The sequence below is a fragment of the Streptomyces olivaceoviridis genome, from assembly GCF_014650115.1.
In the GTDB taxonomy this organism is placed as follows: domain Bacteria; phylum Actinomycetota; class Actinomycetes; order Streptomycetales; family Streptomycetaceae; genus Streptomyces; species Streptomyces olivaceoviridis.
On sequence record NZ_BMUI01000028.1, the window covers coordinates 1 to 57671 of the forward strand.

The window sequence follows — 57671 nt, forward strand, 5'->3', positions numbered from 1 at the left end:
GTCGACGCCGTCCCAGGCGACGGTGTCCCGGTCGATCCACACCGCCTTGGAGGTGGTCAGGTCGAGACCGGCGGTGCTGGTGCCGTCGGCGGCGTAGGCGATGGCCTGGGGGAGTGCGGCAAGGGGTTGGAGGAGGGCGGCGGTGAGCAGGGCACTCGTGACTGCCGCCACGTACGTGCCCCGCTTGCCTGCTCTTCCCCGCCCGGAACGGTGAGGCGGGCGCTTCGCGGGCGCCGGCCGGCTGGATCTCACGGCTGTGGACTCCTTGGGCTGATGGCTTGGTCGGGCTCCGGCCGGCCGGGCTGTGTCACAGCCTCGTCGCCGGACGCCGGGCGCGACCGTAACCACGAGTGGGCGGTTACAGCAAGGACTTTGAAAACATCAGCAAGAGGCTTCATCGGTATCTGTGACGTCCTGCCACGTCGCCACGATCCGTCAGGAAGGACTCACGGGTCGTCGTCTTCGGGGTCATCTCGCTGGAGGACAGGCGCTGTTCCCCGAGGAGTGCCGGGCGCGCTTCCGGAAGGAGCTGTACCAGCAACTAGGCGGTCAGGCTGGCTAGTTGTCATGCAGGGCCAGGCAACGGCATGCAGGGGTAACGGGGTTGTCACGTCCAGGAAATCATGAAGGAATCTGCCTGCAACGTCTTTCGCAAGAGATTGCAACCTTGTATGTTCAACTCGCGCCCGGCGGCCGTCGGTTGAAACGGACGGCACCCCGGCCCTTCTCGGAGGGATGTTCCGGGCACCCAGATCAAGGAGTTGCTATGCGACGTGGCATATCGTTCGCCGCCGCGGCCACCGTGGTCGCCCTCACCGCCTCTGCGTGCGGTGGTTCGGGGGGCGGCTCGTCGAGCAAGCCGAAGGACCCCAAGGACATCTCCGGAACGATCACCTACTGGGACACCTCGGACGCCGCGACCGAGGCCCCGACGTACAAGGCTCTCATCAAGAAGTTCGAGAACAAGTACCCGCACATCAAGGTGAACTACCAGAACGTCCCGTTCACCGACATCGAGCAGAAGTTCAAGTCGGCCGCCAAGAGCGGCAAGGGTGCACCGGATGTGGTCCGCACCGACGTGGGGCTGATGGCCGAGTACGCCGAACTGGGCTACATCGCCCCGCTGGACGGCACCGCGGCGCTGAAGGACACCGACGACTTCAGCCCCGTCCCGCTGAACACGGCCAGGTACAAGGGGAAGACCTACGGAGTTCCGTCGGTCACCGACACCCTGGGCCTGCTGTACAACAAGAAGCTTCTGAAGAAGGCCGGCATCGCCGAACCGCCGGCCACCTGGGACGAGTTCATCGCCGACGCCAAGACCATCAAGCAGAAGACGGGGGCCTACGGCACCTATCTGAACCCCGACTCGTACTTCCTGCTCCCGCTGCTCTACAGCAACGGCGCCGACCTGGCGGATCCCTCGGCGAAGAAGATCACCATCAACGACGGTGCCGCCGTCAAGGCTCTGACCACCGCGAAGAAGATCAATGACGAAGCATCGATGAAGGTCGACTTCGCGAACGCCTACCAGAACATGCAGGCCGCGTTCAAGAACGGCAAGGTCGCCATGCTGATCCAGGGCCCCTGGTCGGTGGGCGACGACCTGGGCGGCACGGCGTTCAAGGGCGACGAGGGCAACCTCGGCTTCGCGCCGGTTCCGGCCGGCGCCGGCGGCAAGGCACAGGCCCCGACCGGCGGTCACAACCTCACCGTCTACCAGGGCTCCGGCAACCTGGACGCCGGCTACCTGTTCACGCAGTTCATGACGTCGACGCCGAGCCAGATCGCGATCGCCGAGGGCACCGGCACCCTGCCGACCCGCAAGTCCGCCTACACCAGTGAGGTCACCGGAAACGCCAAGATCGCCGGTTTCCAGCCGATCCTGGAGAAGACGGCGCGAGCACGCGTGGCCCTCCCGCAGGCCGGTTCACTCTTCACCCCGCTGGCACAGAACTACGCGAAGATCCTCCAGGGCGACGAGTCGGTCCAGGGCGGTCTCGACGCCACCGCCAAGGAGTTCCAGAAGCTCCTCAACGGCTATTCCATCGGCTGAACCGCGGCGCACCGCCCGACGGTAACCGAAGGACACGCAGCCCCGGGGGATCCGTTTCCCCGCTGCCGCCCCGACCGGGGCTCCCCCGGGGCTGCGGAACCACCCGACTTCGCCCGCGAAAGAGCCGATGAGTATGACCACCACAGCAACGAGCACGGGAAAGACCGACGAGACAGCCAGTGGCCGGCGCAGACCACACCGCGCGCCGGGAGCGGTCAGGCGTGCGTGGGACAAGTACTGGTACGCGTGGGCCATGGTGGCCCCGGTCGCCATCGTCATCGCCCTGCTGGTGCTGTATCCGCTGGGTTACGGCTTCTACCAGTCGCTGACCAACGCGACCGAGTCCAACGTCGCCACCACCATCGGCGCCTTCCACCGTCCCGCCACGTACGATTTCGTAGGTCTCGACAACTACTGGCACGTCCTGTCGGGCGCGGACGGTGACTTCTACCCGCGGCTGTGGTGGACGGTCGTGTGGACCGTGTCCTGCGTCGTCCTGCAAGTCGGTCTCGGCATGGCGCTCGCGGTACTGCTCAACCGCAAGATGCGCATGCGGGGTTTCTACCGGGCGATGCTGATCCTGCCGTGGGCCGTCCCGTCGTTCATCGGAGTCTTCGCCTGGCGGCTGATGCTCAACTCCCAGTACGGAGTGTTCAACGAGATCATCCAGGCGGTCGGTCTGCCCGCGCAGAACTGGCTCGGCTCCCCGCTGTCCCAGAAGATCGCCGTCATCATGGTCAACGTCTGGATCGGCATCCCCTTCAACATGGTCGCCCTGCTGGGCGGACTCCAGTCGATCCCCAAGGAGCTGTACGAGGCGGCCGAGATGGACGGCGCCTCGCCCTGGCAGCGCTTCGTCAACGTCACGCTGCCCGGACTGCGGCCGGTGTCGAGCACCGTGATCCTGCTGGGCTGCATCTGGACGTTCAACATGTTCAACGTCATCTACCTGCTGCTGGGCAACAACACCACCGGCGACACGGACATCCTCGTCACCTTCGCCTTCCACAAGGCGTTCAACGGGGTCTCGGACTACGCGGGAGCGGCGACCTACGGGATCATCATCCTCGCCCTCCTGCTCGCCTTCTCGACCTTCTACCGCCGCAGCACCCTGAAGTCCGAGCAGGCGTGAAGGAGCCATCGTCATGACCGCAGCAACGCATGAGACCGCCGCCGCGCCCGGCGGCACCGCCCCGCCGGCCGCTCCCGCCCCCTCGACCCGCACCGTGCGCGGTCGCGAGGAGCGAGGGCCCGGTGCCTCCCTGGCCCTGCACGGCACGCTGATCCTCGCCACCGTGATCGCGGCCTTCCCCGTGGTATGGGTCCTCTTCATCTCCCTGGGGCCGAAGAACGCCTGGCAGCAGCCGGGCGAGGTGCTGAAGAACCTCGGCTTCCACAACTACGGTGACGTGCTGACCCATTCGGATCTGCCCCAGTGGTTCCTGAACACCGTCATCGTCGCCGCCGGCACCACGGCCCTGGGCGTCTTCCTCGCCGCTACCGCCGGCTACGCCGTGTCCCGGATGCGGTTCCCGGGCAGCCGGCAACTGATGTGGGTCTTCCTGGTCACCCAGATGTTCCCCAGCATCGTGCTGATCGTGCCGCTGTACCTGCTCATGGCCGAACTGCAACTGCTCGACAACTACCTCGGACTGATCCTGGCCTACGCGACCACGGCGGTGCCCTTCTGCGCCTGGATGATGAAGGGCTACTTCGACACCATCCCCAAGGAGATAGACGAGGCCGGACGGGTGGACGGCCTCACCCCCTTCGGCACCTTCTGGCGACTGATCGTGCCGCTGGCCAGGCCGGGCCTCGCGGTGACGGCCTTCTACAGCTTCCTCACCGCCTGGGGAGAAGTCGCCTACGCGACGCAGTTCATGCAGTCCGACCACTACACGCTCGCCGTCGGCATCCGCACCTTCGCCCAGGACCAGCGGCCCGACTGGGCGTGGACCTCGGCCACCGCCATCATCATCACCATCCCGGCCGCCCTCGTGTTCCTGCTCGTGCAGCGCAGCCTCGTCTCCGGGCTGACGGCCGGCGGCACCAAGTCATGACCGGCGCCACCCTGGGCGGACACCGGTTCCCGCCCACCGAGCACGCGCTTTCGTCGTCACCCCCGCACCCCTTAAGGGAATCCATGACCCAGCACGTCACCGACACAGTCACCGGCGATGCCCCCGCCCCCGCCTCCCCGCGCCGGGAGTGGTGGCGCGACGCGGTCATCTACCAGGTGTACCCCCGCAGTTTCGCCGACAGCGACGGCGACGGGACCGGCGACCTGCCCGGCATCCGAGCACGCCTCCCCTACCTGAGGAAGCTCGGTGTCGACGCCGTCTGGCTCTCGCCGTTCTACGCCTCCCCGCAGGCCGACGGAGGCTACGACGTCGCGGACTACCGGACCGTCGACCCCATGTTCGGCACCCTCACCGACGCCTACGACCTGGTGCACGACGCCCACGAGCTGGGGCTGCGCGTCATCGTCGATCTGGTGCCCAACCACTGCTCCGACCAGCACGAGTGGTTCCGGCAGGCCCTTCGCGAGGGCCCCGGTTCCCCCCTCAGGGAGCGTTTCCACTTCCGCCCGGGCAAGGGCGCCGAGGGCGAACTGCCGCCCAACGACTGGGAGTCCATCTTCGGCGGTCCCGCCTGGACCCGGGTCACCGAACCCGACGGCGCCCCCGGCGAGTGGTACCTGCACCTCTTCGCGCCCGAACAACCCGACTTCAACTGGGACCATCCCGCCGTCCACGACGAGTTCCGCTCCATCCTGCGGTTCTGGCTGGACCTCGGCGTCGACGGCTTCCGCGTCGACGTGGCGCACGGCCTGGTCAAGGCGGCCGGCCTGCCGGACGTCGGCCACGACGAGCAGGTCAAGCTGCTGGGCACGCGGCCGGTCCCGTACTTCGACCAGGACGGCGTCCACGACATCTACCGCAGTTGGCGGCGCATCCTCGACGAGTACGACGGCGAACGCATCGCCGTCGCCGAGGCATGGACACCGACCGTCGAGCGCAGTGCCCTCTACCTGCGCCCGGACGAGCTCCACCAGGCCTTCAACTTCGACTACCTGGGCACCGGCTTCAACGCGGCGGAGCTGCGTGAGGTCATCGACCGCTCGCTGCGCGCCATGAACGCCGTGCACGCGCCGGCGACCTGGGTGCTGTCCAACCACGACGTGGTACGTCACTCCACGCGCCTCGCGGAGGGCGACCCGGCACGCGGTCTGCGCCGGGCACGCGCGGCGACCCTGCTGATGCTCGGACTGCCCGGCTCGGCCTACATCTACCAGGGCGAGGAACTCGGCCTGCCCGAGGTCGTCGACCTGCCCGACGAACTGCGACAGGATCCCGCGTTCTTCCGCTCCGCCGGCCAGGACGGCACCCGCGACGGTTGCCGGGTGCCCATCCCGTGGTCCGGCCAGGCACCGCCGTTCGGGTTCTCGGCCGTCGAGGGCACGCCGAGCTGGCTGCCGCAGCCGGCGGACTGGAAAGACCTGACCGTCGAGGCCCAGGAGGGCGACGCGACCTCCACCCTGGAGTTCTACCGCAGCGCACTCGCCGTCCGCCGCGAGCACCCGGCGCTGGGTGCCGGCCGTCAGATCACCTGGCTGGACGGCCCGGAGGGCGTGCTCGCGTTCCGCCGTGACAGCGAGGACGGCTCCTTCGTCTGCACGGTCAACCTCACCGCCGCCCCCGTCGTGCTGAGCACCCCCGGCACGCTGCTGCTCGCCAGCGCCGACGTGCGGCCGGGTGCCGGGACGACAGCACTGCCCGGGGAGTGCGCCGTCTGGTGGGCCGTGTGACATGCGTCCGGTACAGACCGTCCCGGTGACCGTACGGCTGGCGGACATCGCTGCCCAGGCGGGGGTGAGCGAGGCGACCGTCAGCCGTGTCCTGAACGGCAAGCCGAGCGTCGCCGCCGGCACCCGCCAGGCGGTGCTGGCCGCACTCGACGTACTGGGCTACGAGCGCCCCGTGCGGCTGCGGCAGCGCAGCGAGGGCCTGGTCGGCCTCATCACCCCTGAGCTGGACAACCCCATCTTCCCGGCGCTCGCCCAGGTCATCGGCCAGGACCTCACCAGACAGGGCTACACCCCCGTGCTCGCCACCCAGACGCCCGGAGGGTCCACGGAGGACGAACTGACCGAGATGCTGGTGGACCGCGGTGTCGCCGGGATCATCTACGTCTCCGGGCTGCACGCGGACACCACCGCCGACACGAAGCGCTACGCGGACCTGCGGGCTCAAGGTGTGCCGTTCGTGCTCGTGGACGGTTTCTCGGCGAAGGTGCAGGCTCCGTTCATCTCGCCCGACGACCGTGCCGCGATGACGCTGGCGGTGGCCCACCTGGTCTCCCTGGGCCACACCAGCATCGGACTGGCCGTCGGCCCCCGGCGCTTCGTTCCCGTGCAGCGCAAGATGGAGGGATTCGTCCGAGCGGTGCAGGACCAGCTGAACCTGTCGCCGGACCTGGTCGAGGCGACGCTGATCCAGCACTCCCTCTACAGCCTGGAGGGCGGCCAGGCCGCTGCCGGAGCCCTCATCGAGCGGGGCTGCACGGCGGTGGTCTGCGCCAGCGACATGATGGCGCTGGGGGCGGTACGGGCGGCCCGGCAGGCCGGGCTCCAGGTGCCCCGGGACTTCTCCGTCGTCGGCTTCGACGACTCCCCCCTGATCGCCTTCACCGACCCGCCCCTGACCACGATCCGCAAACCGGTGCCCGCGATGGGCCAGGCCGCGGTGCGCACCTTGCTGGAAGAGGTGGGCGGGACCCCCGCGCCGCACAGTGAGTTCGTGTTCATGCCGGAGCTGGTGGTACGCGGCTCCACGGCTTCCAAACCCAGGGCGCGCCACTCCGCCGCCTGAGCCCGGCACGAAGCCACCGACCGCGGCGCGCGGAGGGTACGGCCCGTCAGCCGGGCCGGCCCGTCCGGTGCCGCGGGACGCCGGTGCGTGCGCCCGGCGTGGCACCCGCCACCCGGCGGGTCCGGGGGCACCCGCCGCCCCGGGACCCGCCGCGTGGTTTCCGTCCCGTCCCGTGGCCCGGTCGACGCCACCGCGCCCTCAAGGTGTGCCCTCCGAGTACGGGCGCCGACCGCCCGGATCACCGAGGAGCGGCCCCGTGCCGGTCGCGGTCGGCCCACGGTTCAGCATGCGACTCGCCTTCTTTCGGGGATCGGCATGGGCCGGAACGGGACCCAGGTGTGGGTGCGAGGCAGCGAGGGCGTCCGGCCGCCGGCCGCCGGGCCGCCGTGGCGCGGTCTCGCAGGCGCCGCACGTCATGCCGTGAACGCCGGTTCGCGCGGTGTCCGCCCGCCGGTGGGCGGTGGCCGCTCAGGCGCGGGTCCACTTCTGGCCGGCCTGGCCGTTGCAGGTCCACAGGACCAGCGGCGATCCGTCGGCGGTGCCGGCCCCGTCGGCGTCGAGGCACAGGCCCGCGTGGACGTTGCGGATCGACCCGTCCTGGCCGAGGGTCCACTTCTGGTTGTCCTGGCCGTTGCAGGGCCAGGTGATGACGCGGGTGCCGTTGGCGGTGCCCTGGCCGTAGGCGTCCAGGCACTTGTCGCCGTAGACGCGGATCTCCCCGCCGGCCCATGTGGTCCACAACTGGTTGGCGGCCGTGTGGCAGTCCCAGAGCAGTACCGTGGCACCGGCGGCGGTGGAGGAGTTGTCCACGTCCGCGCAGCGGCCGGACGCGCTGCCCCGCAGACGTGAGGTGGTGGCGGCCAGGGGGCTGCCGCCGGTCACCCGGAACACGGCCACGCCGTGGGCGGGGACGCTCGCCGAGATCTGCCCGGACGTGCTCGACGTGCCGCCGGTCCACAGGTCGGTGAGGGTGAACGGGCCGCCGGACAGGCCGACTTGCGCGGCGGTCGTGCTGACCGTCGCGGTGCCGCCTCCCCGGTTGAACAGGCCCACCGCGACCGAGCCGTCCGACAGGGGTTTGGCGAACACCTCGGTGGCGCCGTCGTCGCGCACCCTGCGCCCGCCGGCGCCCAGCGGATCCTGGTTCACCGCCAGCAGGCGCGGGTTGCGCAGGATCGCGCTCACGTCGGCGGACATGGTGCGGATGTCGTTGCCGGCCATGAGCGGGGCGCTCAGCAGTGCCCAGAGGGCGAAGTGGGAGCGGGACTCGGTCAGTGTCAGGCCGGGCCGGCCGACGACCAGCATGTCCGGGTCGTTCCAGTGTCCCGGACCCGACTGCGCCGCCAGCGGCGCGGTGACGTCCAGGACGTTGCCGACACCCATCGGGTAGCTGTTGGTGTTGCCGTTCTGCCAGATGTCGAGCAGGTCCTCGGTCGTCCGCCACAGGTCGGCGACCTGGCCCCAGTCGTAGGTCGAACCGGTGATGGCGTGGAAGCTGTTGGGGTTGATGGAGTAGACGATCGGCCGGCCGGTGGCGCGCAGGGCGTCGCGCATCAGCGTGAACCGCGCGACCTGCTCGTCGCGGGTGCCGCTGGAGGAACACCAGTCGTACTTGAGGTAGTCGACGCCCCACGAGGCGAACGTGGCGGCGTCCTGGGCCTCGTGCCCCCTGCTGCCGGTCGAGCCCGGATAGGCGCCGCTGGTCTGCGCACAGGTGCGTTCGCCCGGCACCTGGTAGATCCCGAACTTCAGGCCCTTGCCGTGGATGTAGTCGCCGAGTGCCTTCATTCCGTTCGGGAACTTGGCGGGATCGGCCCGTAGGTTGCCTGCCGCGTCACGCTGCGGGTCGAACCAGCAGTCGTCGACCACGACGTACCGGTAGCCGGCGTCCCGCATGCCCGAGGACACCATCGCGTCGGCGGCCTGGTGCACCTGTGCCTCGGTGATTCCGCATCCGAAGCTGTTCCAGCTGTTCCACCCCAGCGGCGGCGTGAGCGCGGGGCTGCCCGGCGCGGCCGAGGCGGTGGAGTGGGCGGAGGCCGTCACGGACGCGGTGATGGTCAGCGCGACAACCGCGAGGAGGCGGAGCAGTCGTCCGCCTGATCGTCTGGGCACGAGGGGCTCCTTCGGCGCGGCGAGGAAGGGACGAGGGGAGTTCGAAATTTCGATCGCCATTCGGAAATCGAAGGTTCCACGGATACTAGAGGGGAGTCTGAACATGTCAATACGACGGGAACGAGCCAACCGTGTTCGCGGTCGACGGCCGCCGCATGCGCGGTTGCCTGGGTCAACGGTGAAGTGACCGACGGCAGTTCACATCCGGGGCGCGTCGAATGTTTCGATCCACTTGGCGAATCCTGCGAGGGGTATTGACGGGTGCAACCGGTCTCCTATCATCCAGGGTGCTCGATGAGTCGACCTGCATTCGAAATACCGAACGCGCCAGAGCCGCTCCATGCCCATGAAAGCCGAGGAGAGCGCCGTCGATGGATATGTCATGGATGCAACAAAACCTTTCCCGTCGGCGTGTGCTGACAGCCGCCACCGGCCTGGCCGCCGGCGCCCTCCTGCCCCCTGAAGCCGCCCTCGCGGCCACCTCCACGTACACGAACCCGGTGATCTGGCAGGACTTCGCGGACGTCGACGTCATCCGCGTCGGCGACACGTACTACGCCTCCGCCTCGACGATGCACTACTCACCGGGCGCACCCGTCCTGCGCTCGTACGACCTGGTGCACTGGGAGATCGCCGGCCACTCGGTGCCCGTGCTCGACTTCGGCGCCAAGTACGACCTCAACGGGGCCCGCGGCTATGTCCGGGGAATCTGGGCCTCGTCACTGGCCTACCGGCCGAGCAACAGGACCTTCTACTGGCTCGGCCAGATCGACTTCGCCCGGACGTACGTCTACACCGCCAACGCCGTCGAGGGGCCGTGGAGCAGGCTGACGACGATCGGCACCCCCTACTACGACGCGGGGCTGCTCGTCGACACGGACGACTCCCTGTACGTGGCGTACGGGAACACCACCATCAGCGTGGCCCAGCTCTCGCCCGACGGCCGCAACCAGGTCCGCACCCAACAGGTGTTCACGGCGCCGGCGAGCGTCGGCACCCTCGAAGGCTCACGCTTCTACAAGATCAACGGGCAGTACTACATCTTCGTGACCCGCCCCGCGAACGGCCAGTACGTCCTGAAGTCGTCCGGCGGCCCCTTCGGCCCCTACACGATGCGACAGGTCCTCCTCGACCTGCGCGGGCCGATCCCCGGCGGCGGCGTCCCGCACCAGGGCGGCCTGGTGCAGACGCAGAGCGGCGCCTGGTACTACCTGGCCTTCGTGGACGCCTATCCCGGCGGCCGGATGCCCGCGCTGGCCCCGGTCACCTGGACCTCGGACGGCTGGCCCGTCGTACAACTCGTCGACGGCGCATGGGGCACCTCGTACCCGAGTCCCGCCGTGCCCCCTCCGCCCCGCCAGGTCACCCCCATGACCGGCGTCGACACCTTCGACGGTACGACCCTCAAGCCGAGGTGGGAGTGGAACCACAACCCGGACAACAGCAAGTGGTCGGTCGGCAACGGGCTGACCCTTGGGACCGCCACCGTCACCAACGACCTGTACTGGGCCCGCAACACCCTCACGCACCGCGTTCAGGGCCCCAGCTCCACGGCCACCGTCGAGCTCGACCACTCCGCCATGCGGGACGGTGACCGGGCCGGACTCGCACTGCTGCGGGACTCCTCCGCATGGATCGGTGTCCGACGCGACGGCGGCGTGTCACGGGTGGTGATGGTCACCGGGCTGACCATGGACACCAACTGGAACACCACCGGCACCGGTTACGAGGTCGCGAGCGCGCCCGTCTCCGGTGGCCGCGTCTGGCTGCGCGCGACCGCGGACATCCGTCCCGGCGCACCCCGCCCCGGCACCTTCTCCTACAGCACCGACGGCACCAATTTCACCCGCCTCGGACCTGCCTTCTCCATGGGCAACGACTGGCGGTTCTTCATGGGCTACCGGTTCGCCCTCTTCAACCACGCCACGCAGGCGCTCGGCGGCGCGGTCCGCGTCACGCGGTTCGAGCTGTCCACGCCCTGACACGAGCCGATCCCGGCCGGCACAGGCCGGGTGCGGGGAGCCGCACGGGGTCGGTCCGGTGCCCATGGACCGCTGCGAACCGCACCCCATCGACAGTCCGGCCGGCCCCTGACGGGGCAGCCGGAACCGCGTACTCAAGGAAGACGAGGTCTCCATGCGCAGACGAAATTCCGGCCGCGGACACCTGTCCGTGGTGCTCGCCGCGGTCGTTTCGGTCCTGGCCGCGTTGGCGGCGGTGCTCGTCGCCGCCCCGGCCCAGGCGGCCTCCAGCGGCGTCTTGCGCGGCGCTGGTTCCGGCCGGTGTCTCGATGTGCCGAACGGCAGCCAGACCGACGGCACGTATCTGCAGATCTATGACTGCTGGGACGGGACGAACCAGCAGTGGACGTTGACGGACAGCAACCAGCTCACCGTGTACGGCAACAAGTGCCTGGATGTTCCGGGCCATGCCACGGCGGCCGGTACCCGGGTGCAGATCTGGACCTGTTCCGGCGGGGCGAACCAGCAGTGGCGGGTGAACTCCGACGGCACGGTGGTCGGCGTGGAGTCCGGGCTGTGTCTGGACGTCACGGGTTCCGGCACGGCCAACGGCACGGCGGTGGAGCTCTGGACGTGCAACGGTGCCGGCAACCAGAAGTGGAGCGGTCTGTCCGGGACGTCGACCCCGCCGGACGGCACGTGTGCTCTTCCGTCGACGTACCGGTGGACGTCGACGGGTGTGCTGGCGCAGCCGGCCAACGGATGGGTCTCGCTGAAGGACTTCACCACGGTGACGTACAACGGCAAGCACCTGGTCTACGCGTCGAACGTATCGGGGTCGTCGTACGGCTCGATGGCGTTCGGTCCCTTCACGAACTGGTCGGACATGGCGTCGGCCCGGCAGACCGGGATGAGCCAGGCCGCGGTGGCGCCCACGCTGTTCTACTTCGCGCCCAAGAACATCTGGGTGCTGGCGTACCAGTGGGGTGCCTCGCCCTTCGTCTACCGCACGTCGAGCGACCCGACCAACCCCAACGGCTGGTCCTCGCCGCAGCCGCTGTTCACCGGGAGCATCTCCGGTTCCGGTACCGGCCCGATCGACCAGACCCTGATCGCCGACGGCCAGAACATGTACCTGTTCTTCGCCGGTGACAACGGCAAGATCTACCGGGCGAGCATGCCGATCGGGAACTTCCCGAGCAGCTTCGGCTCGTCGTACACGACGGTCATGAGCGACACGACGAACAACTTGTTCGAGGCGGTCCAGGTGTACAAGGTCCAGGGCCAGAACCAGTACCTGATGATCGTCGAGGCGATGGGCGCGAACGGGCGCTACTTCCGCTCGTTCACGGCCTCCAGCCTGAGCGGTTCGTGGACCCCGCAGGCCGCCAGCGAGAGCAACCCCTTCGCGGGCAAGGCCAACAGCGGTGCCGGCTGGACCAACGACATCAGCCACGGCGACCTGGTCCGCAACAACCCCGACCAGACCATGACCATCGACCCCTGCAACCTTCAGTTCCTCTACCAGGGCAAGTCACCCACCGCGGGCGGCCCCTACGACCAGCTGCCGTGGCGGCCGGGCGTCCTCACCCTCCAGCGCTGACCCGTCCGACCCCCGTCAGCGGCGCTGCCCGCTCCGACGCCCTGCCCCGCCCCGGTGACCGCCCGGGCGGGGCGGTGGCCGGGGCGGGTGTCGGAGGCCGTGGCATCGGCCGGGTCACGACGGCGGCCCTGCCCGCGCTCGGAACGCCCGGCTGGAAGGCGCCTCTCCGTACTCCCGGGCCCCCTCGATGGCGAGGACGCGGTGCGCCGGGTCCGGCAGCAGCACGGAACAGGAGTCGTAGCCCAGCAGCCGGCAGGCCGTCCTGGCCACGAGTCCCGTGGACCAGGCCGCCGGCGCCGGCGGACAAGCGGACAGGACCGGTTCAGCGGCGCAGCACGTTGAAGGCGAAGGCGTCGCCCCGGTGGTAGTCCTCCGCGTACAGCACCGGCCGCCCCGCGGGCGTGATCACTGTCTCCGAGATCAGCAGCCAGGGCCCGAAGCCGTCCAAGGAGTACCGCCGCTGCACGTCCTCGGGCAGTTCCACCGCGCTCAGCCGGGCGGCGGAGGACACCGGTGGATGGCCGTGGGCGGCGAGCATGTCGCTCAGCGACCCGCTCCAGTCGAAGTGCCGCACGGGCCCCGGAATCGCGTCCCTGACGATGCTGGCCACGCTGTAGACGAGCGGATCGTCGCCGTCGGACCGCAGCCGTTCCAGCCGGATCACCGTGTCGTCGTCCGAGAGGCCCAGCGCCTCGCGCACGACATCGCCCGGAGCCTGCTCCGCGACGGAGAGCACGACGGTGTGCGCCTGGTAGCCCAGGGCTTCCAGCATGCTGCTGATCGACTCGAAGCGGGTGATGGGACGTTCCACCTTGAGCGCGCCGAGGGGGGACATGAACCGTCCGCGGCCACGCTCGGCGACCACCATGCCCTCCTGCTCCAGCAGCTTGAGCGCCTCCCGGGCGGTGGACCGGCCGACCCCGCACAGTTCCGCGATCTCCGCCTCGCTCGGCAACTGGTCGCCGGGGACCAGCCCACGGGACCGGAACAACTCCACCAGCCGGTCGCGTACTTGGGCCGACATGGGGCGTTTTGCGGGCATGTAGAGCTTCCTGTCGGGCGGAGCGGATCCGGCTGCGGACTGAGGCACCGCACAGTGTATGACGAGCGCCGTGCGGCGGGAGCGTACGGCGGACGCCCCCGTGCACCGGGGCCGTTCACCCGGCCGGAACGGTTTCCTGCGGCCATGCTCCCTCGTGGGCGCACGTCTCGGCGGCGGTGCGGGAGCCCGCCCGCATCGACTGTGCGACGTCCGCTCCGGCGGTCCGCGCCGCGAGGAAACCGGCGATGTAGCTGTCCCCCGCGCCCGTGGTGTCCACGACGTTGGTCGGCAGGGCCGGCACCTGCCACCAGGAGCGCCCGTCGTGGCCGATGCTGCCGGCCGCACCGCAGGTGACGATCGCCAGTGCCGCTCCGCCGGCGACCGCCTGACCGGCCAGCAGCCGGGCGTGGGACACGTCCTCGCCGGCGGAGCAGAAGGCGATGCCGAGTCCGTCGAACCCTTCGGTGACCGCGCAGTCCTGGCTGAGCAGCACGCCCCGGCCGGCGAGCGTGCGGCGGACCAGTGCGGCGGACTCGGCCGGCAGCATGCCGATGTGCACGGCGCCGCACCGGCCGAGCCGCTCCAGTTCGGCTTCGTCCGGCCGGTACTGGGCGCAGACGGCGAAGTCCTCGTACTCGAAGGACCGGTCGCCGGTGGCGTCCACCCGTATCCGGGAGACCGAGGTGTGGCCGGGCAGCACCACGAGTCCGTCGGTGCGCACGCCGTGGGCGGTGAGGGCCGCCCGGACGCGCGCACCCGCCCGGTCGGGGCCGACGGCGCCGGAGTAACGGCAGGCGTTGCCCGCGCGGGCCAGGTCGACCGCGACGTTCACGGCGTTTCCGCCCACGTAGCTCCTGCTGAGGGTACCGACGTACTCGTCGATGGTGTTGTCCCCGACCGTGGCGAACAGCAACGGGCTCTCCTCTCGTGGTGGACGCCGGTGTCAGTAGGACACGCGCTTGTAGTAGCGGCGCGTGGTCAGCGGGTGGTCCCGCTTGACCTCCAGATGTGCGCTGACCCGCTCGAACGCCGTGGCCAGCAGCACCGGGGAGATCAGCGACCGGGTACGGGCGCCGACGCCGGGCAGCTCGAAGGCGGCGGTGTCGAAGACGGAGAGCTTGTCGGTGTAGCGGGGGGCGAAGGCCTCGACCCGCTCGACCAGCGCACGGCCGTCGTCCTCGCCCTTGAAGGTGATGACGCTGACGTCCTTCTCGACCAGTTCGAGGGTGCCGTGGAAGAAGTCGGCCGCGTGCACCGGGCGGGTACGGATCCACTGCATCTCCTCCAGGATGCACATGCCGTAGTAGAAGGCCTCCGCCCAGGTGGAGCCCGCCCCGGTGATGATGTGGTACGGCTCGTCCTGGATCTGCGCGGCGAACCGCTCCGCCTGCTCCTCGAAGGCCTGCTTGACGTCCACCAGGAGCTTCGGCAGCAGCTTCAGGTCGGCCACCACCTCGTCGTAGTCGGTGATCTCGCCGCGTTCCTGCATCAGCGCCAGGGCGAGGATCAGGGACTGCAAGTAGAACGACTCGCAGGAGGTGTCGTCCTCGGCGAAGTTCACGAAGGAGTGGTCCGCGCCTTCGGCGAGCGGGGTGTCCGCGTGCCCGGTGAGCGTGATGACGGTGGCGCCCCGGCTCTTGCAGTAGGCGAGCGCCTCGACGCTCTCCGCCGTGGTGCCGGACAGGGACGGGATGACCACCACGGAGTGCGGGCCCAGGTGCACCGAGCCGCCCGCCACCAGCTCCGCCGGGGCCTCGACGTGCACCGGGAAGGTCGAGCGGGTCTGGAGCAACCGGGCGGCAGGCAGCATCAGGATGCCGGCTCCGCCGGAACCCACGAAGAAGAGGTTCCGCGCACCATCGCGCAGGCATCGGGCGACCGCGTCCCGCAGCCCGTCGGCAAGGTCGATCGCGCCGGACTGGATGCGCAGGAAACGGTCCGTGTCGAAGTTCAGCATTGACGCCTTCATCTCCGGTGGTCGGACGGCCGCGAGGCCGATTTGTTGTCTGACAAGTACGAATTGAAGTCAGACAAGTAGCGTCTGTCAAGGCGCCGAGAAACTCTTGACACTCGTCGTTCACCTCCGTGACAGTGGCCTCCACTCACGTCAGACGTCCGCAAATCCTGTCTGACAAGTTTTCCGTGAACAGTGCGAGAACCGAACCGGGAGGGCGCCCATGCCCGTCGACCACACATCGGGAACCGTCCGAGCCGGCGGGGAGAAAGAGCGCCCGCGCGACGGAGGCGGAAGCGGCGACGCGCCCGCCGGGCTACGCCGCAACCTCAGCCTGTGGCAGGTGCTCGGCGTATCGATCGGCGTCATGGGCCCGACCCTGTCCGCCAACATCAACCCGCAGGGCGCCGAGCCCGCCGTCGGCCGGGCCATTCCACTGGCGATCGCCATCGCCACGGTGGGCGTGCTCCTGCTGTCGTACAGCTTCGTGCGGCTCAGCCAGCACTTCAACACGTCCGGATCGGTGTTCGGCTTCGTCGGCGCCACCCTGGGCGCCCGCGCGGGCACCGTCGCCGGCTGGTGCCTGCTCGGCACCTATCTGCTGTTCGGCATGAGCAGCGCCTACTCGGCCGCCATCTTCTCGACCTCGCTGATCGAGTCGCTCGGCCTCCTGTCCGACCCCCCGAACTGGCTGCCCCACCTGATCGCCCTGCTCGTCCTGCTGGCCGCGGCGGTGATCACGGTGTTCCCCGCCCGACGCGGCGCCGACCTGCTGCTGTGGATCGAGGGAGCCACCGTCGTACTCATCCTGCTGATCAGCGCGGTGGTCGTCTACCGGATCAGCACCGCGCACGGCCCGCAGGGCCAGGAATTCACCCTGTCCGTCTTCCGGCCCGCCGAAGGCACCGGCAGTTCGGCGCTCTTCCTCGGCGCCGTGTTCGGCTTCCTGGCCTTCGCGGGCTTCGAGAGCGCGGCCACCCTCGGCGAGGAAGCCCGCGAACCACGCCGCACCATTCCCCGGGCCGTCATCGGGACCGTACTGATCGGCGGCGTCTTCTACATCGTCACCAGCGCCGTGGAGGTCATGGGGTTCGGCACCCGCGCCTCGGACCTGGCCCGCCTCCATGCCAGCGGTTCGCTCTACGGTGATCTGGGCGCGGCCTACCTGTCCTCCTGGGTCGGTGACATCGTCACGGTCGGTACCACGGTCTCGGCGCTGGGCGGCGCGATCGGCTGCCTGATCGGCGCGTCCCGGATGCTGCTGTCCCTGTCCCGGGCGGCGACGACCAGGGACACGGTGGTCACCCGGGTGTCCCAGCGGTACGGCACACCGGTCGGGGCCGTCGGCGTGGCCTTCGCCGTGATGGTGGCGTCCGTGGTGGTCTTCGGATGGGTGGCCCGCGTGCCCGTCGCCCTGCCCTGGGCGTGGATCGGGACGGTGGGGACCCTGATCGTGCTGGTGGTGTACCTGCTGGCGACGGTGGGCGCCGCCGGGATGCTGCTGCGGACCCGGCGGGTGCCGCGCCGGGAAATGGTCATCCCCGCCGCGACCGTGGCCGTGCTCGGCTACACGCTGTACCGCAACATCGTGCCCTACCCGACGGGTGCGGCCTTCTGGCTGCCGATCACGGCCGGCGCCTGGATAGCGGTGGCACTGGCCGCCGTCCTGCTCTCTCCGGCACTGGTACGGAGGATCGGGCACCGGCTCACCGAGGAGGAAGGACTCGCCTGACCCCGCCTCGCCCTGCCCCGCCCCGCCTCGCCCCGTGCCGGGCGGCGAGGCCGAGGCGAGGAGGACGGGGGCCCTCCTACCCGGCGACCCTCCTACCCGGCGACCCTCTGGCCCGGCGACCCTCCGGCCCCGCAGGCGTGACCCGTGTGCGCGGCAGCTGAGCCGGAGGGTCGCCTTGTCATGGACTACCGTGCGGGCGCGGCGGAGAACGACGCCCGGGTCGGCCCGGAGTTCGTCGGTGCCCCCTGCCTCCCTGCGGGCCGCCGCCTCCAGGACTGGCTGCGCGCGTTCCCGGACGACACCCGTCCGCTGAGCCTGGAGTTCGGCGTGGGCCTCACCCCGGTGTCGTCCGCCGGCCCGGCGAACACCTCGTCCGCGACTTCCCCCGGGGCGCGCGTCGTACGCGCCAGCCCCGCCCACCCCGACCTCTCCGACCGGGCGCCGCCCGCCCCGCAGACGCCGACCACCCGCTCGGCGTACTCACCGCCGACATGGGATGCCGACGCCCGTCACCGGAGTCGTCGGCGAGCCGCGGCCGGCCACAGGGGAGACCGGTGACCCATCCGCCGAACCGATGGCGGCGCGCACACAGGCCGCCCCGGCCCACCCAACTGCCGCAGTGGACACGGCACTTGACCAGTCACCCACCGGGCGATTGGATCGCGTTGATCCGCGGTGACGCCGGAAGCGGGGACCGCACGCGTTCCCGGGCCCGCCGCACACCGTGGGTCGCCGACACCCCCCACCGCCCCCGACCCCGCACGCCCGACTCCCGACGGCGGGCACGCGCTTTGGAGTCATCGTGACCGAGTCACACCGCAAGAACACCTGGACCCGGCGCCGGATCCTCGGCACCGCCGCGGGAGGTGCCGCGGCAGCCGTGTTCGCATCGTCCGGCGGCGCGGAGGCCGCCACCGTGTCGGACGGGCCGTCCGCCGCACCGTCCGCCTCCCCGGTCGGCGACGTCGTCGGCAAAATAACCGTCGGTTACCAGGGCTGGTTCGCGGCCAAGGGCGACGGCGCCCCCATCGACGGCTGGTGGCACTGGTCGAAGGACTGGAGCAGAACCCCGTCCTCGACGAACACCGGTATCAAGTGCTGGCCGGACATGCGTGAATACACGCACACCTACCCCACCGGCTACGCCGCCCTGGGCGACGGCCGGCCCGCGACGCTCTTCTCGTCGTACGACCAGCAGACGGTCGACACGCACTTCTCGTGGATGTCCCAGTACGGGGTGGACACCGCGGCCCTCCAGCGGTTCAACCCGACCGGGGGCGAGGGCCCGACACGCGACGCGATGGCCCAGAAGGTGCGCAGCGCCGCCGAGGCGCACGACGTGAAGTTCTACGTCATGTACGACGTCACCGGGTGGACGTCCATGCAGTCCGAGATCAAGGCGGACTGGACCGGGAAGATGAAGGCGCACACCGCGAGTCCGGCCTACGCACGGCAGAACGGCAAACCGGTGGTCGCCGTCTGGGGCTTCGGCTTCAACGACGACGACCACGCCTTCTCCGCCGCCGCCTGCGCCGACGTCATAGCCTGGTTCAAGTCGCAGGGCTGCTACGTCATCGGAGGCGTTCCGAAGGAGTGGCGGACTGGCGGCCAGGGCAGCCGGGACGGCTTCCTCGACGTCTACCACGCGTTCGACATGATCTCGCCCTGGATGGTCGGCGCCATCGGCAGCGTCGCCGAATCCGACCACTACTACCAGTACGTCAATCTGGGCGACCAGGCGGACTGCGACGCCCACGGCATCGACTACCAGCCCTGTGTGCTGCCCGGCGACGTCTCGATCCCCGGCCAGCGGGCGCACGGCGACTTCATGTGGCGGCAGTTCTACAACATGGTCCGGGTGGGCGCACAGGGCATCTACATCTCGATGTTCGACGAGTTCAACGAGGGCAACCAGATCGCCAAGACTGCCGAGACCAAGGCGTCCGTCCCCGCCGACTCGGGCTTCCTGGCACTGGACGAGGACGGCACCGCCTGCTCCTCCGACTACTACCTGCGGCTCACGGCCGACGGCGGCCGGATGCTCAAGGGCCGGATCGCGCTCACCCCGACCCGCCCCACCGAGCCCGTGACCGGGGGCTCCACCCCGCCCGCCACCGGCACGGTCGTCAGTCTCAAGGCGAGCGTCAACAACGCCTACGTCACCGCGGAGGACGCCGGCGCCTCGCCCCTCGTCGCCAACCGCACGGCCATCGGGCCCTGGGAGCAGTTCGACATGGTGGACGCGGGCAGCGGCTCGATCGCCCTGCGGGCGCACGCCAACGGCCGTTACGTCACCGCGGGTACGGCTCCACTGACAGCCGACGGCACCACGCCCGGCCGGGCCCAGGCCTTCCAGCTCGTCCGCAATGCCGACGGCACGGTCAGCCTGCTCGCCCTGGCGAACGGGCGGTACGTCACCGCGGAGGACGCCGGCGCCTCGCCCCTCGTCGCCAACCGGACCGCCATCGGGCCGTGGGAGAAGTTCACCCTGATCACCGGCTGAGCACCGAGCACCCGCCGGACGGCCGACGCGCCGGGCCCGTTCTCCGCAGGCCGTCCGGCAGGGAGGCCGGCAGATCCGGGGAGAGCGTCAGGCAGGGGCGGTCGGACAACGGCCGGCGGGCGACCGTCCGTACGGCGTCCAGGCTCGCCTTGCCGCACAGGCCGCAGGACGACGTGGTGTAGAAGTTCCGCCGGAGCGTGAAGCGTTCGGCGCCGATCCCTTCGGTCGTGCGCACGTCGACCACGTTGTAGGGGTTGCGCCCGTCCTCGGTGGCACCGGCGCAGTACGTCATGGTCCGCAGCTCCTCGACCGAGGCCGGCGCCCGGGCCGACCGCTTCCGTCCCCGTCCCGCCAGCCGGCACCCGACGCACCCCGCGTGCCCGTCCCGCGCGGGCGGAGGCATCCGTCATCCGACGGCGATACCCCCTCCGCCGCCCCTCCGCATCGCCCCCTCACCGCATGTTCATGCGATGCGCGCCGGCTCGCCCCGCTCGCACACTGCCGGGCAGTGGCGAAAGGAGTCGTGGTGAGCCCTCTGTTCCGTACCGATGCCCGGACCGACGCCCGACAGGACCCTGGACAGGACCCCAACGGGTGGCGCGCCCTCTGGGTCACCCTGGTCGCCGGGTTCATGATCCTGCTGGACGTGACGATCGTGTCCGTGGCCCTGCCGTCCATGGCGCGCGACCTGGGCGCGAAGCCGTCGTCGGTGCAGTGGGGCGTGTCGGGCTACGCGCTCACCTTCGCCCTCGCCCTCGTGGTGGCGGGGCGGTTGGGCGACGCCGTGGGCCGCCGGCGGATCTTCCTCGTGGCGCTCGCCGCCTTCGTCGTGTGCAGCGCGGCCGTCGGCGCGGCCCCTACGATCGGGCTGGTCGTGGCGGCGCGGCTCGCCCAGGGGGTGTCGGCCGGCTTCCTGGCACCACAGAACTCCGCGCTGATCCAGCAGCTCTTCACGGACTCCGAACGACCGCGCGCCTTCGGGCTGTTCAGCGCCACGGTGGGCATCTCCAGCGCCGTCGGCCCCATCACCGGCGGCGTCATCCTCGCCCTGGCCACGGGTACGGACGGCTGGCGGTGGATCTTCTACGTCAACGTGCCCATCGGTGCGGCGGCCCTGCTCCTGGGCCGCCGGCTCCTGCCGAGGTCGGCCCCCGGCGTACGGGGGCACCTCAGCTCGCGGACGCCGTCCAGGCCGCCCCGGTCGGGTGATGCGCAAGCGGCGGACAGCGCGGTGAACGGCAGATGGTGCGGATGCCTGGCCCTCCGTATACCGCGTCAGCGGGCACCCGGCCGAACGGAACCGCCGGAGCCAGAGCACGCTCGACCACGCGGCGAACGAGGACAGGTTTCGTGGCGAACTCGACATCGTCCGGGAACGCCGGCCGCGCGACATCGCCCACGATCGGAGGTCCACGCGCTCGGGAGATACAACGGCACTGGTGCGCCAATGCTCCCTTCGTCCGCCGCCGCCTCCGTGGGAACATGATCCCTGACAGGCAGTACACCCCCAAGGAGACAGACCAGGCATGTTCGACGCCCTGAAGAACCTCAAGGACAAGGCCGAGGATCTCGCCGCGGCCCACGGCGACAAGATCTCCGAAGGGCTTGAAAAAGTCGGGGACTTCATCGACGACAGGACCGACGGCAAGTACAGCGAGAAGATCGACACGGCTGTCGACAAGGCCCAGGACTACGTCGAGCAGCTGGGCGAGCACAAGAACTGACCTGCCGTCAGGCTTATAGCGAGTCCGGGTGCCGCGCACGGTCGGGCACCCGGATCCCTGTGCAGGCGTCGGGCTGGCCGGTCTCCGCCTGATCAGGAAGCATCGCAGGACCATCCCGGACCCCGCCGCGGCGAAGGTGCCGGACCTGATCGGCCGCGACTTCACCGCGGACGAGGTGAACCGGACGTACGTCCGGTATAGGCGAGCCGGGAGTGGTCGTCGAGCGCCGAATGCAGGTACGTGTATCCGACCTTGCCGGTGCCGGGCCCGGTGCGTTCGGAGGCGCGGGCGGACTCGGTACCGACCCCGTGCATCCGCCAGCCGCCGCCGGTCGGGATGCGTCCGAGCTTCTTGACGTCGACGTGGATCAGGTCGCCGACCCGGTCGTGCTCTAGCGGATGACCTCGTCGAGGTCCCGGAGCCGGTTGAGTCCTCGCCGCACCAGGATGCGGTGAACTGTCGCGGGCGCGAGTGTGACGCCGCGCAGCCGCTGCAGGTCGGCGGCGAGCCGGCCTGGCCCGTGCTTGGTCTGCCGCCGCAGCGCCTCCACCAGGTCAGCGATGTCCTCGGGGTGCGGGCGGGGCTACCGGGAGCCCTGAGATCTCAGGGTTCCCCCGTGAGCGGCTGCGCGTGGCGTCAGCGTGCGAACTTTTCGATGGCCGCTGGGGTGACGGGGGTGAAGAAGTTGACGAGGTTGCCGTCGGGGTCACGGAACAGCAGCGAACGGTTGCCCCAGGGCATCGTGGTGGGCTTGGTGACGAAGTCGGTGACGAAGCCGGTCAGGTTGTCGTGAACGCTGTCCACGTCGTCGACGAGGAACTCGATGATCACGCTGTGGTTGTCCGCCGGGCGGGCAGAGCCCGGGGCGAACAGCGGGACGGTGCGGGTGCTGCCGATCGCGAGGGTGGCGCCCGCGGTCCTGAGTTCGGCGAAGTCCTCGTTGGCCCATGTCGCCCGCGCCCCTGTGGCGCGCTCGTAGAACTCGACGAGGCGCGCTACGTCGCCGGTGATGATGCGGATCGAGATGAAGTCCATGGGATCTCCTTGGCTGTGCTGGAGGCGTACACGTCGCAGGTTAGGAGGAATAGTGGACAGAATCGGTCCTGTATTCGCGTTAGGCTGCGAACATGCCTCGACCCACCGGCCGCGTGCTGACACTCCTGGAGCTGCTGCAGTCGGGCGGCACCCGGACTGTGGCCGAGCTCGCTGACCGTCTCGGCGTCGAAGGACGCACTGTGCGGCGGTATGTGGACCAGCTGATCGACCTGGACGTGCCCGTGGAGTCGGTGCGTGGCCGCTACGGCGGGTACCGGCTGGCTCCCGGGTACCGCCTGCCTCCGCTCATGCTCAGCGACGACGAGGCGCTGGCCGTGCTGCTCGGCCTGGTCGCCGGCCGCCGGGCAGGGCTGACGACGACGGAGCGCACGGCAAACGAGACGGCGTCGGCGAAGATCCGGCGGGTGCTGCCCAAGCACATCGCCCGTCGGCTCGACACACTCCTGGAAGCTCTCGCCTTCACGGATCAGCCCGGCGAGTTCGACACCCCGGACGCCGGGGTCCTGCTCACCGTCGCCGATGCGGTGCGCCACCGCCGACCGGTCTCGATCCGCTACACCGACCGTGACGGACGGCCCAGCGAACGCACGCTGCACGCGTACGGGATCGTCGCCCATGCGGGCCGGTGGTATGTCACGGGGAAGGACGCCCGGATCGGCGAGGACCGAACCTTCCGGCTCGATCGCATCGCAGACGCGCGGACCCTGACCGGCTCATTCGAAGCGCCCGTGGGTCCCGCTCCCGCACAGCGCGTGTTGTCAGGGTTCGCCACGGCCGGGTACCGGCATGAGGTGACCTTGCGGATCCACGGGACGGTTGAGCAGATCCGCGCCCACCTTCCCGTCAGCGTCGCGAGCCTGGAGGAGCACGAGCCCGCGGCCGGCGAGGACGGGGCGACCGAGCGCTGGCTGCGCGTCGAGCTGCGGGCGGAGCGGCTCGACTGGCTGCCTCCGGTACTCGCCTCACTCGACCAGCCGTTCGTCATCGAGCGCCCCGATGAACTCCGCGACCTCGTCATCGCGCTCGCCGATCGCCTCACGTCCTCTGCCCGCCGAGCCTGACAGCGAGGAACCAGTGTCATGAGATGGCACACCGGTATTCGACGGCCCCGTCCAGCGCCAGGGCTTGCGGAGAGCGGTGAACCACCGATAACAGGGTTCAGTAAAGCGAACTCCCCCTCACTGTCGCGGACCCATCGCGTCTCCCGCAACGCGCAAGGGATCAAGGGGGCGGTCCGTGTATTTCAGGAATTGGCCCTTGCGGTATTTCGACAGGTTCTCGCCCTAGAGAACCCGATCTGCGGGTGCGTCCCTTGGACGGGGCACGGTCAGCACTGAGCCGGGATGAGCGGCGCGACCCTTCCCCGCGGCGCGACCTCTGGACGTGCAGCCAGCCCGGCCGGGAAATGCCTATTCCACTTTCGCCAGGTGCCCAATCGTGTTGATCATCACGGTGTGCGGAGTGATCAATTCCACTATCTTTCCCAGCGTGACCGCCACCCAAATAGTTCATGACCAGGGCATATCCACAGAACTCGCTCGTATCCTGTTAGGGCCCCGCGCAGAGCAGATCCACGAGCCCTGGAGACGCCTGTTCAGCGGACATCGTTTCGCCTTCCAGGAAGGCCTCAGTCCACAGGACCGCACGGCGCTGTCGTACGAGCGGCTCAGGATCATCGCCGAAGCCGTGCCGGACCCCGTCGGTCTCGCCTCGGATATTGAGCTGCTCGCGGCGATGCACGAGTGGGCCGGGGTGGTGGACGCAGGCATGGCGACGATCGCGAGCATCCACTGGAATCTGCATATCGGCAGCCTGCTGGACCATGACCACGACGGACGGGACCTGTCCGTCTACAGCGACATCGAGCGCATTGGTACGTTTCTGTGCACCGAGTTGGATCATGGCAACGACGCCGCAGCCTTGGAGACGACAGCACGGTTCGACTTCGCCACGGGCGGCTTCATCCTTGACACACCAACTCCCGGCTCCTGCAAGTGGATGCCCAACACCAGCGGCACCGGCGGAGCCAAGAACGCTCTGGTAGCGGCCCGCTTGGTGGTCGGGGATGTCGATCACGGAGTGTTCCTGTTCCTCACACCGCTCACCGACAGCGAGGGGCGGCACTACCCAGGCGTGGAGGTGCGCCCCCTTCCGCAGACGGCCAGCGCACCGGTCGACCACTGTGCCACCTACTTCCACGGCGTGCGGCTTCCCTTCGAGGCCATGGTGCAGGGCGAGCAGGGACGGCTGTCGCCCGACGGCACCTTCACCAGCACCCTGGGGAATCCCCGGAAACGTTTCCTCAGATCGGTCCGCCGCGTGCACGCCGGCAAGTTGTGCATGAGCGCCTACAGCCTCGGAGTGACGCGACACGCCTTGGCAGTCGCCATGCGGCACTCTCACCGCCGCCTCACGTCCGGGATGACGACGGGCCGCAAGGTCGCCCTCATCGAGCACCGCAGCCATCACGCGCCTCTTCTGTCCGCGGTGGCCACGACCTACGCCGCGACGTTACTGCACCGCCATGTGGTGCAGCGGTGGACCAGCGGCACGGACGCAGACCAGGACGGAGTCGAGCGTTTGGCGGCCGTGGCCAAGGCTTGGATCACCTGGCAGGCTCGGGCGGTCATGACCGAGTGCCGGGAGCGTTGCGGAGCACAAGGCCTGCTGCTGTCGAACGGGATCGCCTACCAACTGGCTGCGAACGAAGGGACCGTCACCGCCGAGGGCGACAACCAGGTCATCTGGGTCAAAGCCGCAGGCGAGATGCTCATGGGCGGCTTCACCCCGATGCCGCCGTCAGAGGTACCTCCGGCCAGCCGCTCACTCCACGATGCGGAGTACCTGATGGAACTGCTGGCCGATGTCGAGCGCATCTGGCATGGCCGAGCACGGAGCCGACTGCGTACGGGACGCCGCGGTGATCCCCTGGCGCGGTGGAACGGAACCGTGCGACCGGCTTTGCAGCTCGTCGACGCTTACGTACACCGGCTCGCGGCGGAGGTGCTGCTGCGCGAAGGCGGCGAGACGGCGGATCCGCAGGCTCGGGCACTCCTCGGACAGCTGCACCGCCTGTTCGCGCTGCGCCAGGTGAGGACACACGCTGGGGACTTGCTGGCCGACGGGCGTATCACCCCGGAGCACGTGCGGCAGTTGCCCGACGCAGAAGAGGCGCTGATCGAGATGCTCGTGCCTTACTCCCTGCAACTGACCGAAGGATTCGCCGCCTTGGAAAGCGTCGTGGAAGGACATCCGATGTTGCAGGCCCGAGCTGCGAAGACCGAAATGACGCCCGCGTAGCCGGCCCGGGCTCGCACTCGTCGCCGGTCAGGAGGCGCGGGGGAGAAGGTGGGCGGAGAACCCGCGGTACGCGCCGGAAGCGATCAATCACTGGCGAGTGCTTCGCGCCTGTCGAGGGCGGCGACGGCGAGGTTGGCCAGGCCGCGCTGTCGGTCAGTGACCCGGTGGTACCCGGTTGGTACCCCCCTTCTCCAGGCCGGCGAGCGGGGCTCTGAGCAGGCAGATCATGACCGACGGGCTCGTCGCCGCCCCGAGCCGCCCCGAGCCGCCCCGAGCCGCCCAGTGCCGGCGGGGAAGACAGGTGCTGCCGGGCGCGCCCCGGCCGCCGTGTCCGCGGGCAGTCCCCCGGCCCGCCCGCGGACACGTCCGCCGCCGGCGGCGCCGGCAGGAACGGCGCCGACGCCGAGGGAGGGTCGGGTCGCGGGAGACGGCCGCCGTGCCGCGCGGGCAGCTGAACCAGCCAGGCGGCTACCACCCGGCCCGGGCGGCGGGGATCGCCGAATGCCTGAGGGGCGTCAAGCCCGGCGCCGCCCGGGAGAAGGCCCTGAGTGTGCGGGGCGAGGTATGCGGGAAGACCTCGGGCGCCCTGCGCGGCGGTGCCGCCGACCCGGCACGCGCCGCCGCCTCCGCCGGCAACTGCCGGCCGCCGCTCCGGAACTGTCGGTGGCGCTGCCCGACCGCGCCGCGCGGCCTGTCGAGCCGCCGCGCTCACCGGCCCGGGTGAGAAGGAGGCACGGGATGCCGGCGAGCGCCGGCACCGGCGGTGACACCCGGAACCCCCGTGAACCGAACACGCGTATCGGGTGCGCCGCACGTTCCCGTAGGGGTCGGACAGTGCGCTGATGGACTTGCCTTCGTGCAGTGATGGACAACTGTCTCGGGTAGCCGTCGTTACCCTGGCGATCGCGCCACGAAACGACGTTGCGGATCGAGCGGAGGTCTTCGTGAGGTCCCGGAGGAAACCCCTTTGGGACATGTGGACGTGGCAGGCCGACGCCGCGTGCCGTGGCACGGACGGCTCTGTCTTCCTCTCGCCCACCGGTGAGCGGGGATCTGCACGCCGACGGCGGGAAGAGTCCAGCGCGTGCGGTCTGTGAGCCCTGTCCGGTCGGTTCTGCTTGTGATCTCTTCGCCAAGGCTTCTTGCCAGGCCCACGACGTCCGGGGTGGTCGCACCAGGCGGAGCGGCGGGAGAGGGCTCAGGACGTCCGTCGCCGCCGACGCCTCAAGCGGCCCGCCGGGGGAAGCTTCCACCGTCATCTGTCCTTCAGACAGCTGACATCGAGATCCATCGCAGGCCATGGGGAAGTGGTGCGGGGTGTCCCGCGCTTGGTCAAGGTGAGTGCAGCGAGGTGAGTGCAGCAAGGAAGGCGCTCGATCGCCGTCACGCGTCATCGGCGAGCCAGGTCCCCGGCTCGTCCGCCATGAAGAAGGTTCCATGTCCCAGTCGCTCGCTCTCCTCACATCCGATCACCGCAGGTCAGACCGTGCCGCACCCGCGCACGGCGTGCCGGGCCGACTGGTCGCGTTGCTGGCCGTCGCCTCCGGCACGACGGTCGCCAACCTGTACTACGCGCAGCCCCTGCTGTCGTCCCTGCGGGACGTCTTCCATATCGGCACGGCCACCGCGGGCACACTGATCACGCTCACCCAGGTCGGTTATGTGATCGGCATGCTCTTCCTGGTGCCGCTCGGCGACCGGCTGGAGAAGCGCGGCCTGATCACCGTCCTGCTGACGGTCACCACCCTCGCCCAGGTGGCGGCCGGCCTCGCGACCGGGTTCCCGATGCTGCTGGCCGCCTCCCTGATCAGCGGTGCCACGTCTGTGGTCGCCCAGATCCTGGTCCCGTTCGCCGCGAGTCTCGCCCCGGACCACGCCCGCGGGCGGATCGTGGGCCGGGTGATGAGCGGCCTGCTCACCGGCATCCTGCTTTCCCGCACGCTCAGTAGCCTGGTCTCCGACGCTGCCGGCTGGCGCGTCGTCTACCTCGGCTCCGCGGTCCTGATGGCCCTGCTGGCCGTGGCCCTGCGGGCCGCGCTGCCCAGGCACGCCCCGACCACGGCTGTCCCCTACCACCACGTGCTGCGCTCGACCGCCGCACTCTTGCGAAGGCATCCCGCGCTGCCGCGCCGCGGTCTGTACCAGGCGGCGATGTTCGGTGCGTTCAGCGCCTTCTGGACCACCGTCTCCTACGTCCTCACCGGCCCCCGCTTCCACTACTCACCCGTCGGCGTCGGGCTCTTCGCCCTCGTCGGAGCCGCCGGTGCCGCCATCGCCCCGCTCGCCGGGCACTGGGCGGACCGCGAGCTCGCCCGTCCCATGACCGGCCTCGCGTTCGCCGCCGCCGCCGCGGCCTCCGCCGTCGCGGGCTTCGGACAGCACAGCATCGTGTTGCTCGCCCTGGCCGCGATTCTCATCGACATGGCTGTGCAGACCACCCTGATTCTCGGCCAGCACACCATCTACCAGCTCGATGCCAGTGCCCGGGCTCGCCTCAACTCCGTCTTCATCGCCACCTTCTTCCTCGGCGGCGCCCTCGGCTCCCAGCTCGGCTCGATCGCCTACCGCGCCGGCGGCTGGGGCGCGGTGAGCATCCTCGGCGCGGCTCTGCCGCTGCCGGCGCTGCTGTACTGGCTCACCGAACACCGGGCCGCGAGGCGGAAGACCGCCCCTGTGCTCAGCTGAGCCCGCCCCTGTGCTCAGCTGAGCCGCAGAACCGTTGAGGAAGGCGTCCGGCACTCTGCTCTCCGACGGATCCGTGCGCCCACGGACGCGGAGCACGCCTGGAAGGCGAACGGGCTCGCTGACTCGACCATGCCTCCGGACTCGTCCCCAGCACCACCACACAGTGAACTGAAAGGCGCACATCATGAGCAGTGCGGCCCAGCAAGGGCGCATAGGCGCCGCTGTCGAATCGAACGGCGTCAATCCCGTGCCCGATGCCGAACGGCGCGGGAGACCGAGCGGCTTGTTCGCCGTCTGGTTCGCCTGGAACATCTCGATCCTCGGCATCAGCTACGGCATCTTCGTCTTCAGCCTCGGCCTGAACGTCTGGCAGACGATCGTCGCCGGGACCATTGGCTACCTGGCCTCGTCCGCACTCGTCGGCATCCTCGCCGTGGGCGGGCCCCGCACAGGTCTGCCGACCCTCACCCAGACGCGTTTCGCGTTCGGCATGAAGGGCAACAGGATCCCCGCGTTCTTCGCGTATCTCTCCAACATGGGCTGGAAGGTGACAATCATCACCCTGGCCTCCACCACCGGCGCGAAGCTGTTCGCCGAGCTGTGGCCGTCGGTGTTCGCCGACACGGACGGGTCCAGCGCGACGTTCACCATCGTGCTGTGGTTCGTCATCGTGCTCGCCGTGACGATGACGGTGTCCGTCCTCGGCCACGAGCTCATCATGAAGCTCGAAGTCTGGATCTCGTGGGTGACCGGCATCATGACGGTCGTGTTCCTGGGCTTCGTGGTGCCTCAGATCCGGTGGACTCACCTCGGAGACACCCCCGCGGGCGGACCGCTCGTGTTCGTCGGCGGCATCGTGATGGCAATGACCCTGGTCGGCCTCGGCTTCCTCAACTACGGCGGTGACTTCGCCCGTTACCTTCCGCGGAACACCCCGGCGCGCGGTGTGATCGGCTGGACGACCGCCGGACTCAGCCTGCCCGTCGTCACCCTCCTCATCGTCGGGGCGCTCCTCGTCGGCGGGGACCCGAAGCTCGGCGCCGCCACCGCGTCCGACCCGATCGGCGCGCTCACCGCGCTTCTGCCGATGTGGTTCTTCGTCCCGTTCTCCATCGTGATCGTCATCTCGCTCGTCTCGGCTGCGATCACCGGCATGTACAGCTCCGGACTGGCGCTCATGGCGGTCGGTGTGCCGCTGCGCCGCTCCGTGACGACCATGATCAACGCGATCATCATCGCGGCAGGCGCCTTCTACCTGCTGTTCATCTCCACCTCGTTCCTTGCGACGTTCCAGTCGTTCCTGTCGCTCATCGCCGTGATGATGGGCACGATGGGCGGCATCCAGCTCGTCGACTTCATCCGGCAGCGCCGCGCGGGCTGGAACACCGACATGGCGAATCCGCGCGGCCACGGCGGCCGTGACGGGCGCTGGACAGCGATAGTGAGCCTGATCACCGGAACCGTCGTCGGCCTCGGCCTCGTGACGAGTGCCGACCCGAACCTGGGTGAAATCACCGGGTTCCTCCTCACCGAGAGCGGCCGAACCGGTGTGTTCGCGTCAAGCGGGCTCGGCATTGTCATAGCCATGGTGCTCGGCGCCGCGCTCTACGGGATCCTCACGTTCGGACTCCGGCTGGACCCGCGCCCCGACTACTCGCTCGTGGCCGCAGGAGACACCGCTCGCGGGGAGGACGGGTCCCAGCCGCCGGCTCCCGACGCAGCGGACAGCCCCGCGGCCGAATCCACGAACACTGACCGCTGACCGTACTGATGGCGGCGCGGCCCGTGCAGGCCCCGCCGCCATGTCGAGGAGCTGACACCCTTGTCCGCACGAGAGACCGCGCTCCAGCGATTCCGGAACCCGGACCCGTGGCACGCGCCTGCCGCCTACTGGTTCTGGCACCGGCTGCCGGACACGGACACCATCCGCGCCCAGGTGCGGCAGATGTACGACGCCGGGATCCGGAGCTTCCAGGTGCAGGCGCGCCTGTCCTACCCGATCGAGGGTTACCTGGACGACGACTATCTCGCCGCGTGCCGCGTCGCCATCGAGACTGCCGCCGGGCTCGGAATGATCGTCGGCATCTATGACGACTACAACTGGCAGACCGGTCACGCCGCAGGCCGAGCCGTGGCCGGGCACGACGAGCTGCGCGAACGGCACCTCTTCTGGGTGCGGATTCCTACAGGCGGGAGCGAGGGCACACTCAGCGGGATCCGGTCGGCGACGGAGAACCTCGGCCCGACCGCGATGAACTGGCACTACGAGGGCGGCGTCGTCGCCTGGGCCGACTGGCGGGTCGAGTACGCGCTCGTCACCCGAAGGGCGCGGGGCACCGTCATCGAGCGACCCGATCTCGTCGACCGAGTGGACGGCGGGGCCGACGGATGCAGGGTCCGCCTTGTCGAGCCCGTACCCGACGACGCGGAGACGATCGTGTTCGTCTCCGCCCGTTGCGCGACCTCCCGGCTCGTGAACCCCGTCGATCCGGTCGCGGTAGATCGTTTCGTCGAGGCCGGCTACCAGCCCTTCGCCGAAGCGGTCGGCGACTTCTTCGGCGGCACGGTCGCCTACATGTTCTTCGACCAGCCCCACGCCGTGTACTACGACTGGGCGCAGCGCACAGGAGACCTGCGTTCGGCGATGCCCTTCCACGAGAGCCTCGCTGTCTCGATCCGGGAACGCTGGGGCGAGCGGACTCCCCAGGTGCTCGCCTCCGTGCTTGACGGGGACGACCCGGAGAGGCTGAGCCTTCGGGCCCAGTTCTACGAGCACTTCAGCGGCTACGCGATGCGGACGTTCCTCGGTCGGCTGCGGGCCTGGAGCCACGCCCACGGCCTGCGCCAGTCCGGCCACGAAGTCCTCGGGCACGTCGGTGGCTGGACGCTCGACACCGCGTTCGCCAACTGGGATCTGCGGGTCAACTTCGGGCTCGACCACTTCGGCGTGGACGGCTACCGCGACCTCACCGCGGTGGATGCGCAGGACGCCCTGGTACAGCTCAGCCCTGTTTTCGGCGATTCGGTCGCCCGCCACCACGGCCGCAGCGGGACGATGGTCGAGCAGTACTTCCTCACCCCGCCCGAGGGCGGGACCCCTTGGTCCGGCCACTGGGGGCTCACCCTCCAGGAGCTGCGCACAACGGCGATCAACCACCATCTCCAGGGCATGCGGCAGATGATCTTCCACGGCTTCTACCAGACCCACGGCCACGGCGACGATCACGAGTCGCTGCGGAACCCGCGCTTCGACTTTCCCCCGGGCATCAATTTCGAGCCGTGGTTCGCCGATCACCACCTGCGCTTCGCGCTGGAGAGCGCGCGGCTGAGCGAGTTCCTCGAACCGGTGTCACCGCAGAGCGATGTGGCGGTCCTCTACCCGTTGCGCACGATCTGGACGGCGGGCCAGCTCGGCGAGCAGGCGTCGGCGCTGGGACAGTGGGCGCGCGCGCTCACCGAGTCCCGGGTGGGCTTCCACCTTGTGGACGAGCGCGATCTTGAGGCTGCCGTCGTCGAGGACGACCTGCTGTGCTTCGGGGACCGCCGGTACCGGGCGCTCGTTCTTCCCGCCGTGACGACGCTGCGCTCGGCCGCATCACTGCGCCGGCTCAGCCGCCTGGCCGAGGCGGGGGTACGGGTGCTCGCGAGCGGCGCGACACCCGCCGTCTACCAGGAGGGCCCGCAGACCGCGGCCGAGGACTGGGCCGTGCTCGCCCAGGCCGTGGAGGTGTTCGACGCGGTCCCGGAGGAGGCGGTCCTGCGCGGGCTCGTCGCGCCGCGCGGGCAGACCGTACCGACGCTGCACGTGCCGGCGGGCTCGGCGGTGCGCTGGCGCGGCGGCCCGGACGGGGCCGACGGCTTCCGCTTCGCGTGCTTCGCCGAGACCGAGGGGACAGCGGAGCTCCTGCTGCCGGATGGGCCCTGGCAACTCGAGGAGTGGGTGGCCGCCGACGGCACCGTGCGCGCCCTCGACGCGACCGAGGGCGCGGTCGTGCTGAGACTGGAGCGCAACGAGCTGCGCCTGCTGCGTGTACGCAGGGGCGCAGAGCCCGCCAACGGGCGGGCGGGTGCCACGGAAGGTCTCGAGGCCGCGACCGGTCACAACACGCCGGAATGGTCGGAACCTGAGGAGCTCGGATCCGGCTGGGCACTCGAAATCCCCGAGGACGCGTACGAGGAGGCGGGTACGGCCCGGGACATCGCGGTGACGTGCGGCTGGGAGCAGCAGGGCCTTTCGACGTTCGCGGGCACCGCCGACTACGTACGGCGGATCCGGCTCGACGCACCAGTCCTTCTGGAACTGACGCTCCCGGCCGTCGCCGGAGCTGTGCTCGTGTTCGTGAACGGCCGGCGCGTGGGGGAACGTGCCTGGTCGCCGTACCGCATCACGATCCCTGCGGACGCCCTACAGCCCGGAGACAACGAGCTCCGCGTTCGGGTCGCGCCGCCGGCGGCCAACCGCTACTACGCGGGGACCGGGCTTCGCGCCGAGCCCGAACCATGTGGGTTGCTCGCGCCGCCGCTGCTGCGCCACGCGGTCGCCCCGGGCGGTCTCGACTCCGGCCTCCCCCCGTCCTCGGTCACGGAAGGCCGACCCGCCTTGCGCGGTGGGTGCTGAGTCGGCGTGGTCGTTGCCCACGCCTGGCCTGCTGGTCGCCGAGGCGCCGATGGGGGAGGGCAAGACGAAGGCTGCGCCGGCGGCGGAGGTGCTCAGCGGGCCTGACGCTCCGTCGGCGTCTGGCCGAGGCGTACCGGCTCTACGGCGATGCCGCCGAGGCCGGACGCTGGATACGGCGTCCACGTCGACGATGTCCTCATGGTCGCCGCGTGTGAGGCGTGGTGCTCAGCCGGTCCGGGTGTAGCGGTGCTTCACACCGACCGGGAAGTACTCGGGATCGCCGTGCGGGCGCAGCCGCACCAGGGGCGGCTGGAGTTCGGCGGGGACGTAGTTCGCGTACTCGCTGTTCTGCTCGCGCAGCGCGGCGAGGAGCGAGTCCGAGGTCTTCTCCGTCCCGACTTCCGAGGGGGAGTGACCCGGAGCGACCTCCGCGGTGACGCGCAGCCGGGGCCGTTCGCCGTCCTGGATCTCCATGACGAATTTTCCGGTGAGGTACGCGTAGCAGTCGTCCCGTTCCAGGCCCGCCGCGATGGTCTCGGGGAAGATGTTGGCGCCGTACATGGACAGGGCGAACAGCGGGCGGCCGAAGAGCCAGACGTACGGGGCCGCCGGCCGCGGTGCGGTCGAGGGCGCCGGGACGGCTGCCTGCGCGCACCGCTCGATCAGCGCCTCCTCGCTCGCCGTCCCACCCGTGTCGCCCAGCGTGTAGCGCACCAGGGGCACCACGCCGTCCGTGGTGAGGAAGAGTTCGCCGTCCACGGCGTCGAAGTGACGCAGGGCCGGGTCGTACTCCATCAGGGACGGCAGCCGCTCGGAGCCGAACACGACCGGGGCCGCCCCCGCCGTGGCGGCGATGGCGCGGCGCAGCCGGATGCTCGACGGGGTCTCATAGGCGAGTACGCCGGCGTCCGCGGTGCCGTAGAGCCCGGCGGTGGCCGTCTCGGGGCTGACGATGCCCGCGCGCTCGCACACCGTGTCGCGCCAGGTCTCGCTGAACACCTCGCCGGCGAACACGAGGTGCATGCCGTAGCGCTCCCACGGCACACCGTCAGCCCGTCCGGCGTCGACCACGTCCTTCAGGAACGGCGGATAGCCCAGCAGGACGGTCTGCTCGGCGAGCGGAGCCAGCGACCGGACGACCCGCAGCACGGCCGTGACGTCGTTGCCGGGTGCCGCGATGGTCAGGATCAGCCCGGTCCGCGCCAGGTGCTGGAGACACTGAAGCGTGTAGAGACCGCCGACCCAGGATCCGAGGGGGAAGCAGACCACGGCGAGGGTGTGGCGGCTGTCCGCGCCGAAGGTTCCGGCGAGGACGCGGCGGAAGGGCGTGGCCGCGTGTTCCTCGTCGTCGAGACGACGCGGCCAGACCGTGGGCGTGCCGGACGAGCCGGAGGACATCGACACCATCTGTATCGTGCGCGGGTCGGCGTCGCGGCACCGCTCGGCGAGCGGGAAGGCGTTGACGTAGCCGGGCTTGTCCATGGCGGGCAGACCGGGCAGGTCCGAGGGGGCCAACGCCGAGACGTCGATGTCCCGCTCCGCCAGGAAGCGCCGGTAGGCGGGAACGGTTCGCGCCGCCTCCACGGCGAACCGTCCCCAGCGTCCGATGTCCGCGCTGTCGCTCATGCTCTCGTCGTCCTCGTCGTTCCGGCGGTGGCTGTTCCGGTGGTCGCGGTGCCGTGCTCACCGGCTGGGTGCCCACTCTAGCCTCGCCGTTTCGATCGGGGGTGATGAGATGCCGTTGAGGGACAACTGACGGGCGGCCGAGGCGATTTCAGTCCTCGGCCTGACCCTCAGGCACGGCCTTCCGGCTCCCGGCGGCGGCACGGGCCACGCCCCTGTCGAGGGCGACGGATCTCCTGTCCCGGGCGACAGGTCCCCTGGCCTGGACGGCGATGACGACCTGGACGGCGATGACGGCCTGGACGGTGGTGATGGCCGGGGCACTGGTGACCGCCGGGGCGGCGGTCACCGTCCGGGCATCGGCGCCGCCCCGTCGGAGACCGGCCCGACCACGGTGAACCATCCGCCGGCGAACCGCACTTGATCCCCGACCTGCGCCACCGCATGCTGCCGCGCCCCGCTCAGGCCGCACCCGGCCCGGCCGTGATCAGCGAGTGCTCGCCCAGCACCTGGCCCAGATCGACAGGGAGCTGTGAGGCCCCAGGGCGTGAAGGACCGCGGGCCACATCCGTATCGCCTCGCCCACTCCCACCTCGCCGACTGCTTCAGCCAGAGCCGCGTCCTCGTAGCGCGGATGCCGTCACCCCGACAGCCACCGCACATCAGCCACCCGCACCGGATCAGCCGCCCCCACCGGCCAACACCCCCACCCCATGGTCTGAAGGGGGTCGTCGGTCCGGGTCAGGGCAACCATCGCGACGCCGCTGTCCCCGCGTCAGCTGCCGCCCGCTGCGCCCACGCACCGGGCGGCAGCCGGCTGGAACCGAGCCGCGGGGTGACGCGGTGGCGGATGAGGGCGAGGCTCGGTCCCGGGTGGCGAGGGCCCGCTCGATCGCACCTCCTGCCGTCTCGAAATTTCGGACGGTCTTCGTAAATCCAGGACGGGTGTTGGATACCGGAGCGGCCACCGACTGTATCCACGCCGCCTGCGAAACCGGCGCCGCTCCGCCGCCGACGGGCTGCCCATCCGCCCAGCTTGCCAGGCGGTTCGGTCGGCTTTGTCTACGGCGTCGTGCGTTCACAGGCATCGCGAACGTTTCGAGGAGACTGCCGAATCATGTGGAAGGTATTGACGCCGTTCGCTGGTTCTCTATTATCCACGTTGCCCGATACTCCGACATGTGTTCGGTATGACGAACATGTGGGAGTTGCTCCACTCGCCCAGCAGTGCACCTCCGGGGTCGCCCCCCGCAACGGCCGAGCCGTAAGGAGCCTGTCGCACCATGCATATGTCATGACCGCATCAATATCTCTGCCGGGCGCCGTCCGGGCCTGCCTGCCGCGTGCCTGCCCGCCGCGGACAACCGGGCGCCACCGCACCGACCACGGACAGCCACGGTGCCGCCGTGGGGCGGCACCGTCACAGAGGAGGTCTTCATGATCGGACCAGCCGTCGATCGCCGGCGAAGGCGAGGGAAAGCCGCGCTCCTCGTCACCCTGGCGATGGTCGTGGCCGCGTTCGGCACAACGGCGTTCGCCGCGTCCTTACGGACCGGCACGGCCACCACCACCCGTCCGGCGGCCCACTCGGAGAAGGCCATCGAGGCCGACGCGTCGCTGCCGTGTGACATCTACGCCGCGGGCGGCACGCCGTGCGTGACGGCGCACTCCACCACCAGGGCGCTCTTCGCGTCGTACAACGGGCCGCTGTACCAGATCCAGAGGTCCTCCGATCACAGCTACCGCGACATCGGAGTGCTGAGCGCGGGCGGCTACGCCGACGCGGCGTCCCAAGTCTCCTTCTGCTCGGGCACGTCGTGCACGATCACGAAGATCTACGACCAGACCACCAAGCACAACGACCTGCCGATCTCCTGGGGCGGCTACTGGAAGGGGCCCGGTCCAGGCGGAGCCGACGTAGGGGCCGACGCCATGGCCCTGCCGGTGACCGCGGGCGGTCACCAGGTCTTCGGTGTCAAGGTCAAGCCCGGTGTCGGCTACCGGATCGACCACGCGAACGGCGTGGCCACCGGTTCCCAGCCCGAGGGCATCTACATGGTGACGTCGTCGGACTACACGAACCAGTGGTGCTGCTTCGACTACGGCAGCGGCGAGAACTCCCACACCGACACGGGCAACGCCACCATGAACGCCATCTACTGGGGCAACGCCTGCTGGTTCGGCGGGTGCACCGGCAGCGGTCCGTGGGTCGAGGCCGACCTGGAGAACGGGATGTACCACACCAACACCGGCTCCAACAAGGATCCCAACAACACCGGTGTGCACTACCCGTTCGTCAGCGCGTGGCTGAAGAACAACGGCACGAGCAATTTCACCCTCAAATACGGCAACGGCGCCGGCGGCGGTCTGACCACCACGTTCTCCGGCCCGCTGCCGAACGGCTACTCGCCGATGAAGCTCGACAGTTCGGTGCTGCTCGGCACCGGCGGCGACAACAGCGTCTCGGGCTCGGGCGAGTTCTTCGAGGGCGCGATGACGGCGGGCTACCCCTCCGACGCCACCGAGAACGCCGTGCAGGCCGCCATCACCGCGGCCGGCTACGGGACGGGCGGCGGCACCAAGACGGGCGCGCTGCGCGCCGTGGGTGCGGGCAGGTGTCTGGAAGCGCCGGGTTCGTCCACGACGGCGGGTACGCAGACCCAGATCCGGGACTGCACCAGCGCGGCGAACCAGACCTGGTCCCAGACCAACGCCCGGGAGCTCACCGTGTACTCCGGCAGCAGCCGCCTGTGCCTGGACGCCTCCGGTCAGGGCACCAGCCCCGGCACCAAGGTCATCACCTGGTCCTGCAACGGCCAGTCCAACCAGCAGTGGAACGTCAACGCGGACGGCACCGTCACCAGTGCCCAGTCGGGCCTGTGCCTGGACGTGACCGGCGCCGCCACCGCCAACGGCACCCCCGTCCAGCTGTGGACCTGCAACGGCCAGTCCAACCAGAAATGGTCGCTGAACTGACCCCTTGAAGGATCCGCGGCAGCCAGCCGGGGCGGCACGCGACCACCGCCCCGGCGCGTCACCGCACCGCCCACGCGTGGGACCCGTCCCACCCCTCACACACGCCGCGGCGACGGACCGCACAGGAGGACCGGATGAGAACGAGAAGGCGTCGGCACGCAGACCGTCGGCCGGCGTGGGCGAGGGGGCACACCTACGCCATGCACGGCGACCGGCGTGGGCGAGGGGGCACACCCACGCGATGCACGGCGACCGGGCATGTCGCGTCACCCCGAACCCGGCCGGAGTGCTGATCCGGAGCGGGGGCGGCCCGCAGCCGGCCGGTGACGGGCGACCGCACAGCCATCGGGCCCCGTGACCGGGATCCCCCCGCACGGGACACCTCCCACCTGCGAAAGGAATCCACCGTGTCAGCATTCAGCCGGTTGTTCCGGCGCCTGCGCGTCTTGACGGCCGTGCTCGCGGGCCTCCTCCTGACCGCCGGCGGCATCGTCGCCACGACCGCCGCCCCGGCCCAGGCCGCCACCTCCATCACGATCAACGGCGCGTCCGGCGGCCGGACCTTCGACGGCGTCGGTGCCATCAGCGGCGGGGGCGGCAACAGCAGACTCCTGATCGACTATCCCGAGCCCCAGCGCGGCCAGATCCTGGACTACCTGTTCAAGCCCGGCTACGGCGCCTCCCTGCACATCCTCAAGGCGGAGATCGGCGGGGACACCAACTCCACCTCAGGGGCGGAGCCGAGTCACCAGCACACCCGGTCCGACCTCAACTGCGACCGGGGCTACGAATGGTGGCTGATGGAGCAGGCCAAGGCCCGTAATCCGGACATCAAGCTGTACGGCCTCGCCTGGGGCGCGCCCGGCTGGATCGGCGGCGGGAACTTCTGGTCCACCGACATGGTCAACTACCTGCTCTCGTGGCTGGGTTGCGCCAAGCAGCATGGGCTGAACATCGACTACCTCGGCGGGTGGAACGAGCGGGGCTACAACATCTCCTGGTACGAACAACTGCGCAGCGCGCTCGACAGCAACGGCTACGGCAACGTCAAGATCGTCGCGGCCGACTCCGACTGGTCCGTGGCGAACGACATCAACTCCAACCCGGCGTTCGCCTCCGCGGTGAGCGCCATCGGCACGCACTACCCCTGCGGCTACCGGTCGTCCCAGTCCAACTGCTCGGTACCGTCGGCCGCCACGTCGTCCGGCAAGACGCTGTGGGCGAGCGAGAACGGCTCGGACGACTACAACGGGGGAGCGCAGGCCGTGGCCCGCGGCATCAACCGCGGATACATCGACGGCCGGATGACCGCGTACTTCAACTGGCCGGTCGTCGCCTCGATCACGCCCAACCTGCCGTACCCCACCATGGGGCTCGCCCTGGCCCCGCAGCCCTGGTCCGGCCACTACGCGATCGGCAAGAACGCCTGGGTGATGGCGCAGACCACCCAGTTCACCGCCCCGGGCTGGCACTACCTCGACGCCTCCAGCGGCTACATCGGCGGCAACCGGAACAACGGCAGCTACGTCTCGCTGAAGTCCACCAACAACTCCGACTACTCCACGGTCATCGAGACGATGGACGCCGGAAGCGCCCAGACGCTCAACCTCAACGTCACCGGGGGCCTGTCCGCCAAGACCGTCCACGTCTGGTCGACCGACGTCACCTCCGGCAACCCGGCCGACTACCTCGCGCACACCGCGGACATCACCCCGTCCGGCGGCGGCTTCAGCCTCACCGTCCAGCCGGGCCGCGTGTACACCCTGACCACCACGACCGGCCAGGGCAAGGGCACCGCCACCGGTCCCGCCCAGGGCACGCTGAAGCTGCCGTACGGCGACTCCTTCGACGGCTACCCCACCGGCACCGAGGCCAGGTACCTCATGGACTGGCAGGGCGCCTTCGAGGAGGTGGGCTGCGGCGGCGGACGCGGTGGCAGGTGCGTGCGCCAGATGAGCCCGCAGAAACCGATCACCTGGGACGCGCTGTCCGATCCGCACGCCCTGCTCGGTGACATGAGCTGGAGCAACTACACCGTCTCGTCGGACGTGATGCTCGAACAGTCCGGATACGCGGAGTTGATCGGCCGTGCGGGCGCACAGGACTACAGCAGTACCGGAGGACTGAACGCCTACCACCTGCGGGTGAGCGACACCGGTGCCTGGTCGCTCCTGAACTCGAACACCAACGGCAACGTCTCCACCCTGGCCCGTGGCACGACCACGGCGCTGGGCACCAACCGGTGGCACTCCCTGTCCCTCACCTTCTCCGGCACCACCATCACCGCCGTCATCGACGGTGCCACGGTCGGTTCCGTGAACGACCGAACCTGGGCCGGCGGCCAGATCGGCTACGCGACCAGCCAGGGTGAGACGGCGCAGTTCGACAACCTGTCCATCACCCCCGGCAGCGGCGGGAACGACGGCGGCACGACAGGCGCGATCGTCGGGGCCGCGTCCGGCCGGTGCGTGGACGTGCCGAACCAGTCGCAGACGGCCGGTACCCAGGTGGAACTGTGGGACTGCAACGGAGGCACCAACCAGCAGTGGACGAACACCTCGGCCGGTGAGCTGCGGGTCTACGGAAACGTCTGCCTGGACGCCGAGGGCCAGGGCACCAGCCCCGGAACCAAGGTGGACATCTGGGACTGCAACGGCGGCGGCAACCAGAAGTGGACGCTCCACTCCGACGGCACGATCACCGGCGACCAGTCCGGCCTGTGCCTGGACGCGACCGGTGGGGGAACGGCCAACGGCACCCTCCTCCAGCTGTGGACCTGCAACGGCAACGGAAACCAGCAGTGGACGCGCGACTGATCCGGTGACCGGCCGGCGACCACCGGCTCCCGCACCCCCCCAGTCGACCACCCCCGAGAGGCCCCACATGTCTTCCTCCTCCCTGCCGGTCAGCCGCCGTCGACTGCTGGCGGCGGCCGGCGCGGCCACGGCCTTCGGCCTGCTGCGGTTCGCTCCCGAGGCCGCCGCGACCGACGGTCCCGGCAGCTACACCGCGAGCTGGCCGTCCGTGGACCAGCATCCCCCGGCCCCGGCCTGGTTCCAGGACGCCAAGTTCGGCATCTACTACCACTGGGGCGTCTTCAGCGTTCCCGCGTTCGGGAACGAGTGGTACCCGCGCAACATGTACATCGGCGGCTCGAACGAGAACCGGCACCACATCGCCACCTACGGCGACCCCTCGGTATGGCCGTACCACAACTTCATCGACGGTGCCCGCGACAAGGCCGGCAACTACGTGCGGTTCGCGCCCGAACTGGCCTCCAGGGGAGGCGACTTCGATCCGGACGCCTGGGCCCGGCTGTTCAAGGCCGCGGGCGCCAGGTTCGCCGGCCCGGTCGCCGAACACCACGACGGCTTCTCCATGTGGAACAGCCGCGCCAACCCGTGGAACTCGGTCCAGCGCGGCCCCCGACTCGACCTCGTGGGGCTGCACGCGCAAGCCATCCGCGGGCAGGGGCTGAAGTTCATGGCCTCGCTGCACCACGCCTACCACTTCAACGGCTTCTACGACCACGTGCCGTCCCAGTCGGACGCGACGCTGCGCGTGCTCTACGGCCAGCAGGGCTCGGCAGCGGAGAACAAACTCTGGTTCGACAAACTGGTCGAGGTCATCGACGGCTACCAGCCCGACCTGGTCTGGCAGGACTTCGACCTGGGCCTGGTGCAGGAGTCCTACCGCCTCCAGTTCCTCGCTTACTACTACAACCAGGCCGTCTCCTGGAACAAGGACGTGGTCGCGACCTACAAGGACGGCCTCAACGCCAAGGGCGAGGTCTTCGACTTCGAACGCGGCGGCCCGGCCGGGCTGCTCACCCCCTACTGGCTGACCGACGACAGCATCTCCTCCTCCAGCTGGTGCTACACGACGGGCATCGGCTACTACTCGACGCAGGCACTGCTCCACTCGCTGATCGACCGGGTCAGCAAGGGCGGCAACATGCTGCTGAACATCGCACCGACGGCCGCCGGCGTCATCCCCTCAGGACAGCAGTCCATCCTGCTCGGCATGGGCGACTGGCTCGGCCGCTTCGGGGAGGCGGTCTACTCCACCCGCTCCTGGACCAGCTACGGCGAGGGCCCCACCAAGATGGGCGGGGGCTCGTTCAGCGGACCGGTGGCCGGCACCGCCAAGGACGTCCGGTTCACCCGCAGCCAGGACGACAGGATCCTCTACGCCACCGCGCTGGGCTGGCAGGGCGGCACCATGACCATCACGACCCTGAACTCCAACCAGTTCAACCTCAGCACCCTGACGAGCGCCCAACTGCTGGGCAACGCCGCCGGCAGTTACACCGACCTGCCCGCACCGGTCCAGGACGCCTCCGGCCTGCACCTCACCATGCCCTCGGCCAACCCGCCGTTCAGCGCCCTGGCCTACACGGTCAAGCTCACCTTCTCCGGCCGGATCCCCCCACTGGGCGGGCCGGGCGGCTCTACCACCTGGGTGAAGATCGCCAACGTGACCAGCGGGCTGGTGCTCGACAGCGGGGGCAATGTGGCCTCCGGCTCCAACCTCAAGCAGTGGAACTACGACGGAAGCGCCAACTTGCAGTGGCAGCTGATCGACCTCGGCAACGGCTACCACCGCATCATGAACCGCGCCAACGGTATGGCCGCCGACAGCTGGGGCGACTCCGCCAACGGCGCTCCCGCCCGCCAGACGGCGTGGAACGGCGGCGACAACCAGCAGTGGTCGCTCAACAGCCTCGGCGGCAACCGCTACCAGATCGTCAACCGCGGAACCGGCACCGCGCTCGACGGCAGTGGCAGCACCACGGTCGGCTCCACCACGGTGATGTGGACGCCGAACTCCAGCACCAACAACGAATGGACCATCACCGGCACCTGAAACGCCGGCTACCGCGTCCCCCGCACCTCCTCACCCACGGAAGAAGGAGCGTATGAAACGCAAACCACTCTTGATGTCGATCGCGGCTGCGTTACTCCTCGTCCTGTCGGCCGCGGGCATCTCGTTCGGCAGCGCCCGCGCAGTGACCGCGCCGGCCACCACCGGCCCCGTCGGCGCGACCGCCGGCTGCGGCAAGGCTCCGGCGCTGACGAGTGGCACCCACACGATCCAGAGCGGCGGCCAGACCCGCAGTTACGTCCTGCGGGTCCCCGCCGGCTACGACAACAACCACCCCTACCGGCTGATCTTCGGTTTCCACTGGCGGGGCGGCACGGCCAACGACGTCGACTCAGGCGGCACGGACGGGTACAACTGGTCCTACTACGGCCTGCGGCGCCTGGCCGACGCGAACAACAGCACCATCTTCGTCGCCCCGCAGGGCAACGGCAACGGCTGGGCCAACCCGGGCGGCCAGGACGTGGCCTTCGTCGACGCCATGGTCAGCCAGCTCGAAGCGGGCCTGTGCGTGGACACCACGCAGTTGTTCTCCGCCGGCTTCAGCTACGGCGGTGCGATGTCGTACGCCCTCGCCTGCTCCCGGGCCACGGTCTTCCGCGCGGTCGCGGTCTACTCAGGCGCGAACCTCAGCGGATGCGACGGCGGCACTCAGCCCATCGCCTACATGGGCCTGCACGGCATCAGGGACAACGTGCTGCCCATCGCGTCGGGACGGGAACTGCGCGACACCTTCGTCCGGAACAACGGCTGCACCCCGCAGAACCCGCCCGAGCCCGCCTACGGCAGCCTGACGCACATCATCACCGCCTACTCCGGCTGCCGGTCGGGATACCCCGTCGTCTGGGCCGCGTTCGACGGAGCGGGCCACGACCCCGGCCCCATAGACGGTTCCACCGGTGATGGCTGGCGCACCTGGACATCGGCAGCGGTGTGGCAGTTCTTCACACAGTTCGACTCGAATCCGCCGCCGTCCACCGGCAACCAGGAGATCGTCGGCCAGCAGTCAGGGCGCTGCCTCGACATCAACAACTCCACCACGGCCAACGGTACACAGGCACAACTGTGGGACTGCAACGGTGGCTCCAACCAAAGGTGGACGTACACCTCCGGAAAGCAACTGGTCGTCTACGGCAACAAGTGCCTGGGCGCCGGCCAGACAGCGGCCAACGGCACCCCGGCGGCGATCTGGGACTGCAACGGACAGACAGACCAGCAATGGAACATCAATTCCGATGGCACGATCACCGCGCTGCGCTCGGGGCTCTGCCTGGATGCCAGCGGCCAGGGAACCGCCAACGCAACGAAGATCCAGCTGTGGACCTGCACGGGCGGTACGAACCAGCGCTGGCGCTTGCAGAACTGACCCACCGGGGCCAGACACGACACCGTTCCGACCTGGCCCCGGACCGAGCATCGTGACGTCGCGTCGTCTGGAGCGAGTCGCCGCGGTTGACGCTGCTCAGGGCGGAAGTCGCTGGTGCGCGGCAAGACGCCTGTGCACATTCGCAAGAAGGGGCACGGCAGCGGGCTCCAAGGAGGCGGGCAAGCCGATCAAGTAAGGACATGCCCGCCGCCCTGGGCCGCATGAACGAAGCCGACACCGGCAACGGCTGCGTGCAGACCTACGCCTCCCGCATTGCGACGAGCGACTAAGTGCCCGTTGCCGCCGCCTGGCGGGCAGCTGCGTGCATGAAGGTGAGGTAAACCGCGTAGCGGTGGGGCGACCAGTTCCTGTCCCTCCAGACCCAGCGGGCGACCGACCCGTCGGGATCGTGACCGGTCTCCCGGCCGACCGTCTGGGCCAGGGACCGCAGACGCCGGGCCAGAACACGGTCCAGGATGAGCGGTCCGGGGCCGGTCGACGGCGGCGACGTCTTGCCGGCGAAGTACAGAAACTTGGTGTAGAACGACGGGCCGAACCAGGCAACGCGGTCCTGGAGTTGCGCGTAGGCCGCTTCAGCGCCGTGCTCACTCAACACGGTGACCGCACAGTCCAGCACCGCGTCCAGGTGTTCAGCGGACAGGATCTTGTGCAGGGTGACGGGCCCGCTGCCGCCGGGGGAGCCGCTCTTGCCCTTCCCCCACACGTAGGTGGCGACCAGCGCCTCCCTGTGGGCCTCGCGCCGCAGCGCGTCCGCGACGATCAACGCCACCTGCGCCCGGCTGATGTCCGCATCACCGACCTGGGTCACCGGAGCCAGCGCCGAGGGCCAGGGGGAGATCTGCGCCCACCGGCTGGGGCTGTAACGAACCGTGTGCGCGCCCGGCGTCCCATCCGCTAGCCACACTGCGTTCCCGTTCCACCAGCGACCCAGCGCCTTCAGAGCCACATCGGGCAGCAGACGCGCGGCCATCTCCCGGTCGGTCCACCGCATCGGCCCGGTCCTGCCTGCTCACAGCCCGCCCCTTGCATCCTGCCCCACTCGCTGGAGGGGCGGTCTGGCCAGACCGCCCCTGATACGCCATCCGCCGACTACACTTCCCCGACCATGACCCTGGCCAGGCTGGACAGGTCCTAATCCGTCGGTGACTGCGGTAGCTCCCGGACCAGGCGCTTGATCATGTTGCGCCCTTCGGTCACTTGCAGCCTCGGGTGCTCGAAGGCCAAGACGCCCACTCCGGCTATGCCGATCTGCACGCGAAGCGCCTGCGCGGCGCCGGGGGCCAGCTCCGGCTCACCGACCCAGGCGACTTGATCGAGCGTGAAGGAATGCAGTATTTTGCCTGGCTTGCCCACTATGACTCCACCGACCGAGAAGACGAGCAGCCGCTGGTCGGTCAGCGCGATGATGGTCCGGCCGGGCAGCTGGAGCGGCGCATCCGGCGCCGCCGCCCGTCCGCGCGAGGTGACCACAGCCATCGTGGCCGCACCGGCCGCCCCGGCGAGACCGGCCGCGCCGCCGATCATCGTCGTGCGGACCCCGCCTATCCGGAAGGCCAGTACCCCGTAGAGCACTCGCTCACCAGGCAACTTGGCGTCCGTGAGCCTGAGTTCGACCTTCTCTGTCATGGTTCTCGCCATGGGATTGCCTCCCCCTCGCTTGGTCAACGGAGTAAATCTACGGGGCCAGGCCGGCGTGCCCGAACAGCAGCAGCCGATCGTGCGGTGTCGGCATCGGACCACCCGCATCGGCGACGATCAAGTGGAGTAGCGGCAGCTCTTCGAGCTGGTGGAAGTTTTGCCGGCGCGAGCGTAATGGTTGGCCACCGGGAGACGACGGACACGGCACCCCGCTCGTGGTCATCCTGACCGGCGGCAACCGTGGGCGGCGGCACCCAGCTCCTGCCCCTGCTGGACGCCGTCCCGCCCGTCGCACGGCGCGGCACCGGGCACGGCTCCAGGCTTGGCGTCCACCGGCGGGCGGTCGAGCGGACCTTTGCCCGGCTGCACGGCTTCCGCCTGGTTGCGCGTGCGCTGGGAACGGCGAGCAGACGTCCACGAAGCGTTCCTCAAGCTTGCCTGCTGCCTGTTACCCACCGACAACTGAACTCATGGTGTCAGCCGCTGTCACAGTGGCGTGCGGCGGTGGAGGTGTGTGCGAGGGGGGCTGGGCACTTGCTGCGGACGACGGGCCGCGTACAGCCGGTAGGAGACGTGGTTGTCCGGCTTCGGGTAGTCGATCGCGGTGACTGCCTCCATGGTGAGGCCGTGCTGGACTAGGAGGCCCTCCCACAGCTGCGGTGTGAGGACCCACATGCCCACGGGATGGTCTTCGGTGGTGCCGGGCAGCCGCAGGATTTCGGGGCGCGGAGTCACCTCGGCCGACGGCCCGGCGCCGCCCGAGTTGGTGTGCAGCGCGGAGAAGAGCAGGCGCCCGCCCGGCTTGAGGCCGTTGGCCAGGACCGGCAGCAGCCGGTTGGGGTCCAGGTACGGCATGGAGCAGACGGAGTAGATCAGGTCGTACGGGTCGGCGTCGCGCAGGTGGGCCACGGCGTCGACGCATACCAGGTGCAGGCCGGGGGTGTCCGGGTAGCGGGTGATGGCGCGCTGGTGCTGGGCGTGGGAGGCGTCCACGGCGGTGACGTCGGCGCCCCGGGCGGCGAGGTAGGCGGCGTGCCGGCCGAGACCGCTGCCGAGGTCGAGGACGCGCAGCCCGTTCACGTCACCGAGGGCTTCCATACCGGGGTCGGTGTCGGGAATGCCCCAGTCCCACCGGTCCAGCTCGGGCGACTGCGGCTTCCGGGCGAGTTGGTGCCTGCCGTAGGTGTTCCACATCTCGACGGTCTCCGTTTCGGTGGTCACCGGGTCCTCCGTCAGGTCGCGGGGCGGGTAGGGGTCAGGGGTGCAGGGCGTAGCAGCGCAGGACGTCGAGGTCGGCGGTGTGGACCGCGGACCAGCCCGCCGTGAGGATCTCCACCTGGGCGGGGGTGATACCGAGCGGATTGACGGAGTACTGCCCGCTGTACGTGATCTCCGCCGGCGGTGGGGGAGGTGGTGCGGTGGACTGTCGCTCATGCGTGGCGGCCGAGGTCAACGGGGTCCCCCTGACGGTTGTCCGGCATGGTCGTTCGGCTTAACGAGCACCCCGGGATATCGAACACATGTGTTTCGGTCGGGTCCGGATCCCCGAGACGGAGCGCGCGTCGGCGTGTGGATGATGCACGGACCCTTGCGCCCCAACGGGTATGCCAAGGAGGGTGGTTGGCCGAAACGCCGATGCTGACGTTCACGGCTGCCGAGATGGTCGCGTTGGTGCGGTCAGGTGGCGGCGGGAGCAAGGGCGCCGGTCCCCGGATCCGCTACGCGGTTCGGGCTCGTTCAATCCGAACGCCGCAGTGGCCGTTCCGGTCGGCGCCACCGTGCTGAACGACGAGGGAGGCAGACCGCGCACACCAGAGTCGAGAAGCACACCGCTCAAGGCCGGTTGACGAGATCCCGGTCATCATGGTGATCGCCGGGGTCTCCGTCGCTTCCGCGGCATGGTTGGCGGCATGAACCGCCGAAGGCCGCTGCGCGACCTTGCCCGCGACCCTGGACCCTGGCCCGAAGCCGGCCTCACGGACCCGGTGCCGCCGCCGTCCAGCACATCGCCCGCGCCCTGAGCGTGGTGATGAGCGGGCGGCGCCGTGGTGCCCTGGCGCAGCGGCTCATACTCGGGGCGTTTTCGTAACGCTGTCGTGAGATGTCAGCGCAGCGGCATGGGCATCCTTCTCGGTCGGCTGCTGAGGGGTGTGGGTAGGACATACCGAGGCGAAGGCTGTGGCGAGCTGGTCGAGCAGGGGCGCTGCGGAGGGGTGGGGGTCACGGCGTGGTGTGATCGCGTAGATGCCACGGGTCGGAGGATCGACAAGGGGCATGGTGGTGACGCCGGTCCGCAGGGCGCCCGTCAGCACGCCGGGTATCAGCGCGATGGCGTGACCGGTTGCGACCAGGGCCAGCTTGCCGACCAGATCGGCTGCGGTGAGGTCGATGCGGGCGCTTACCCCGGCGCGGGCGGCGTGTTGGCGCAGAAGCGCCGCCGAGCCGTCGGTGTCCTCGACCCAGGTCTGGTCGGCCAGCGTCTGCATGTGCACCGGGCCGCGCCCGGCCTGCGGATGGCCGACGGGCAGTGCGACGACCATGTCGTCCAGCCCGAGGAACCGGCGCTCGACCCGGGGGTCTTGGGGCAGCCCTGGCGGTGCGTCGGTGACAACAGCGATGTCGAGATCGCCGGCGATCACGCGGTCGTGTAGTTGCGCGCTCAGGTCCGGCAGCAGATTCCACCGGATGGATCCGGCTCGCTCGAGCAGCCCCCGGATGGCCTCGGGAACGATCCCTGCGGCCAGAGACGGTGTCGCCCCAACAGCCAGCGGTCGATTGAACGTTCCGTCACGAACGTCTCGTACGGCACGAACAGCGCGGTCCGCCTCGTTGAGTGTGGCCACGGCGTGATGCCGGAAGACCTCGCCGGCAGGCGTCGGACGCACACCGCGCGCATGGCGTTCCACCAGAGGCACGCCGAGTTGCCGCTCCAGCCCGGCGATCTGCCGTGAGACGGCCGACTGCGTGTGATTGAGCTCGGCGGCCGCCGCCGACAGCGACCCGAGTCGGCACACGGTCACGAAGGTCCGCCACACCGTCAGTTCCATGGCATCAGTATGCGCAGCCACATGCGTCTCCCGCATGGCGGCCCTGCACGATATGCGCTTGTTGCAGTCTTCCTGGTGCGCCACTGTGGCGTGCATGACCACACCGCACACGATCGCCGTCCTCGGCTTGGGGCGCATGGGTGGCGCGATCGCGACTCGACTCACTGCCCAGGACTGGGACGTCGTGGGCTGGACACGCTCAGGGCGCACATCAGGCGCCGTCAAGACGACCGGCGACCCGAACGAGGCAGTGGCAAGGGCCGGTCTCGTGCTCCTCGCGTTGTTCGACGGCCCGGCCTGCCAGCAGGTCCTCGACGACGTCCGTGACTCGCTGCGACCGGACACGATCGTGCTGAACACCAGCACCATCGCTCCTGCCGAGGCGTCGAATCTGGCCCGGCAGCTCGGCTCGTCCTATGTCCACGCGCCCGTGCTCGGCTCCGTGCCGGCTGCCGTCGCGGGCGCCCTGCGGATTCTCGCCGCTGCCGACCAAGAAGCGCTCGATCGAGCCCGACCGGTTCTGGAAACGCTCGGCACCGTGCGGCGCGTCGACGACGCCTCCACCGCCGCCGCGCTCAAGCTGATCGCCAACAACAGCCTCGCCGGCGCTGTCCTCGCACTGCGCGACTCACTGCGGCAAGCCGACGCCCTCGGCCTGCAGCGCGCCCAAGCGCTGGACGTCCTCGAACTCGGCCGGCTCGGTGGGCTCGTGGCCCGCAAACGCCCCTTCCTCGACAGTGAGTCGCCCGTCGGCACCGCCGACTTCACGATCGGTGCGCTGGTCAAGGACATGACTCTGCTGGCCGACGCGTCCAACACGCCTCTGCGCAGCGCCGTCGGTCTGGCTGACACCCCTGCCGCCCCCGAGGCCGACATCGCCATTGCCGCCACGGTACCCGCTGTGTCGGACGCCGTTCTCGAACCGCTCCGTGCCTACATTCGCGGACATGCCACCGGCGAGCCCACCCACTTCCGCGACGCGTTCCTGCCCACCGCCCACATCGAGGGAATCCGGGGCGGCGCTTTCGTCTCGTGGCCCCTGGATGAATACTGCGCTCTCTTTCACGGCCACTCGGCCCCGGACGAACCGAGCCGCTCTCGCCGGATCGACAGCGTCGACGTCCACGGCACTGTCGCGACCGCGACCATGACGCTCCGGCACGGCGCGGACACCTTCACCGACATCTTCCTGCTGGTCCGCGTCGGCGACAGTTGGCGCATCGCCAACAAGGCTTATCACCGGCACTCGTGAGACAGCGAGAAGCGATCCCTCGCCCGTTTCAGCGTCGCGTCAGGTTCAGGTGTTCCGGCGGGTGAAGCCGGTGTTGCCCTGGCTGGTCCCTCGGTCCACCGACCAGACTTCCGGCCCGCCCGCGAGTTCCATCTTCCTCCTCTCGGCCCCCGCCGGGGCCGGGCGCAGAGGTGTTCACCACTCGGGGTCAAGCCCCGATCCCGCCGGCGCCCACCCACTGCCATCCCACCGTCCGATCACAGTCAGGCACACGCTGGGCTGAGTTCCCGGCCTGGCAGATACAGCGACCACTCTTCAGGGGTGAAGTCTCGGTTGACGGCCCGGCAGATGCGGCGGATGGTTTCGGATGGTGTAGAGAGGTTCACGTCCCACAGTCGCACCGTCTTGTCCCAGCCGCCGGTGGCGAGGGTACGGCCGTCCGGGCTGAACGCCACCGTGAACACATGCCCGGTGTGGCCGGTGAGGGTGCGGCGGGTCTTGCCGGTGGCCACGTCCCACAGCCGTACCGTCTGATCACGGCCGCCGGTGGCGAGGGTGCGGCCGTCCGGGCTGAACGCCACCGCGTACACGGGACCGGTGTGGCCGGTGAAGGTGCGGCGAAGTTCGCCGGTGGCCACATCCCACAACCGCGCCGCATGGTCGCCGCCGCCGGTGGCGAGAGTGCGGCCGTCGGGACGGAACGCCACCGCTTCCACGGAGCCGGTGGGGCCGGTGAGGATGCGGCGGGTTCTGCCGGTGGCCACGTCCCACAGCCGTGCGGTCCCATCGCCGCTGCCGGTGGCGAGGGTGCGGCCGTCCGGGCTGAACGCCAGCGCGCCCACACCATCAGTGTGGCCGGTGAAGGTATGACGGGGTTCGCCGGTGGCCACGTCCCACAGCCGTGCGGTCCCATCGCCGCTGCCGGTGGCGAGGGTGCGGCCGTCCGGGCTGAACGCCAGCCCGCCCACACCGTCAGTGTGGCCGGTGAGGGTGTGGCGGGTTTCGCCGGTGGCCACGTCCCACAGCCGAGCCGCATGGTCGCCGCCGGTGGCGAGGGTGCGGCCGTCCGGGCTGAACGCCAGCGCGCCCACGTCCTGGGTGTGGCCGGTGAGGGTGCGGCGGACTTCTCCGGTGGCCACGTCCCACAGCCGCACCGTATCGTCCGAGCCCCCGACGGCGAGAGTGCGGCCGTCCGGACTGAACGCCACCGCGTCCACGGAGCCGGTGTGGCCGGTGAGGCTGCGGCGGACTCCGCTCCTGGTCACATCCCACAACCGCGCCGTATCGTCGAAGCTGCCGGTGGCGAGGGTACGGCCGTCGGGGCTGAACGCCACCGCAGCCACCTCGCCGGTGTGGCCGGTGAGGGTGCGGCGGACTTCTCCGGTGGTCACGTCCCACAACCGTGCCGTCTTGTCGCGACCGCCGGTGGCGAGGGTGTGGCCGTCGGGGCTGAATGCCACCGCAGCCACCTCGCCGGTGTGGCCGGTGAGGATGCGGCGGGTTCTGCCGGTGGTCACGTCCCACAGCCGCGCCGTATCGTCGTCGCTGCCGGTGGCGAGGGTGTGGCCGTCGGGGCTGAATGCCACCGCAGCCACCTCGCCGGTGTGGCCGGTGAGGATGCGGCGGACTTCTCCGGTGGTCACGTCCCACAGCCGCGCCGTCTTGTCGCGACCGCCGGTGGCGAGGGTGTGGCCGTCGGGGCTGAACGTCACCGCAGCCACGTCCTGGGTGTGGCCGGTGAGGGTGCGGCGGACTTCTCCGGTGGTCACGTCCCACAACCGAACCGCCTTGTCCTGACCGCCGGTGGCGAGGGTACGGCCGTCGGGACTGAACGCCACCGCTTCCACGGAGCCGGCGGGGCCGGTGAGGATGCGGCGGGTTTCGCCACTGGCTACGTCCCACAGCCGCACCGTCCCGGCTTGGCTGCCGGTGGCGAGGGTGCGGCCGTCGGGGCTGAACGCCACCGTGTACACGAGGCCGGTGGTGCTGATGAGGGTGCGGCGGGTTCTGCCGGTGGTCACGTCCCACAGCCGCGCCGAATGGTCGCCGCTGCCGGTGGCGAGGGTGCGGCCGTCGGGGCTGAACGCCACCGCGGACACGAGGCTGGCGTGGCCGGTGAGTGTGGTCCGCAAGGGGCGGGAGACGGCTGTGTCGAGGCTGGTGATGGCTTCGGTCGTAGGGCTGGTGCGGTAGGCCTGGACGGCCAGCAGGGACGCCAGATCGGGGTCGGTGTCCATCAGAGTGGCGGACTGCGCGGCCAACTGCCGGGACTGGGCCGTCTTCTGTGCGGTGATGGTGCTCTGGCGTTGCAGGAAGGCCAGGCCGGCGGCGATGAGGGCCAGGGTGAGCAGGCCGGTCAGGGCGATGTTGATGCGGCGGGTACGGCGAAGCGCGGCGTGCTGTCGTTGACGACTGTCGTTGAGGAAATCGGTGATGTGCGGGGGCAGACCGCGGTGCTGGGCCAAGGCGGTGCCCTCGGCGAGATCAGTGCCGTCCAGCAGGTCGCCGGGGTGACCGGTCTCGGCGTGGCGGGCCTGCTGTTCGCCGACGCGTTGGAGCCAAGTGTGGAAGTGGTGGTCGGCGGCGATCCAGTCGCGTAGGTCGGTCCAGTCGCGGACGAGTGCGTCGTGGACGAGTTCGGCGGTCGCGGCGTCGGGGGTGCCGTCAGGGCGGGGCACGGTGCGGGTGGCGATGATCCGGTGGCCGGTCAAGGCGGCCATGACCGTCTCGAAGGTCTGGTCGTCCTGCGGGGTGGCCGTGTAGGGGTCGGTGGCCAGGGCGCGCAGGTCGGTCAGGGGCACTTGGCGGCGGGTGGCCGGGATGGCGTGGGCGTCGTCGGCCGGCCGTACCAGGGCGGTCAGGATCCGCCGTGCGGTGGGGCGGTGGTCGGCGGGCATGCCGGCGAGGACTGTGTTGCACCAGGTGGTCAGGGCGCCGGTGACTTCGCCGATCCGGTCGTAGGCGCGGTGGGTGAGCCTGCCGTCCTCACGGCGCTCCCATAGCTGACTCAAGGCCAGTTGGAGGGGCGGCAGCAGGGTGACCGGTGCCTGCCGGGTGACCGAGGCGGTGGGATCGGCGGCCAGGACATCGGTGATGATGCGTTGCGCCAGGCCGTCTTCCGTACTGGCGCCCGCGGTGTGGGCGGGCCTGGTGATGATGGCGTGCAGATCCTGGATGTCCAAGGTGGCGGGGATGTTGAGCAGGCCAGGGGACGCGGCCTCCAGCAGGTCTGGGGCCCAGGCGGCCAGGCGCGCGTAGAAGTCGTCGCGCATGACCAGGATCGCGGTGACCGCCACCGATGAGCCGATCAGGGCCACGAGTTGTTCGGCAGCGGCGTGCTGTCGGGTCGGCTGCCGGCCGGCGGCGGGCTCGGTGAGTAGTTCCTCGAACTGGTCGATGACCAGCACCAGGCGCCGGTCTCCCGGCTCCGCCGCGAGTCTGCGCTCGGTCGCTGTGACGATCCCGACGCTCGTGGCGCCGGGCAGCCCGGCACGCTCCAGTTCGGCGAGCAGGTCCTGCCCGGGGCGGGCGATCACGTGCAGCCAACGGTCGCTGCCGGGCAGCCGGCCCTCGGCCAGGGCCGGCAGCACTCCTGCCTGCACCAGCGACGACTTGCCCGCACCGGAGGGTCCGAGGAGCAGCAGCCCACGACGCTGCCTGGTGAGAGCCGCCACGACGCGTTCGACCGCGGCCTCCCGGCCGTGGAACCACCCTGCGTGCTCGGCGGTGAACGGCTCAAGACCGCGGTAGGGGTGCACCTGCTGCTCGGCCAGGTCGGGCCATACCTGGCGCAGCACCTGGGTGGGGGTCGCGTAGGCGACTGCGACGCCGCGGGCGTGGGAGTCGGGGGCGGTGATGGCGGTGACCATGCCGATCACCAGGCCGGTGACCTCATCGAGCACCGGTCCTCCGCTGAATCCCGTGGTCAGGTCGTTGGCGTCGGCCAGTTGCAGAAGGAGGCCCGCACTGCTGGGGAGCAGGTCACCGGCTGTGCCGTAGCCGAAGTGGCCGCCGGCAGGTGCCTGGGAGGGGAATCCGTAGGACCGGATGCGGTGTCCGCGGCAGCCTGCCGCGGACCCCAGCCGCACCGGTCGGGCACCCGTCGGGGCGCTGTCCAGGCGCACGACCGCGAGGTCCTCGGCCCGCGGTCCGCGCCACGACGCGGACAGCACGTGCCCGGTCAGGTGTGGGCTGCCGGGCAGGTGCGGGAAAGTCAGTCGCACGCGCCCGCCGGGCTCCTGGCCGGCAGCCTGGACGACGTGTGCGCAGGTGACGACGGTATCCTCGGCGACGAGAAAACCCGTCCCGGCCGTCCGGCCGTCCTCGGCGAGGACTCGGGCAATTGCGTCGAGCACTGCTGGCCGCTCCTGCCCGGCTGCCTCCCGGCCCGTGTCATCGGTGGCAGTCATGCCTCCCACCCCCAGGCTGCCGTCACAGCGCACCGTCAGGGGACTCCTGACGGTTCCACACCACTCTGACTTGCAGATGCACCGCCGATTCACTCTTGGCGATGACGGCTCCGGCCTGAGCCGACAGGTCCACCCCGAACTCCACCTCGATTTCATCCGGACCGGCCTGCCGTAACTGCTCCAGCACCGCCCGCGCGGTCTCCCGCACGGGTACCAGCGCCTGCTGCACAGTTTGCGGCAGCTCCCGCACCGCATCCGCGACGCGCCCGGCCTTCACCGGTCCATCCACCTCCGGCGCGGCCTCGACCAGCACCACGCCCCCGCCCTCCAGTGGAAGCCGCACGAAACTCTGCACCTGCACCCCTGTACGTCGTATCCGGACCACCGCGTTGGACGCGGACGGACGAAGACACTACCCCGCCCGCTCCCCGCGCAGACCGGGTAGACGGCGACTTGGCTGTCACAGCCGGCTCAAGGACGAAGGGCTGGACGCGGTGCGCCGGGCGGGCTTGGGGGTGACCTCGACCAGGCGCCGTGCTGAATGAGTGGAGCTGCGGGTGAGGGAAGCGTTGGCCGAGCAGGGGGGCACTGTGCTGTTCAAGGCCGATGCCGAGCGCATGCGCGAGGACACGAAGCCATGGACATTGGTGAACGGTGACGAGCCCGCATACGCCTGGAGACCGCGGCCTTGGCGGGTGTCGGCGCCAGCCTGAGGAGCTCGCGGGCCTCGGGCCGGCACAGCCTGTTGGTGCGCATGGCGAAGGCTTCCGGAGCGGCGGGGCAGAGGGAACGATGCCGTGCGTCCGCCCGGTGCGCACACCTTTCCTGTCACCGTGGGGAGCGCACAAGCCGATCGGCGCATGCGGTCCCGCATGCGCCGATCGGCTTGGCCTGGCTCGGCCTGACTCAATGGTTACTTGATGTAGACGAGGCCGTCAGTGGTGACGGTGGGGCGGCCGCTGGTGCCCACGACGACGATCTTGATCGTGTGCTTGGCGCTGCTGGACCAGCTCTTGGTCCAGATCGCCTGCCGGTACAGGGTGGTCGCCGACTTGAGGTCGACAGTGGCGACCTTGGTGCCGTCGACGTAGACGTACGCTTGGCCGGAGCTGGAGGCCCGGGACACCACCCAGGCCGCGGAGCGGCCGGTGAAGGTCCAGCTGAGGTCGGCGCCCTTGGAGGCGCTGGAGTAGGACTTGCCCCCGAGGTAGCTGGTGGACGACCGGCTGGTCCACGTGCCGGTCTTCGCGGCGGAGCTCTCCTGAAGGATCACAGGGGTATAGGCCGGGGAGGAGGTGCGGTAGTTGCCGGCGTAGTCGTAGGCCCGCATCGACCAGGTCGTGGCGGTCCCGGACTTGGCGGTGCGGCTGGAGCTGGTGGTGGTCGGGTTGAACGTCGCCGTGGTCGGGGACAGCAGCTTCACGCTCTGCAGCGCCTTGTCGTCGGTGGCCTTCCAGCCGAGAGTGACAGGCACGGCGGACGTGTTGACGGTGCCGGCACGCAGGGAGAGCTGCGGAGTGGTGGTGAAGGTCGGTGCGGTCGTCTCCGCCACGACGTTCAGCGCGGAGCTGGTCGCGGTCTTGCCGGACTGGTGTACGGCCCGCACGGCGATGGTGTGGCTGCCGAGGGGCAGGGTGGCGCCGACGGAGGTGGCGGTGCCGGAGGTGGTGGCCACGGTCTTGCCGTCGACGAGCAGTTGGAAGCTCTTGATGAGCGAGCCAGGTGTGGTGGCTTTCCAGTGCGCGGTGATCGCGCCCTTGGTGTAGTAGGTCGATCCGGACGCGGTCGCGCCGCCCAGTGAGGTGACCTTCAGGCCCTGTACCGGTCCGGCCGCCCAGGCCCGGATGGTCGGCAGCTGGGGGTAGAGGGAGTTTCCGGGGCATTGGGTGTTGTAGCCGTCGCGGTGGCCGGAGATCCGCTGGAAGGTGTAGGCGCTTCCTGCGGTGAAACTGGTGCTGAAGTAGTTCTTCTGGGTGGCTCCGGCGGTGAGCTGGGTGGTGCCGGCCGGGTCGGCGCCGTACTGGCCGAGCTTCCAGGCCGCCAGACGGGCGATCGAGGCCAGCGCGGCGTTGGAGGCGCTGGTGGTGGTGTAGTCGCCGAGGACTGCGATGCCCGCGGCCTCACGGTTCCAGCCGTAGGTGTGGGCGCCCAGCACGGGCAGGTCCACACCGCCCTTGCGGCCCTCGAAGAGGGTGCCGCACTTGTCGACGAGGAAGTTGTAGCCGATGTCCTTCCAGCCCTCGACCTGTACGTGGTAGGCGTAGATGCTCCGCACGATCGACGGTGAGTCGGCGCAGGAGTAGTCGTTGGCGCCGTCGGTGTGATGGACGAACACGGCCTTCACGTCCGCGTTGTACTCCGGCGCCTGCGGGCTGATCGACTCGTCGGCGCCCCAGCCTGCGCGGTCGACGATCGGCGGCTCGGGCACAGTGGACGGCGGCGCGGTCGGCCTGGTGGGCGACGGGCTCGCCGTGGCGGAGGCGGAGGCCGAGGCGGAGTCCGAGTCGGTGGGAGTGGCCGTGGACGTGGTGGTGTCCGTCGGGGCCGGGGCCGGGGACGTGGCGGTCTGGCCATCCGTGGGCGTCACGGTGGTGCCGTCGCTGGGAGAGACAGGATCGGCGGGGGTGCTGCTGCTCGTGGCGTCGGGGCTTCCCTCTGCGACGAACGCGGCCGGCTCGCTGCCGGGCGCCTTGGCCTCGGCATCGGTCACCACGCCCGGATCGACCAGGTTGACCTCCAGTCCCTTGGGCAGGGCAGTGGTGGTGCCGTTCTTGCGGACGACCTGTACCTGAACACCGTTGGAGGACCCGACCCACAGCGGCTCGGACGCGCCGCGTACGCGGCGTCCCGGCTTCTCCAGCGGATCCACGTTCAGTTCCAGGTCGCGCCAGGCGCTCCACTCCCCGGTCGCCGTGCTGCGGGTGCGCACCTGCGCCGTGCCGTGCAGCCGCGTGGTGGCACCCGTCCAGGAGACGCCGAGCATCGAGAACTGCGAGGTGTCCGTGCGCGCCAGATCCTGCCGGTCGGCAGCGGCGCCTTTCAGTGCGAGGGCGTAGACCTTGACCGGCCGCTTGGCCCGGCCGGTCGCGCCGGGATCGGCCGACGGGCTGGCGACGGCGTAGGTCACCCCTCCGCCTCCCAGCACCACGGCACCCAGCGTCAGCCACACCCGGCGTCTCAGGTTCAGCGGTCTGTACGCATGCGACGTACGACGGCTCACGACGTATCCACCCCACACAAGGCCCGCGAATGGGCCGTA

The 57671-nt window shown here is 69.9% G+C and carries 38 protein-coding genes and 4 pseudogenes; 24 read left to right on the forward strand and 18 right to left on the reverse strand.

Going from position 1 to position 57671, the window contains the following annotated elements; genetic code table 11:
• Positions 1-766: 766 nt before the first annotated feature.
• The 5 genes from IE273_RS35140 to IE273_RS35160 all read left to right on the forward strand — a co-directional run bounded on the left by IE273_RS35140 (position 767) and on the right by IE273_RS35160 (position 6927).
• Complete coding sequence (locus IE273_RS35140) at positions 767-2056, forward strand: extracellular solute-binding protein (RefSeq protein WP_189819186.1); 1290 nt, start codon at positions 767-769, stop codon at positions 2054-2056.
• Positions 2057-2189: 133 nt separating this feature from the next.
• Positions 2190-3188, forward strand: coding sequence for a carbohydrate ABC transporter permease (locus tag IE273_RS35145; RefSeq protein WP_373309441.1), 999 nt, complete (start codon positions 2190-2192; stop codon positions 3186-3188).
• 13 nt (positions 3189-3201) lie between these two features.
• Positions 3202-4116 (forward strand): sugar ABC transporter permease, encoded by a 915-nt coding sequence (locus IE273_RS35150; RefSeq protein WP_189819188.1) that lies wholly within the window; start codon positions 3202-3204, stop codon positions 4114-4116.
• Positions 4117-4199: 83 nt separating this feature from the next.
• Positions 4200-5864: a glycoside hydrolase family 13 protein gene (locus tag IE273_RS35155; RefSeq protein ID WP_189819189.1), complete on the forward strand. Its 1665-nt coding sequence runs from the start codon at positions 4200-4202 to the stop codon at positions 5862-5864.
• Between the two features lie 25 nt (positions 5865-5889).
• Positions 5890-6927: a LacI family DNA-binding transcriptional regulator gene (locus IE273_RS35160; RefSeq protein WP_268257531.1), complete on the forward strand. Its 1038-nt coding sequence runs from the start codon at positions 5890-5892 to the stop codon at positions 6925-6927.
• Between the two features lie 468 nt (positions 6928-7395).
• Here IE273_RS35160 and IE273_RS35165 read toward each other — a convergent pair whose 3' ends face one another.
• Positions 7396-9042, reverse strand: a complete 1647-nt coding sequence (locus IE273_RS35165; protein WP_189819191.1) for a glycoside hydrolase family 27 protein — start codon at positions 9040-9042, stop codon at positions 7396-7398.
• A gap of 371 nt (positions 9043-9413) precedes the next feature.
• Here IE273_RS35165 and IE273_RS35170 point away from each other — a divergent pair, with 371 nt between their 5' ends.
• Together IE273_RS35170 and IE273_RS35175 are read left to right on the forward strand one after the other, a co-directional pair.
• Positions 9414-11024, forward strand: coding sequence for a glycoside hydrolase family 43 protein (locus IE273_RS35170; protein WP_189819192.1), 1611 nt, complete (start codon positions 9414-9416; stop codon positions 11022-11024).
• A gap of 154 nt (positions 11025-11178) precedes the next feature.
• On the forward strand, positions 11179-12606 hold the full coding sequence (locus IE273_RS35175; RefSeq protein WP_189819193.1) for a non-reducing end alpha-L-arabinofuranosidase family hydrolase: 1428 nt from the start codon (positions 11179-11181) through the stop codon (positions 12604-12606).
• A gap of 322 nt (positions 12607-12928) precedes the next feature.
• On the opposite strand, the gene IE273_RS35180 is transcribed toward IE273_RS35175, so the two are convergent.
• From IE273_RS35180 to IE273_RS35190, 3 genes are all read right to left on the reverse strand, one after another.
• Complete coding sequence (locus tag IE273_RS35180) at positions 12929-13648, reverse strand: GntR family transcriptional regulator (RefSeq protein ID WP_229887853.1); 720 nt, start codon at positions 13646-13648, stop codon at positions 12929-12931.
• A 115-nt stretch (positions 13649-13763) separates the two neighbouring features.
• On the reverse strand, positions 13764-14561 hold the full coding sequence (locus IE273_RS35185) for a PfkB family carbohydrate kinase (protein ID WP_189819194.1): 798 nt from the start codon (positions 14559-14561) through the stop codon (positions 13764-13766).
• Between the two features lie 30 nt (positions 14562-14591).
• The gene (locus IE273_RS35190) at positions 14592-15605 is read right to left on the reverse strand and encodes an SIS domain-containing protein (RefSeq protein ID WP_189819195.1); all 1014 of its coding nucleotides are present in this window, start codon (positions 15603-15605) and stop codon (positions 14592-14594) included.
• A gap of 220 nt (positions 15606-15825) precedes the next feature.
• Between IE273_RS35190 and IE273_RS35195 the strand changes: the two genes are divergently transcribed.
• The 3 genes from IE273_RS35195 (at position 15826) to IE273_RS35205 (ending at position 19837) form a co-directional block, all read left to right on the forward strand.
• Positions 15826-17334 (forward strand): APC family permease, encoded by a 1509-nt coding sequence (locus IE273_RS35195; RefSeq protein WP_229887856.1) that lies wholly within the window; start codon positions 15826-15828, stop codon positions 17332-17334.
• Between the two features lie 180 nt (positions 17335-17514).
• A complete protein-coding gene (locus IE273_RS35200) occupies positions 17515-17892 on the forward strand; it encodes a hypothetical protein (protein WP_189819196.1) in 378 nt (125 codons plus the stop codon).
• Positions 17893-18136: 244 nt separating this feature from the next.
• The gene (locus tag IE273_RS35205) at positions 18137-19837 is read left to right on the forward strand and encodes a xylosidase (RefSeq protein ID WP_373309442.1); all 1701 of its coding nucleotides are present in this window, start codon (positions 18137-18139) and stop codon (positions 19835-19837) included.
• Here IE273_RS35205 and IE273_RS35210 read toward each other — a convergent pair.
• Positions 19827-20129, reverse strand: coding sequence for a formate dehydrogenase accessory sulfurtransferase FdhD (locus IE273_RS35210; RefSeq protein WP_189819197.1), 303 nt, complete (start codon positions 20127-20129; stop codon positions 19827-19829). The genes IE273_RS35205 and IE273_RS35210 overlap by 11 nt on opposite strands.
• Positions 20130-20363: 234 nt before the next feature.
• Here IE273_RS35210 and IE273_RS35215 point away from each other — a divergent pair.
• Positions 20364-21020 (forward strand): annotated as a pseudogene (locus tag IE273_RS35215) (MFS transporter); the annotation flags it as partial.
• A gap of 79 nt (positions 21021-21099) precedes the next feature.
• Here the strand turns inward: IE273_RS35215 and IE273_RS44060 are convergent.
• Positions 21100-21268, reverse strand: a pseudogene (locus IE273_RS44060) (transposase); the annotation flags it as partial.
• 95 nt (positions 21269-21363) lie between these two features.
• Between IE273_RS44060 and IE273_RS35220 the strand changes: the two are divergent.
• The gene (locus IE273_RS35220) at positions 21364-21561 is read left to right on the forward strand and encodes an antitoxin (RefSeq protein ID WP_189819198.1); all 198 of its coding nucleotides are present in this window, start codon (positions 21364-21366) and stop codon (positions 21559-21561) included.
• A gap of 391 nt (positions 21562-21952) precedes the next feature.
• On the opposite strand, the gene IE273_RS45320 is transcribed toward IE273_RS35220, so the two are convergent.
• Both IE273_RS45320 and IE273_RS35230 read right to left on the reverse strand, forming a co-directional pair.
• A complete protein-coding gene (locus IE273_RS45320) occupies positions 21953-22111 on the reverse strand; it encodes a hypothetical protein (protein ID WP_189819199.1) in 159 nt (52 codons plus the stop codon).
• A gap of 86 nt (positions 22112-22197) precedes the next feature.
• The gene (locus IE273_RS35230) at positions 22198-22596 is read right to left on the reverse strand and encodes a VOC family protein (protein WP_189819200.1); all 399 of its coding nucleotides are present in this window, start codon (positions 22594-22596) and stop codon (positions 22198-22200) included.
• A gap of 92 nt (positions 22597-22688) precedes the next feature.
• Here IE273_RS35230 and IE273_RS35235 point away from each other — a divergent pair, with 92 nt between their 5' ends.
• From IE273_RS35235 to IE273_RS45325, 6 genes and pseudogenes are all read left to right on the forward strand, one after another.
• Positions 22689-23678: a helix-turn-helix transcriptional regulator gene (locus IE273_RS35235; protein ID WP_189819201.1), complete on the forward strand. Its 990-nt coding sequence runs from the start codon at positions 22689-22691 to the stop codon at positions 23676-23678.
• Between the two features lie 376 nt (positions 23679-24054).
• On the forward strand, positions 24055-25917 hold the full coding sequence (locus IE273_RS35240; RefSeq protein WP_189819202.1) for an acyl-CoA dehydrogenase family protein: 1863 nt from the start codon (positions 24055-24057) through the stop codon (positions 25915-25917).
• Between the two features lie 1437 nt (positions 25918-27354).
• Positions 27355-28602 (forward strand): MFS transporter, encoded by a 1248-nt coding sequence (locus tag IE273_RS35245; protein ID WP_189819203.1) that lies wholly within the window; start codon positions 27355-27357, stop codon positions 28600-28602.
• Positions 28603-28786: 184 nt separating this feature from the next.
• Positions 28787-30364 carry a purine-cytosine permease family protein gene (locus IE273_RS35250; protein WP_189819204.1) on the forward strand — a complete coding sequence of 526 codons (1578 nt, stop codon included), beginning with the start codon at positions 28787-28789 and terminating at the stop codon, positions 30362-30364.
• Between the two features lie 60 nt (positions 30365-30424).
• Positions 30425-33220, forward strand: coding sequence for a hypothetical protein (locus IE273_RS35255; protein WP_189819205.1), 2796 nt, complete (start codon positions 30425-30427; stop codon positions 33218-33220).
• Positions 33221-33321: 101 nt separating this feature from the next.
• A pseudogene (locus tag IE273_RS45325) lies at positions 33322-33393 on the forward strand (DUF6584 family protein); the annotation flags it as partial.
• Between the two features lie 52 nt (positions 33394-33445).
• On the opposite strand, the gene IE273_RS35260 reads toward IE273_RS45325, so the two are convergent.
• Both IE273_RS35260 and IE273_RS35265 read right to left on the reverse strand, forming a co-directional pair.
• Positions 33446-34846: a phenylacetate--CoA ligase family protein gene (locus IE273_RS35260; protein WP_189819206.1), complete on the reverse strand. Its 1401-nt coding sequence runs from the start codon at positions 34844-34846 to the stop codon at positions 33446-33448.
• A 148-nt stretch (positions 34847-34994) separates the two neighbouring features.
• A complete protein-coding gene (locus tag IE273_RS35265; protein WP_189819207.1) occupies positions 34995-35192 on the reverse strand; it encodes a hypothetical protein in 198 nt (65 codons plus the stop codon).
• A gap of 1088 nt (positions 35193-36280) precedes the next feature.
• Here IE273_RS35265 and IE273_RS35270 point away from each other — a divergent pair.
• The 4 genes from IE273_RS35270 to IE273_RS35285 all read left to right on the forward strand — a co-directional run bounded on the left by IE273_RS35270 (position 36281) and on the right by IE273_RS35285 (position 44066).
• Positions 36281-37819: an arabinofuranosidase catalytic domain-containing protein gene (locus IE273_RS35270; RefSeq protein WP_189819208.1), complete on the forward strand. Its 1539-nt coding sequence runs from the start codon at positions 36281-36283 to the stop codon at positions 37817-37819.
• A gap of 407 nt (positions 37820-38226) precedes the next feature.
• Positions 38227-40635: a ricin-type beta-trefoil lectin domain protein gene (locus tag IE273_RS35275; protein ID WP_189819209.1), complete on the forward strand. Its 2409-nt coding sequence runs from the start codon at positions 38227-38229 to the stop codon at positions 40633-40635.
• Between the two features lie 67 nt (positions 40636-40702).
• Positions 40703-42685 carry an alpha-L-fucosidase gene (locus tag IE273_RS35280; protein WP_189819210.1) on the forward strand — a complete coding sequence of 661 codons (1983 nt, stop codon included), beginning with the start codon at positions 40703-40705 and terminating at the stop codon, positions 42683-42685.
• A gap of 73 nt (positions 42686-42758) precedes the next feature.
• Positions 42759-44066, forward strand: a complete 1308-nt coding sequence (locus IE273_RS35285; RefSeq protein WP_189819246.1) for a ricin-type beta-trefoil lectin domain protein — start codon at positions 42759-42761, stop codon at positions 44064-44066.
• A 286-nt stretch (positions 44067-44352) separates the two neighbouring features.
• Here the strand turns inward: IE273_RS35285 and IE273_RS35290 are convergent, their stop codons facing one another.
• Both IE273_RS35290 and IE273_RS35295 read right to left on the reverse strand, forming a co-directional pair.
• On the reverse strand, positions 44353-45078 hold the full coding sequence (locus tag IE273_RS35290; protein ID WP_189819211.1) for an 8-oxoguanine DNA glycosylase OGG fold protein: 726 nt from the start codon (positions 45076-45078) through the stop codon (positions 44353-44355).
• 140 nt (positions 45079-45218) lie between these two features.
• Positions 45219-45713, reverse strand: coding sequence for a hypothetical protein (locus IE273_RS35295; RefSeq protein WP_189819212.1), 495 nt, complete (start codon positions 45711-45713; stop codon positions 45219-45221).
• Between the two features lie 206 nt (positions 45714-45919).
• On the opposite strand from IE273_RS35295, the pseudogene IE273_RS35300 reads away from it, so the two are divergent.
• Positions 45920-46191 (forward strand): annotated as a pseudogene (locus tag IE273_RS35300) (transposase); the annotation flags it as partial.
• Positions 46192-46211: 20 nt separating this feature from the next.
• On the opposite strand, the gene IE273_RS35305 reads toward IE273_RS35300, so the two are convergent.
• The 3 genes from IE273_RS35305 to IE273_RS35315 form a co-directional block, all read right to left on the reverse strand.
• Positions 46212-46946, reverse strand: a complete 735-nt coding sequence (locus IE273_RS35305; protein WP_229887858.1) for a class I SAM-dependent methyltransferase — start codon at positions 46944-46946, stop codon at positions 46212-46214.
• Positions 46947-46980: 34 nt separating this feature from the next.
• Positions 46981-47178 (reverse strand): hypothetical protein, encoded by a 198-nt coding sequence (locus IE273_RS35310; RefSeq protein ID WP_189819252.1) that lies wholly within the window; start codon positions 47176-47178, stop codon positions 46981-46983.
• A 613-nt stretch (positions 47179-47791) separates the two neighbouring features.
• Positions 47792-48772, reverse strand: a complete 981-nt coding sequence (locus IE273_RS35315; RefSeq protein ID WP_189819213.1) for a LysR family transcriptional regulator — start codon at positions 48770-48772, stop codon at positions 47792-47794.
• Positions 48773-48824: 52 nt separating this feature from the next.
• Between IE273_RS35315 and IE273_RS35320 the strand changes: the two genes are divergently transcribed.
• The gene (locus IE273_RS35320) at positions 48825-50024 is read left to right on the forward strand and encodes a nuclear transport factor 2 family protein (RefSeq protein ID WP_506005279.1); all 1200 of its coding nucleotides are present in this window, start codon (positions 48825-48827) and stop codon (positions 50022-50024) included.
• Positions 50025-50266: 242 nt separating this feature from the next.
• On the opposite strand, the gene IE273_RS44785 is transcribed toward IE273_RS35320, so the two are convergent.
• The 3 genes from IE273_RS44785 to IE273_RS35335 all read right to left on the reverse strand — a co-directional run bounded on the left by IE273_RS44785 (position 50267) and on the right by IE273_RS35335 (position 57593).
• The gene (locus IE273_RS44785; protein WP_189819215.1) at positions 50267-54412 is read right to left on the reverse strand and encodes an nSTAND1 domain-containing NTPase; all 4146 of its coding nucleotides are present in this window, start codon (positions 54410-54412) and stop codon (positions 50267-50269) included.
• Positions 54413-54434: 22 nt separating this feature from the next.
• Positions 54435-54767, reverse strand: coding sequence for a CU044_2847 family protein (locus IE273_RS35330; RefSeq protein ID WP_189819216.1), 333 nt, complete (start codon positions 54765-54767; stop codon positions 54435-54437).
• A gap of 558 nt (positions 54768-55325) precedes the next feature.
• A complete protein-coding gene (locus tag IE273_RS35335; protein WP_189819248.1) occupies positions 55326-57593 on the reverse strand; it encodes a peptidoglycan recognition protein family protein in 2268 nt (755 codons plus the stop codon).
• Positions 57594-57671: the final 78 nt, after the last annotated feature.

What these genes read in the sequence shown, in the direction of transcription:
- IE273_RS35140 (WP_189819186.1), top strand. Translation starts at nt 767, where the DNA reads ATGCGACGTGGCATATCGTTCGCCGCCGCGGCCACCGTGGTCGCCCTC.
- IE273_RS35145 (WP_373309441.1), top strand. Translation starts at nt 2,190, where the DNA reads ATGACCACCACAGCAACGAGCACGGGAAAGACCGACGAGACAGCCAGT.
- IE273_RS35150 (WP_189819188.1), top strand. Translation starts at nt 3,202, where the DNA reads ATGACCGCAGCAACGCATGAGACCGCCGCCGCGCCCGGCGGCACCGCC.
- IE273_RS35155 (WP_189819189.1), top strand. Translation starts at nt 4,200, where the DNA reads ATGACCCAGCACGTCACCGACACAGTCACCGGCGATGCCCCCGCCCCC.
- IE273_RS35170 (WP_189819192.1), top strand. Translation starts at nt 9,414, where the DNA reads ATGGATATGTCATGGATGCAACAAAACCTTTCCCGTCGGCGTGTGCTG.
- IE273_RS35175 (WP_189819193.1), top strand. Translation starts at nt 11,179, where the DNA reads ATGCGCAGACGAAATTCCGGCCGCGGACACCTGTCCGTGGTGCTCGCC.
- IE273_RS35180 (WP_229887853.1), bottom strand. Translation starts at nt 13,648, where the DNA reads ATGCCCGCAAAACGCCCCATGTCGGCCCAAGTACGCGACCGGCTGGTG.
- IE273_RS35190 (WP_189819195.1), bottom strand. Translation starts at nt 15,605, where the DNA reads ATGCTGAACTTCGACACGGACCGTTTCCTGCGCATCCAGTCCGGCGCG.
- IE273_RS35195 (WP_229887856.1), top strand. Translation starts at nt 15,826, where the DNA reads ATGCCCGTCGACCACACATCGGGAACCGTCCGAGCCGGCGGGGAGAAA.
- IE273_RS35200 (WP_189819196.1), top strand. Translation starts at nt 17,515, where the DNA reads ATGGACTACCGTGCGGGCGCGGCGGAGAACGACGCCCGGGTCGGCCCG.
- IE273_RS35210 (WP_189819197.1), bottom strand. Translation starts at nt 20,129, where the DNA reads ATGACGTACTGCGCCGGTGCCACCGAGGACGGGCGCAACCCCTACAAC.
- IE273_RS35220 (WP_189819198.1), top strand. Translation starts at nt 21,364, where the DNA reads ATGTTCGACGCCCTGAAGAACCTCAAGGACAAGGCCGAGGATCTCGCC.
- IE273_RS35230 (WP_189819200.1), bottom strand. Translation starts at nt 22,596, where the DNA reads ATGGACTTCATCTCGATCCGCATCATCACCGGCGACGTAGCGCGCCTC.
- IE273_RS35235 (WP_189819201.1), top strand. Translation starts at nt 22,689, where the DNA reads ATGCCTCGACCCACCGGCCGCGTGCTGACACTCCTGGAGCTGCTGCAG.
- IE273_RS35245 (WP_189819203.1), top strand. Translation starts at nt 27,355, where the DNA reads ATGTCCCAGTCGCTCGCTCTCCTCACATCCGATCACCGCAGGTCAGAC.
- IE273_RS35250 (WP_189819204.1), top strand. Translation starts at nt 28,787, where the DNA reads ATGAGCAGTGCGGCCCAGCAAGGGCGCATAGGCGCCGCTGTCGAATCG.
- IE273_RS35260 (WP_189819206.1), bottom strand. Translation starts at nt 34,846, where the DNA reads ATGAGCGACAGCGCGGACATCGGACGCTGGGGACGGTTCGCCGTGGAG.
- IE273_RS35270 (WP_189819208.1), top strand. Translation starts at nt 36,281, where the DNA reads ATGATCGGACCAGCCGTCGATCGCCGGCGAAGGCGAGGGAAAGCCGCG.
- IE273_RS35280 (WP_189819210.1), top strand. Translation starts at nt 40,703, where the DNA reads ATGTCTTCCTCCTCCCTGCCGGTCAGCCGCCGTCGACTGCTGGCGGCG.
- IE273_RS35285 (WP_189819246.1), top strand. Translation starts at nt 42,759, where the DNA reads ATGTCGATCGCGGCTGCGTTACTCCTCGTCCTGTCGGCCGCGGGCATC.
- IE273_RS35290 (WP_189819211.1), bottom strand. Translation starts at nt 45,078, where the DNA reads ATGCGGTGGACCGACCGGGAGATGGCCGCGCGTCTGCTGCCCGATGTG.
- IE273_RS35295 (WP_189819212.1), bottom strand. Translation starts at nt 45,713, where the DNA reads ATGACAGAGAAGGTCGAACTCAGGCTCACGGACGCCAAGTTGCCTGGT.
- IE273_RS35315 (WP_189819213.1), bottom strand. Translation starts at nt 48,772, where the DNA reads ATGGAACTGACGGTGTGGCGGACCTTCGTGACCGTGTGCCGACTCGGG.
- IE273_RS35320 (WP_506005279.1), top strand. Translation starts at nt 48,825, where the DNA reads ATGCGCTTGTTGCAGTCTTCCTGGTGCGCCACTGTGGCGTGCATGACC.
- IE273_RS44785 (WP_189819215.1), bottom strand. Translation starts at nt 54,412, where the DNA reads ATGACTGCCACCGATGACACGGGCCGGGAGGCAGCCGGGCAGGAGCGG.